Source organism: Trinickia diaoshuihuensis, assembly GCF_003390925.1.
GTDB lineage: Bacteria > Pseudomonadota > Gammaproteobacteria > Burkholderiales > Burkholderiaceae > Trinickia > Trinickia diaoshuihuensis.
In genome coordinates, this window is record NZ_QUBS01000021.1 from 114,198 (window position 1) to 161,508 (window position 47,311).

General features: G+C 63.7%; 38 protein-coding genes, 2 tRNA genes and 3 riboswitches (1 of these 43 running past the window's edge). Of the genes, 22 read left to right on the forward strand and 18 right to left on the reverse strand.

Annotated elements, in window-relative coordinates; genetic code table 11:
- A protein-coding gene (locus DXT59_RS05080; RefSeq protein WP_116135828.1) for an ABC transporter substrate-binding protein crosses the window boundary here: on the reverse strand, positions 1-17 show its 5' portion. The gene continues 763 nt to the left of window position 1, outside the view; 17 of the gene's 780 nt are visible here — the first part of the coding sequence; the start codon lies at positions 15-17; its stop codon lies beyond the left edge, outside the window.
- 139 nt (positions 18-156) lie between these two features.
- Here DXT59_RS05080 and DXT59_RS05085 point away from each other — a divergent pair, with 139 nt between their 5' ends.
- Positions 157-1,122 (forward strand): ornithine cyclodeaminase family protein, encoded by a 966-nt coding sequence (locus DXT59_RS05085; RefSeq protein WP_116135829.1) that lies wholly within the window; start codon positions 157-159, stop codon positions 1,120-1,122.
- Positions 1,123-1,173: 51 nt separating this feature from the next.
- The gene (locus tag DXT59_RS05090; RefSeq protein WP_116135830.1) at positions 1,174-1,818 is read left to right on the forward strand and encodes a helix-turn-helix transcriptional regulator; all 645 of its coding nucleotides are present in this window, start codon (positions 1,174-1,176) and stop codon (positions 1,816-1,818) included.
- An 80-nt stretch (positions 1,819-1,898) separates the two neighbouring features.
- Here the strand turns inward: DXT59_RS05090 and DXT59_RS05095 are convergent, their stop codons facing one another.
- From DXT59_RS05095 to xylF, 8 genes are all read right to left on the reverse strand, one after another.
- Positions 1,899-4,379, reverse strand: a complete 2,481-nt coding sequence (locus DXT59_RS05095) for a family 20 glycosylhydrolase (protein WP_116135831.1) — start codon at positions 4,377-4,379, stop codon at positions 1,899-1,901.
- A gap of 350 nt (positions 4,380-4,729) precedes the next feature.
- On the reverse strand, positions 4,730-5,899 hold the full coding sequence (locus DXT59_RS05100) for a fumarylacetoacetate hydrolase family protein (RefSeq protein ID WP_116135832.1): 1,170 nt from the start codon (positions 5,897-5,899) through the stop codon (positions 4,730-4,732).
- A 41-nt stretch (positions 5,900-5,940) separates the two neighbouring features.
- The gene (locus DXT59_RS05105) at positions 5,941-7,725 is read right to left on the reverse strand and encodes an IlvD/Edd family dehydratase (RefSeq protein ID WP_116135833.1); all 1,785 of its coding nucleotides are present in this window, start codon (positions 7,723-7,725) and stop codon (positions 5,941-5,943) included.
- Between the two features lie 34 nt (positions 7,726-7,759).
- Positions 7,760-8,644 carry an SMP-30/gluconolactonase/LRE family protein gene (locus tag DXT59_RS05110; RefSeq protein ID WP_116135834.1) on the reverse strand — a complete coding sequence of 295 codons (885 nt, stop codon included), beginning with the start codon at positions 8,642-8,644 and terminating at the stop codon, positions 7,760-7,762.
- Entirely contained in the window at positions 8,641-9,414 is a 774-nt protein-coding gene (gene xylB, locus DXT59_RS05115; protein WP_116135872.1) for a D-xylose 1-dehydrogenase, read from the reverse strand. Before xylB ends, DXT59_RS05110 begins: the two co-directional genes overlap by 4 nt.
- Before the next feature lie 52 nt (positions 9,415-9,466).
- Entirely contained in the window at positions 9,467-10,657 is a 1,191-nt protein-coding gene (locus tag DXT59_RS05120; RefSeq protein ID WP_116135835.1) for a sugar ABC transporter permease, read from the reverse strand.
- Positions 10,654-12,225: a D-xylose ABC transporter ATP-binding protein gene (gene xylG, locus DXT59_RS05125; RefSeq protein WP_116135836.1), complete on the reverse strand. Its 1,572-nt coding sequence runs from the start codon at positions 12,223-12,225 to the stop codon at positions 10,654-10,656. Before xylG ends, DXT59_RS05120 begins: the two co-directional genes overlap by 4 nt.
- Before the next feature lie 69 nt (positions 12,226-12,294).
- Positions 12,295-13,323 (reverse strand): D-xylose ABC transporter substrate-binding protein, encoded by a 1,029-nt coding sequence (gene xylF / locus DXT59_RS05130; protein ID WP_116135837.1) that lies wholly within the window; start codon positions 13,321-13,323, stop codon positions 12,295-12,297.
- A gap of 377 nt (positions 13,324-13,700) precedes the next feature.
- Here xylF and DXT59_RS05135 point away from each other — a divergent pair, with 377 nt between their 5' ends.
- Positions 13,701-14,921: a XylR family transcriptional regulator gene (locus DXT59_RS05135; RefSeq protein ID WP_116135838.1), complete on the forward strand. Its 1,221-nt coding sequence runs from the start codon at positions 13,701-13,703 to the stop codon at positions 14,919-14,921.
- Between the two features lie 50 nt (positions 14,922-14,971).
- Positions 14,972-16,039, forward strand: coding sequence for an aldose epimerase family protein (locus DXT59_RS05140; RefSeq protein ID WP_116135839.1), 1,068 nt, complete (start codon positions 14,972-14,974; stop codon positions 16,037-16,039).
- 30 nt (positions 16,040-16,069) lie between these two features.
- Here the strand turns inward: DXT59_RS05140 and DXT59_RS05145 are convergent, their stop codons facing one another.
- Entirely contained in the window at positions 16,070-16,747 is a 678-nt protein-coding gene (locus DXT59_RS05145) for an antibiotic biosynthesis monooxygenase (protein WP_116135840.1), read from the reverse strand.
- A 121-nt stretch (positions 16,748-16,868) separates the two neighbouring features.
- Positions 16,869-16,973, forward strand: a riboswitch (glycine riboswitch).
- 20 nt (positions 16,974-16,993) lie between these two features.
- A riboswitch (glycine riboswitch) is annotated at positions 16,994-17,156 on the forward strand.
- 92 nt (positions 17,157-17,248) lie between these two features.
- Between DXT59_RS05145 and gcvT the strand changes: the two genes are divergently transcribed.
- From gcvT to DXT59_RS05175, 6 genes are all read left to right on the forward strand, one after another.
- Complete coding sequence (gcvT, locus tag DXT59_RS05150) at positions 17,249-18,367, forward strand: glycine cleavage system aminomethyltransferase GcvT (protein WP_116135873.1); 1,119 nt, start codon at positions 17,249-17,251, stop codon at positions 18,365-18,367.
- Positions 18,368-18,470: 103 nt separating this feature from the next.
- Positions 18,471-18,851, forward strand: coding sequence for a glycine cleavage system protein GcvH (gcvH, locus tag DXT59_RS05155; protein ID WP_116135841.1), 381 nt, complete (start codon positions 18,471-18,473; stop codon positions 18,849-18,851).
- An 81-nt stretch (positions 18,852-18,932) separates the two neighbouring features.
- The gene (gene gcvP, locus DXT59_RS05160) at positions 18,933-21,887 is read left to right on the forward strand and encodes an aminomethyl-transferring glycine dehydrogenase (RefSeq protein ID WP_116135842.1); all 2,955 of its coding nucleotides are present in this window, start codon (positions 18,933-18,935) and stop codon (positions 21,885-21,887) included.
- Positions 21,888-22,134: 247 nt separating this feature from the next.
- The gene (locus DXT59_RS05165) at positions 22,135-23,244 is read left to right on the forward strand and encodes an alginate lyase family protein (protein ID WP_116135874.1); all 1,110 of its coding nucleotides are present in this window, start codon (positions 22,135-22,137) and stop codon (positions 23,242-23,244) included.
- Positions 23,245-23,377: 133 nt separating this feature from the next.
- A complete protein-coding gene (locus tag DXT59_RS05170) occupies positions 23,378-24,766 on the forward strand; it encodes an L-serine ammonia-lyase (protein WP_116135843.1) in 1,389 nt (462 codons plus the stop codon).
- Between the two features lie 132 nt (positions 24,767-24,898).
- A complete protein-coding gene (locus tag DXT59_RS05175; protein WP_116135844.1) occupies positions 24,899-26,605 on the forward strand; it encodes a thiamine pyrophosphate-binding protein in 1,707 nt (568 codons plus the stop codon).
- A gap of 20 nt (positions 26,606-26,625) precedes the next feature.
- Here the strand turns inward: DXT59_RS05175 and DXT59_RS05180 are convergent, their stop codons facing one another.
- On the reverse strand, positions 26,626-27,735 hold the full coding sequence (locus DXT59_RS05180) for a hypothetical protein (RefSeq protein ID WP_162877954.1): 1,110 nt from the start codon (positions 27,733-27,735) through the stop codon (positions 26,626-26,628).
- A gap of 251 nt (positions 27,736-27,986) precedes the next feature.
- Between DXT59_RS05180 and DXT59_RS05185 the strand changes: the two genes are divergently transcribed.
- The 4 genes from DXT59_RS05185 (at position 27,987) to DXT59_RS05205 (ending at position 33,146) form a co-directional block, all read left to right on the forward strand.
- Positions 27,987-29,732, forward strand: coding sequence for a tetratricopeptide repeat protein (locus DXT59_RS05185; RefSeq protein WP_116135846.1), 1,746 nt, complete (start codon positions 27,987-27,989; stop codon positions 29,730-29,732).
- 546 nt (positions 29,733-30,278) lie between these two features.
- A complete protein-coding gene (locus DXT59_RS05195) occupies positions 30,279-31,160 on the forward strand; it encodes a DMT family transporter (RefSeq protein WP_116135875.1) in 882 nt (293 codons plus the stop codon).
- Positions 31,161-31,229: 69 nt separating this feature from the next.
- A complete protein-coding gene (locus DXT59_RS05200) occupies positions 31,230-32,300 on the forward strand; it encodes a phytoene/squalene synthase family protein (protein WP_116135848.1) in 1,071 nt (356 codons plus the stop codon).
- A 54-nt stretch (positions 32,301-32,354) separates the two neighbouring features.
- Positions 32,355-32,477: riboswitch (ZMP/ZTP riboswitch) on the forward strand.
- Positions 32,478-32,513: 36 nt separating this feature from the next.
- Positions 32,514-33,146: a LysE family translocator gene (locus DXT59_RS05205; RefSeq protein WP_116135876.1), complete on the forward strand. Its 633-nt coding sequence runs from the start codon at positions 32,514-32,516 to the stop codon at positions 33,144-33,146.
- 108 nt (positions 33,147-33,254) lie between these two features.
- Here DXT59_RS05205 and DXT59_RS05210 read toward each other — a convergent pair whose 3' ends face one another.
- Together DXT59_RS05210 and DXT59_RS05215 are read right to left on the reverse strand one after the other, a co-directional pair.
- Positions 33,255-33,635, reverse strand: a complete 381-nt coding sequence (locus DXT59_RS05210) for a hypothetical protein (protein ID WP_116135849.1) — start codon at positions 33,633-33,635, stop codon at positions 33,255-33,257.
- Positions 33,636-33,762: 127 nt separating this feature from the next.
- Positions 33,763-34,842, reverse strand: coding sequence for an oxidoreductase (locus DXT59_RS05215; protein WP_116135850.1), 1,080 nt, complete (start codon positions 34,840-34,842; stop codon positions 33,763-33,765).
- 283 nt (positions 34,843-35,125) lie between these two features.
- Between DXT59_RS05215 and DXT59_RS05220 the strand changes: the two genes are divergently transcribed.
- Complete coding sequence (locus DXT59_RS05220; protein WP_116135851.1) at positions 35,126-37,216, forward strand: UvrD-helicase domain-containing protein; 2,091 nt, start codon at positions 35,126-35,128, stop codon at positions 37,214-37,216.
- A gap of 102 nt (positions 37,217-37,318) precedes the next feature.
- On the opposite strand, the gene DXT59_RS05225 is transcribed toward DXT59_RS05220, so the two are convergent.
- Entirely contained in the window at positions 37,319-38,224 is a 906-nt protein-coding gene (locus tag DXT59_RS05225) for a c-type cytochrome (RefSeq protein ID WP_116135852.1), read from the reverse strand.
- Positions 38,225-38,523: 299 nt separating this feature from the next.
- On the opposite strand from DXT59_RS05225, the gene DXT59_RS05230 reads away from it, so the two are divergent.
- Both DXT59_RS05230 and DXT59_RS30455 read left to right on the forward strand, forming a co-directional pair.
- Positions 38,524-38,599 (forward strand) — tRNA-Arg (locus tag DXT59_RS05230).
- 227 nt (positions 38,600-38,826) lie between these two features.
- The gene (locus tag DXT59_RS30455; protein WP_162877955.1) at positions 38,827-38,997 is read left to right on the forward strand and encodes a hypothetical protein; all 171 of its coding nucleotides are present in this window, start codon (positions 38,827-38,829) and stop codon (positions 38,995-38,997) included.
- 94 nt (positions 38,998-39,091) lie between these two features.
- On the opposite strand, the gene DXT59_RS05235 is transcribed toward DXT59_RS30455, so the two are convergent.
- The gene (locus DXT59_RS05235) at positions 39,092-39,616 is read right to left on the reverse strand and encodes a hypothetical protein (RefSeq protein ID WP_116135853.1); all 525 of its coding nucleotides are present in this window, start codon (positions 39,614-39,616) and stop codon (positions 39,092-39,094) included.
- Between the two features lie 510 nt (positions 39,617-40,126).
- Here DXT59_RS05235 and DXT59_RS05240 point away from each other — a divergent pair.
- From DXT59_RS05240 to DXT59_RS30460, 5 genes are all read left to right on the forward strand, one after another.
- Positions 40,127-41,284, forward strand: coding sequence for an SIR2 family protein (locus tag DXT59_RS05240; RefSeq protein WP_116135877.1), 1,158 nt, complete (start codon positions 40,127-40,129; stop codon positions 41,282-41,284).
- A 2-nt stretch (positions 41,285-41,286) separates the two neighbouring features.
- The gene (locus DXT59_RS05245; protein ID WP_116135854.1) at positions 41,287-43,053 is read left to right on the forward strand and encodes an ATP-binding protein; all 1,767 of its coding nucleotides are present in this window, start codon (positions 41,287-41,289) and stop codon (positions 43,051-43,053) included.
- Positions 43,046-43,267 carry a KTSC domain-containing protein gene (locus DXT59_RS31535; RefSeq protein ID WP_116135855.1) on the forward strand — a complete coding sequence of 74 codons (222 nt, stop codon included), beginning with the start codon at positions 43,046-43,048 and terminating at the stop codon, positions 43,265-43,267. The genes DXT59_RS05245 and DXT59_RS31535 overlap by 8 nt, the downstream gene beginning before the upstream one ends.
- A gap of 424 nt (positions 43,268-43,691) precedes the next feature.
- Positions 43,692-45,236 carry an ATP-binding protein gene (locus DXT59_RS05255; RefSeq protein WP_116135856.1) on the forward strand — a complete coding sequence of 515 codons (1,545 nt, stop codon included), beginning with the start codon at positions 43,692-43,694 and terminating at the stop codon, positions 45,234-45,236.
- A gap of 82 nt (positions 45,237-45,318) precedes the next feature.
- A tRNA-OTHER gene (locus DXT59_RS30460) sits at positions 45,319-45,466 on the forward strand.
- A 545-nt stretch (positions 45,467-46,011) separates the two neighbouring features.
- Here the strand turns inward: DXT59_RS30460 and DXT59_RS05260 are convergent.
- The 3 genes from DXT59_RS05260 to vapB are packed head-to-tail and all read right to left on the reverse strand — an operon-like array spanning position 46,012 to position 46,855.
- On the reverse strand, positions 46,012-46,398 hold the full coding sequence (locus DXT59_RS05260; protein WP_162877956.1) for a hypothetical protein: 387 nt from the start codon (positions 46,396-46,398) through the stop codon (positions 46,012-46,014).
- A 46-nt stretch (positions 46,399-46,444) separates the two neighbouring features.
- On the reverse strand, positions 46,445-46,603 hold the full coding sequence (locus DXT59_RS30465) for a hypothetical protein (RefSeq protein WP_162877957.1): 159 nt from the start codon (positions 46,601-46,603) through the stop codon (positions 46,445-46,447).
- A gap of 3 nt (positions 46,604-46,606) precedes the next feature.
- Positions 46,607-46,855, reverse strand: coding sequence for a type II toxin-antitoxin system VapB family antitoxin (gene vapB, locus DXT59_RS05265; protein ID WP_116135878.1), 249 nt, complete (start codon positions 46,853-46,855; stop codon positions 46,607-46,609).
- Between the last annotated feature and the right edge of the window lie 456 nt (positions 46,856-47,311).

A 47,311-nucleotide genomic window follows, 5' to 3' on the forward strand; every position in this document is an offset into this window, starting at 1 on the left:
ATGGGCTTGAGCTTCATAGCGGAAATTCCTGTCGTTGATGATCCCCACGGCTCGCGGCGGCAAAGCACGCGATCTCGCGGTTTGTGTAGACTGCGAGTCCAATATAGACTATTTTGGACACGTCAGTCCACTCGTCAAAATTCGGAGATCGTATTCATGAAGCCTGCCTTGCCGCTCGTCGCCGATGAGCAGACGGTCCGCTCGGCCTTGCCGAAGCTCGATATCGAAGGATCGCTGCGTTCGATGTTTCGCGCGCTCGCGTCGGAGCAAGCCGTGCAGCCGCCGCAAACGCTCACGCTGCTGCCGAACGGCGCCGGCGACTTCATCACTTATCTCGGCGCGCTGGCGAGCGAGAAAGTGTTCGGCGCCAAGCTCTCGCCTTATCTCGTCACCGGCGGTAAGCCGATCATCACGGCGTGGACGTCGTTGATGTCGATGGAAACGGGGGCTCCCTTGATGCTCTGCGACGCCGGTCTGCTGACGACGGAGCGCACGGCCGCCACGACCGCGCTCGCCATCGCCGAGCTGGCTCGGCCCGGCGCGACGCATCTCGCACTGATCGGTTCGGGCGCCGTCGGTCTCGCGCATCTGCGCCACGCCGCGCCGTTGCGCGCGTGGGAATCGATTCGCGTCTTCTCGCCCGAGCTCGCGGGCGATGCCGACAAATGCGCGGCCGTGCAGGCGCTGGATGCGCGTGCGCAGGTCTGCGACAGTGCGCACGCCTGCGTTCGCGATGCGGACGTCGTCATGCTTTGTACGTCGTCGGGTAGCCCGGTGCTGATGCCCGCTTGGTTGACGAAGCCGGCGCTCATAACGTCGATCAGCACGAACGTCGCAAACGCGCACGAGATTCCGCCCGCCTGGTTGCCGGACATGGACGTCTACTGCGACTATCTTCGAACGACGCCCGCGAGCGCCGGCGAGATGAAGCTGGCGGAGCAAAGCAACGGCTGGTCGCCGCAGCGGATCAAGGGCGATTTACCCGCGCTCGTCACGGGCGCGTGCGATAAGCCGCGGTACGAACGCTGCGCATTTTTTCGATCGATCGGCCTCGGGCTCGAAGACGTCGCCATCGCCCATGCCTTGTATCGGCATCTGCGCGAGAACCAGTCGCTACAATGACACCGCGCGGCCGCAGCGCCGCGGTGATCCCTCGAACGCGACTTAACGACGATGCGCAAGAAAAAAACGTCCCGTGTCAAAGATTTGTTGCTGTCGCGCTATGCGCCGATCGCGGACAGCATCGCCGCGCTGTTCTTTCCGTACGCGGAGGTGGTGATCCACGATTTGGACGATCAGACGGTGCTTTATCTGGCCAACAATCTGTCCAAGCGCGAAGTGGGCGACGATTCGGCGCTCGATGAAGTCGAGCATTCCGCGCGCGAACGCGTCATCGGTCCCTACGAAAAGCTCAACTGGGACGGCCGGCGCATGCGCTGCGTCAGCAACGTGTTGTTCGACGATGAGGGCGAACCCGCCGGCATGCTGTGCATCAATTTCAACATCGCGGTGTTCGAGGACGTGCGCTCGGCGCTCGATCTGTTCGTGAAGGGCGCGGGCATCGTGGCGCAGCCCGAGGAACTGTTCAAGGATGATTGGCAAGAGCGCATCAATACGTTCCTGCATGGATGGCTGAAAGAGCGGCAACTGGGGCTGAACGGACTCACGCGCGAGCATCGGCGCGAGATCGTCGAGGCGCTGCATGCGCAGGGCGCGTTTCGCGGCAAGAGCGCGGCCAATTACGTCGCCAATGTGCTGGGGATGGGACGGGCGACCGTCTATAAGCATCTGAAGCAGATGAAGGAAGGAGCGGCCTAAGGGGCGACCCAGGCCGCTCGAAGTGGCGAAGCGAAGCGCCTAGTGCGCGCGACGATCGCTCGTCGCGCGCATTGAGCCGCTCAATCGCCGGTCAAGGTAAAGGTGGGCTGCCGGTAGCCGATACCGGCACGCGAGAGCTTCGGCAGTTCGCGGTCCTTGAGCACCGTCGCGAAGCCCGCCCAGTCGCGATTCAAGGCGCCCGCATCGACATGATGCGTCACGCCCAGCTCATACGAGACACCCGTGGTGTACGGCAACTCCCAATCCGCCCGGTGCCATGCGCGCTCGGCCAGCGCGAGCAGGCGCGGGTACACCATGTATTCGAGGAAGCGGTCATTGCGCATCACCTCGCCCCACGCTTGACCCTGCATCCCGTGGATCACCGGCGCCGTGCCCGTGCTCGTCGCCGTGTACGGGTTGCCGTCGCGGTCGCCGAACACTTCCGCGTTCTGCGGCAGATTCTCGGGCGCGAACGTGAACACCTTGTACTCGTCGGTTGCGTGCGAGCCCCAGTAGTAGCCGCGTTCATGCGGGTTGAGCGTGTAGGGGAAGTCGAAGTACAGATAATCGGGCAGCGCGAGCACCGGTTCGAACCCCTTCGCGGCATAGTTGCGCGTGCTATCGGCCGCGCCCCAGAACACCGTGTCCCAGATCGCCGCGATGACGTGCCGCGTGGAGAAGTCCGACGCGCCGTTCGCCCCGCTCAGGCCGTCCTCCCACGCGCCCATCGTGTCGATGCCGTTCGCGGCGACTTGCGCGCTGACTTGCTTGGCCAAACGCGTCGGCAACTCGTCGGTCGATTTGATCTCGCCGCGCTGGATGAGCGCCGTGCATGCGGGTGAGCGTGCCCACGGTTTGTCTTGGATGGCGAGGTTGATGCGGCCCTTGTTCGGGTCGGTGCCGTTCAAGGCTTGGAAGCCGCCGCCGAGGAAGATGTTCTTCGCCTCGTCGCCGCCGAATTGCCAGGTATTGAGCGGCGCCTGCGCATCCGCATACATCGACGCAACCTCGTGAATCACCTTACCGGTGAAGTTCAGCGCGCCCGGCACGCAGGGGTTGATATCGCTATGCCGGTCGTAGAACTGAACCGTCGTCACGTTGGTCGTGTCTTGCGGATCGACGAGGCGGTATTGCGTCGCTTCCTGCTCGCGGCCTTGCGCATGGAGCCGGCGATAGCGCGCCTCCATCGACATGACGGCGGCGCGCGCGTGCGCGGGCATGTCGATCTCGGGAACGACTTCGATGAAGTGGTCGGAGGCGTAGCGCAGCAAGCTCACGAATTGATCGCGCGTCAGATATCCGCCGCCCGATTGATTCTCGGGGCCCGAGGCCAGTTCCGGCAGCAGGCAATGCGTTTCGGTCGGATCGAAGCAGCGGCGTCCGCCGACGTCGGTCAACTCGGGCAGGCCCGGGATCTCGATGCGCCAGCCCTCGTCGTCCGAGAGATGCAGATGCAAGCGATTGAGCTTGTAGGCGCTCATCTGGTCGATCAAGCGGCGCAGCGTCGGCGGATGTTTGAAGTTGCGGGCGAGGTCCACCTGCATGCCTCGGTACGGAAAGCGCGGCGCATCTTCGACGAGCATGGCGGGGATGGCGCCGCCCCCGGCCGGTGCGAGCGAGAACAGCGTCTGCACGCCGTAGTAGACGCCCGCGGGATCGTCGCCTTCGATGAATACGCCGCGTGGCGTGATCGCGAGCCGGTAGCCGCCGGGGACGGCGATGTCGGCCGGCAGCCGCTTGGGCGCGACGATGCCGACGACGGGCGTACGCGAATCGTCGAGCCCCAGCGTTTGCGCGCGGTCGCGCAGCGCTTGCGCCTGTCCGGGCGAAAGCCCCGCGAGCGCCAATTGCACGCCGTGCAGATCAAGCGAACCGGGCAGCGTGTGCTCGCGTTTGACGCTGGGCAGCGCACGGTACGAAACCGGCTGCGCGGCGACGGGCGGCGCGTCGCCCGTCGAGTTGTTCTGCGCGTCGGCGGGTAAGGAAATGACGTAGCGCGTTTCGTCGTCGGTGTCGTTGAACTGAAGAATCGCGGGCGGCGCGCCGTCGACGGCGACGAACGGGCGCGGCAGCAAATCGCTATACCGCAGGTACCAGTATTCGGCGACGAACGGCAGCGTCACGCTTTGGCCGGGCGCCAGAAAGAGTTTGCCGGGCAGCGGCGTAATGGCATAGAGATCGCCCGTCAGATGCTCGAACGTGAAGGCCGGGTTGTCGATCCGGAGTAGCCGCCGAATGCTGTGAACGTACAGTTTCCACCCGCCGGCCCAGATCGTTTTGCTGCCTTGATTCGTCAGAATCATATGGCCCGTGGCGCATGCCGCGCTGTCGGCGCCGAGGTCGGCGCAGGGTACTCCGGCGGCATTCGCGTGGTTATTGTCGATGGCCACGCGCAGCGCGAGGCTGCTGGCCAGAAATTGCGTGAGCGCCGCCGGGCTCTTGACGACGCCGGTGGCCGGGTCCTGGTTCGTCGCGAGCGACGCCGCCTGGGCGACAGGCGGCAGGACAGCCGCGCAGGCGGCGAGCAGGCCGGCGCGCACGAAATGCGCAATGCGATTCATAAAGGCTCCTCGGAAAAAAACGGCGATACGACGCCGCTCGATTACGTCGCTGCTATCGGGTCTTTCAAGGAAGCGGAAGCGGTGCTGCTCGGAATGAGACGACGAGGTCCCCTCGCGATCGGTCACGCGGAGTCGGTCACCGATCAATGCAGGATCTTAGGTGGACTTTGATTGGTATTCAAGTGGCATTAATTTGGAGGCAAATTGGTATTTAATGCCGACAAACAGCCGAGAGGGGAAGGGGAGGGATGTAAAAGAGTGGAACGCGCGTTTTAATGATCGTAACGCGCGTATCGCGGACGGCGGCGCCGCCGCCGCCTTTCCGCTTTGCTGACCGGGAGTCAGCCTGTTTAGATCAGACCGCGCGCAGCCAGGTTTCGGTACAACGCGCGCACGCCGAACCGCCACGGTGCGATCTCGGTCGATAGGCGTACCGTGTTGACGAGCGCGCCGAGCGCCGGCGTCGCGATCGTCACGAGATCGCCTAGATGGTGGGTGAAGCCGCCCCCGGCCGTATCGCGGTCCTTGATCGGCGAGAACATCGTGCCGAGAAAGAGCATGAAGCCGTCGGGATATTGATGGTGCGGCCCGCACGTTTGCGACACGAGATCCAGCGGGTCGCGGCTGATCTCGCGCATATGGCTCACGCCTTCGAGCACGAACCCGTCTTCGCCCTCGATCAATAGCGACACGCTGGCTTCGCGAATCGTGTCGAGCGTGAAGTGATCGTCGAACAAGCGGACGAACGGACCGATCGCGCACGAACCGTTATTGTCTTTCGCCTTGCCGAGCAGGAGCGCCGAGCGGCCTTCGATATCGCGCAAGTTGACGTCGTTTCCGAGCGTCGCGCCCACCGCGCGTCCGGCCGCGTTCACGGCCAGTACCACCTCGGGCTCGGGATTGTTCCAAGCCGAGGTCGGGTACAAGCCCACCTCCGCGCCGAAGCCCACCGCCGACATCGGCTGCGACTTCGTGAACACTTCCGCATCCTCGCCGATGCCCACTTCCATGTATTGCGACCATGCGCCGCGGCGTTTCAGTTCTTCCTTCAGGCGCATCGCGGCCGGCGAACCGGGCTTGATCTTGGCGAGATCGGTTCCGATCAAGGCATGGAGCGAGGCGCGGATATCGGCGGCGCGACCCGCATCGCCGCCCGCCTGTTCTTCGATCACGCGTTCGAGCAGGCTGACCGCGAACGTCACGCCGCAGGCTTTGATCGCTTGCACGTCGCAGGGGGCAAGCAAGCGAATCGCCGGATGTTCGTGCGGCTGTATGGCGCCTTGCAGCAGCTCGTGCGCTTGCCCGAGCAACTCGCCCGGGACGGATCGTGCGACGGCTGCCGCATCGTCGCGATCGAATAGGTCGCTCGTCGTCGGCGCGCTGGCCGTGACGTCGAACACCTGCCCGTGGCGGATCACGATGACGGACGGCCCGTTGTGGGGCGAGCCGCGCCACACTCGCCCGACCAGCAGTGCGCGGTCGAGATCCGAGGGCAGACAAGAGGCGGGATCGATTGGCATGGAGATCAGCTCTCGCAATGAAAGAAGCGGTGGAGTCGGTGTCAGTGCGAATGGCGCGGATCGCCGCGCGTCTCGATGACTTTCAGATAGAGCGTGGCCGGTTCTAGGCAGCCGCCCGTCGAAAGCTGCCCGACGAACTGCCGGTAAATTTCCTGCCACGGCGTTTGCGACGGCGGCACGCTCGGCGCTTGCTCGCCGCGGCGGCGCTCGAGTTCCGCCTCGTCGACGAGCAGTTCGATGCGCCGCGCATTCAGGTCGACGCGCACGCGATCGCCGCTGCGCATCAGCGCGAGACCGCCGCCCGCGGCCGATTCCGGCGACATGTTCAAAATCGACGGGCTCGCCGACGTCCCGCTTTGGCGGCCATCGCCCATGCACGGCAAGGAGGTCACGCCGCGCTTCACGAGCGCGGCCGGCGGCGCCATGTTGACGACCTCGGCGCTGCCCGGATAGCCGAGCGTGCCGCAACCGCGCATGACGAGGATGCAGTGCTCGTCGATTTCCAGCGAGGGGTCGTCGATGCGGGCCCGGTAGTCTTCTGGGCCGTCGAAGACGACGGCGCGCGCCTCGAAGGTGTTCTCCGCGCCGGGCTCGCTGAGGTAGGTCTGGCGGAACGCTTCGCCGACGACCGACATCTTGATGATCGCGCTATCGAAGAAGTTGCCCGAGAGGACGATAAAGCCCGCGCCGTGTTTGAGCGGCTCGGCGTGGGAACGGATGACGTCGCCGTCCGCGTCGGGGGCTTGGCGGACGATTTCCTCGATCGTCTGGCCCGATACGGTCGCGCACTCGCCATGCAGCAAACCGGCTTGCGCGAGTTGCCGCAGTATGGCCGGCACACCGCCCGCGCGATGAAAGCTCTCGCCGAGGTACTCGCCGGCCGGCATGCAGTTGGCGAGCAACGGCACGTCGGCGCCGAGCCGCTGCCAATCGTCGAGCGAGAGCGGCACGCCGATATGCCGCGCGATCGCGATCAGGTGCGGCGGGCAATTCGTGGAGGCGCCCAGCGCCGACGCGACGACGATCGCGTTCTCGAACGCCTCGCGCGTCAGGATATGAGAGGGCCGTACGTCGTCGCGCACGAGCTCGACGATTCGCTTACCCGTCGCGTACGCCATTTGTCCGCGCTCACGGTAGGCGGCCGGAATCGACGCGCAACCGGGCAACGACATGCCCAGCGCCTCCGCCAGGCTGTTCATCGACAACGCCGTGCCCATCGTATTGCAATGGCCGATCGAAGGCGAAGCCGCCGCGGTGAGCCGCATGAAGCCTTCGTAGTCGATGTCGCCGGCCGCGAGCAGGTTGCGCGCGTGCCAGATGACCGTGCCCGAGCCCACGCGTTTGCCGTCGAACCAGCCGTCGAGCATCGGGCCGCCCGAGAGCACGATCGCGGGCAGATCGACGGTAGCCGCGGCCATCAGGCAAGCGGGCGTCGTCTTGTCGCAGCCCGTCGTCAGTACGACGCCGTCGAGCGGATAGCCATGCAGGATTTCGACGAGACCGAGATAGGCGAGATTGCGATCGAGCGCGGCCGTGGGGCGGCGGCTTTGTTCGGCCAGCGGATGCACGGGGAACTCCATCGGAATGCCGCCCGCGTCGCGAATCCCGGCCTTCGTCCGAGCGGCCAATTCGATGTGATGGCGGTTGCACGGCGCGAGGTCGCTGCCCGTTTGCGCGATGCCGATGATCGGGCGGCCCGATTGCAACTCTTCGCGCGTAAGACCGTAATTCATGAAACGTTCGACGTACAGCGCGGTCATGTCGGCATGACTCGGATCGTCGAACCAGTTTTGGCTGCGCAGCCGGCGCGGGGGCTTCGATGACATAAGCGTTTCGTTCTCCTGATCGGTACGGCGCGCGTCAGCTTGCGCGGACGAGGCCGCGCGTGACGACGTTTTGCGGCAGGCCCGGCACGGGCGAGCGGAACATGAACAAACCGCCCGCCAGCGTCTCGCGCTCGCGCTTGGCCGCGGTGAGGCCTTTCATCGCCGTCGTGACATAGGCCGTGCGCAAGTCGTCGCCGCCGAATACGAGCTTGGTGACGTTCGAGCACGGAAAGGCCACGGTATCGATTTGCTTGCCCTCGGGCGAATACCGCTCGATGGCGCCGCCGTTGAACAGCGCGACCCAAACGCATCCTTGCGCATCGACGGCCATGCCGTCAGGGTACGCCGATCCTTGCACTTTCACGAACACGCGCTTGTTCGAGAGTTGGCCGTCCTCGTCCACGTCGGACGCGTAGATCGTTTGCCCGCGCGTGTCGGTATGGTAGAGGGTGCGTCCGTCGGGGCTCATGGCCGGACCGTTCGCAATGTCGTAGCCGTCGTCGCGCCGCTCGACCGAGCCCGTGTCGCTCACGCGGTAGAGCGCGCCCGTCGGCGCTTGTTCCTCGTCGTCCATCGTGCCGAACCACAAGTAGCCGCGCGGGTCGGAGAACCCGTCGTTCAGGCGGTTCGTCGTCCTTTCGCGCTCGACGTCGACGAGCTTGTCGAACGTGCCGGTGCGCGGATCGAATCGATACAGGCCTTTGCGCAGGCCGCATACGAACGTTTCATCGGACGTGGGAATGACGAAGCACGCCTCGCTCGGCGCGGGCCAGGTCATCGTTTCATGCGTCGCGGCGATATAGCGATGCACCTGCTTGCGTTTGATATCGACGAAATAAACGGCTTTTTCAGTTTTACTCCAGACCGGCCCTTCGCCCAGTTCGGCGCCTAGGGGCCAGATACATTCGGGGGTGATCATGAAGAAGCTCCATACCATCCCGCATCGACGAAGTACTCGCGTCCCGAGCAGCGCGAGCCGTCGTCCGATGCGAGAAACAAGGCCATTCGTGCGACATGCTCGGGCTCGACCCGCTCGGGCAGGCATTGGTCGGCGACGAGCTTCGCCTCGCTTTCGGGCGATTGCCACAGCTTCATCTGTCTCGGCGTGCGTACGGCGCCCGGGATGATCGCGTTCACGCGGATACCGAAGGGGCCGAGTTCGCGGGCGAGCGCGCGCGTCATCCCTTCGATCCCGGCTTTGGCCGTCATGTAGATCGAAAGGCTCGGCAGCGCGCGATGCCACGATATCGAACCGAAGTTCAGAATCACTCCGCTGCCCGCAGCCTTCATGCCGGAGGCGGCACTTTGCGCGCAAAAAAATTGGTGCCGCAAGTTCACGGCGATCCGCTCGTCCCAGTAGGCGGGCGTGATGTCGCCGAAGGCGTGCCGATCGTCGTTGGCCGCGTTATTGACGAGCACGTCGATCATGCCCGCTTGCGCGCGGATCGAGGCGAATACTTGCTCGATGGCGGCGATATCGCGCAGGTCGCAACGATGGAACACGGGGGGATGGGAAGAGGCGCCCAGCTTTTCGACGAGCGCTTGCGAATCGGCTTCGGCGATATCGAGGAAAAAGACGCGCGCACCCTGCGCGGCGAACGCTTCGACGATCGCGGCGCCGATGCCGCTGCCGCCTCCCGTGACGACGACGGTTTTATCGGCCAAGCTCGGATAGATGGCGTACGACATGCGAATTTCCATGTTTGAAGAAAATGCCGGGCAGGCGAGCCCGGGTTAATCGTCAACGCCGGTTCGTGCGCGACACGACATCGATCCAAACCGCCACGACCAGAATCGCGCCTTTGGCGATCATCTGCCAGTAGGCATCGACATCGAGCATCGACATGCCGTTATCCAAGCTGGCCATGACGAGGGCGCCGACGAGCGCGCCGTAGACGGTGCCCGATCCGCCGCGCATCGACGTGCCGCCGATGAAGCAGGCCGCGATCGCATCGAGTTCGCCCATGTTGCCGGCCGACGGCGAACCGGCCGCGAGCCGCGCCGTATTGACGATGCCGGCGAAAGCGCACATCAGGCCCATCAGCGCGAAGATCGCGAGCTTGACGCGATTCGTGTCGACGCCCGAAAGACGCGTGGCTTCGAGGTTCGAGCCGACGGCGTAGATGCGGCGGCCGAATACGGTTTGCGTCGCGATCCAGGTGAAGATGCCGAGCATCACGAGCACGAGCAGCACGGGTACGGGGATGCCGCCGTAGTTGTTGAGCGTGGCGACGAATGCGCCGATGACGACGGCCGCGCCGACGATCTTCGCGCCGTCCTGCCACAGCGGCACCACGGGTAGCTCATAGCGGCGGCGGCTCGCGCGGCTGCGCACGGTGACGAACGCGAGCACGGCGATCAGCAGCAGCGCGAGCGCATTGCCTGCCAGACGCGGCAAATAGCCTTGGCCGAGAAAGACGAAGTGGTCCGATACCGGCGCGATCGTGGAGCCGCCCGTGATGCCGAGCAAGACGCCGCGATAGGCCAGCATGCCGCCCAAGCCGACGATGAACGAGGGCACGCGCCGGTACGTGGAGAGCCAGCCGTTGAACAAGCCGGCAAGGATCCCGAGCGCGAGCACGGCGGGGATCGTCGCCGCGAGCGGCCAGTTATGGTTCGCATCGGCGATGGCGGCGATGCCGCCCAGCAAGCCCAGCAGCGAGCCGACCGACAAGTCGATTTCCCCGGCGATGATGACGAACACCATGCCGCAGGCGAGCATGCCGCTGATCGCCATTTGCCGCAGCAGGTTCGACAGATTGCGCGGCGTGGCGAACGCGCCGTGCGTGAGAATCGTGAAGAAGAGCCAAATGAGCGCGACGGCGATCAGCAGCGCCAGGATCTTATAGCGGGCGAACCATTGTCGAATGCGATCGGCGCCGGCGGGGCTCGAGGTGCCGGCCGGGCGGGCGGGGGAAAGGTCCGGTGTCATACGGGTGCTGTCTCGTTCGGTTGGGCGGCGCCGGAGCGCCGCGCGGGCTCGATGGCGGCCGTCAAAATGGCCTCTTGGGTCAGGCCGTCGTTGGCGAAGTCGCCGCGCAGCTCGCCCTCGCCCATGACGAGAACGCGGTCGGACAGGCCGAGCACCTCGGGCAATTCCGACGACACGACGACGATCGCCATTCCTTGTTTGGCGAGTGCGAAGATGAGCTTGTAGATTTCGAACTTCGCGCCGACGTCCACGCCGCGCGTCGGCTCATCGAGGATCAGCACTTTCGGCTCGGTGAGCAGCACGCGGGTGAGCACGGCTTTTTGCTGATTGCCGCCCGAAAGATGGGCGATCGGCAGCAGCGGGTGGGCGGCGCGCACCGAGAGCTGCTTCATCGATTTGTGGATCGTGTCGAGTTCGGCGGCCGTATCGATCGCGCCGCGCTTGACGAAGCGCCGCAGCACGGAAAGCGTGATGTTGTGTCCCACGCCGAGCTCGGGCACGATGCCGTGCGCCTTGCGGTCCTCGGGCACCATGCCGATCCCGGCCGCAATCGCATCGCCGGGCGAGCGGATGGCGATGGGCCGGCCCTCGATCGCCACCTTTGCGCGGTACGTGCCCGGATAGGCGCCGAAGATCGCCTGCATGAGTTCGGTGCGGCCCGAGCCGACGAGCCCCGCCACGCCGAGAATTTCGCCGCGCCGCACGTCGAACGAGACGTCGTCCACGCGTTTGCGGCGCGGGTTCGTCACGTCGATGCAGGTGACGCCCCGCACTTGCATGACGATTTCGCCGATCAGGTGCGGCTCGCGCGGAAACAGATTCGTGATTTCGCGCCCCACCATCAGCGCGACGATGCGCGAGGGCGTCATCTCGGCGAGCGGCGCGGTGGCCACATGCCGGCCGTCGCGAATGACGCTGACGGTGTCGCACACGGCTTGCACTTCCTCGAGCTTGTGTGAAATGTAGATGCAGGCCACGCCGCGCCGCTTCAGGTCGCGCACGATATCGATCAGCACGCGCGTTTCCGCCGCGGTCAGCGAGGACGACGGCTCGTCGAGGATCAAGAGCCGCGCTTGCTTGTTCAGCGCCTTCGCGATTTCGATCAACTGCCGGTGTCCGCCGCCGAAGTTCATCACGGGCTGCGCGACGTTGATTCCTTCGATGCCGAGTTCTTGCAGCAACGCATCGGCGCGCTGATGCATCGCCGCGTAATTCATGCGTCCGCCGGGGAGCGTGATCTCGTTGCCGAGGAAAATGTTCTCGGCCACGGAGAGTTCCGGCACGAGCATCAATTCCTGGTGAATGATGACGATGCCGGCGCGTTCGGTATCGCGCACGCTCGTCGCGCGCAGCGGCTGGCCGTCCCAGACGATCTCGCCGTCCCACGTGCCGTGCGGATAGACGCCCGAGACGATCTTCATGAGCGTCGATTTGCCCGCTCCGTTCTCGCCGCACAGGCCGAGGCACTCGCCGGGACGAACCGAGAGGTCGATGCCGTCGAGCGCCTTCACCCCCGAGAACGTCTTGACGATGCCGCGCAGCGACAGCAAGGGTTCAGATTGCACCATGCGTCTCGTTCCTTTTCCGATGCCGGATGGCGCGGCGCTCGAATCGGAGCGCCGCGCGCGGGTCGGCGTTTATTGGCCCGAGAGTTGCGCTTGCGTGTAGAAGCCGTCCTTGACCACGACGTCGACGTTCTTCTTGGTCAGCAAGATGGGTTGCAGCAGTACCGTATCGACCTTCTTCTTGCCGTTGTCGTACTGCGCGTTGAACGCGGGCTTGGTGCCTTGCGCCAGCTCGACGGAGAGCTTGGCCGCCTCGGAGGCGATCAGCTTGATGGGCTTGTAGACGGTCATCGTCTGCGTGCCGGCGATCACGCGCTTCACCGCCGCGAGATCGGCATCCTGGCCCGAGACAGGCACCTTGCCCGCGAGCTTTTGCGCGGCGAGCGCCTGGATCGCGCCGCCGGCCGTGCCGTCGTTCGAGGCGACGATCGCGTCGATCTTGTTGTTGTTGGCCGTGAGCGCGTCCTCGACGATGCGCAGCGCCGTCGAGGCGTTCCACTCGGGCACCCACTGTTGCCCCACGACCTTGATCGCGCCGCTGTCGATCGCGGGTTGGAGAACCTTCAACTGGCCTTCGCGCAGCATTTTGGCGTTGTTGTCGGTGGGCGCGCCGCCGAGCAGGAAGTAGTTGCCCTTCGGCTGCGCGTCGAAGACGCCCTTCGCTTGCAGTTCGCCGACCTTCTCGTTGTCGAACGAGATATAGGCGTCCACGTCGGCATCGAGGATCAGGCGGTCATAAGAAACGACCTTGATTCCGGCCTTCTTCGCTTCGGCTACGACATTGCCGAGCGTCTTCGAATTGAACGGCACGATGACGATGACGTCGACGCCGCGCGAAATCAGGTTTTCGATCTGCGAAATTTGACGCTCTTCGCTCGCATCGGCCGACTGCACCGACACGGTTGCCCCGAGCTTCTGCGCGGCGGCGACGAAATAGTCGCGATCGCGCGACCAGCGCTCGACGCGCAAGTCGTCGATACAAAAGCCGATGACGGGATGTGCCTTGCTTGCGTGCGCGAGCGGCGCGGCGAGCGTCAAGCCCGCGAGTACCGCGCTCGCGACGAACGAGCCTAAAATGGAACGACGCTTTGCGAATGCCATGTCTCCACTCCTGTCTTATATATTGGACGTCGCAGTTGGCCGATCGAGCGGCGCTTGCACGCGGCGACTCGCGCGCAAGCAGTGTGGGTGCCGCCGGGACGCCGCGAGCTTGGGCGGCCTGTTGTCGGGGTGCGGCCATGGTGCAGCGGCGCGGCGCCCACCACAATTGCGAAATTGCGCAGCGGCTTTAACGTTTCTTGCCGACGCGGGGCAAACTTCGCGGCGAGTGCGCGCATCGCGCCTAAAATCGCGAAACACCCGCAGTGCCGCGAACCGTACGGCAAGCAGGGAAAACCCAGAGACCGGCAACGACCGATAGGAGACGACACCATGCGCGACGCCGCGACGGCCGAGCGAGACAGCGCGGGGCCGCATCGATGACGAGGGCGAACGCCCCCGCGCCGCAAAAGGCGCATCGCATCGCGCTGCTGTTCAACGCGAACAAGGTCTACGACCGTGAGATCATCACGGGCGTCGGTCAATATTTGCTGTCGACCCGCGTGAGTTGGAATCTATTTCTCGAAGAGGACTTTCGCCTGCGGCTCGGCGGCATCGAACGGTTCGACGGCGACGGCATCATTGCCGACTTCGACGACCCGGCCGTCAGCGAGGCGCTGGCCGATTGCCCGCTGCCGGTCGTGGCCGTGGGCTCGTCGTTCGAGGATCCGTCCCACTATCCGGACAATGTGCCGTATATCGCCACCGACAACGTCAAGCTCGTCTCGCTGGCCTATACCCATTTGATAGGCGCGGGTTTGCGCCATTTCGCGCTCTACAGCTTGCCGCTGTCGAACGAGCATCGCTGGGCGCGCCAGCGCGAGCTTGCGTTCGCGCACCTGCGCGAAGCGGACGGGGGCACGCGCGAACAGATCGATGCCGAGATCTACCGGGGCTTGTCGACGAGCGCACCGACTTGGAACCAGGCGATCGAGCAGTTGACGCGCTGGCTCCACGCGCTGCCCAAGCCCGTCGGCGTCATTGCCGTCACCGATGCGCGCGCGCGGCAACTGCTGCAGGCTTGCTTGATCGCGGGTATTCCGGTTCCCGAGGACGTCGCGATCATCGGCATCGACAACGACCCGCTCACGCGGACGTTGACGCGCATCCCACTGTCGTCGGTGATTCAAGGCACCGAGGAGATGGGGCGCACGGCGGCTCACATGCTCCATCAGATGCTGCATGGGGCGCGTTTTCCGGGGCGCAGGATTCTCGTGCCGCCCGTGGGCATCAACGTGCTCGATTCGACCAAACACCAACCGCTCGCGAGCCCTTACGTGGCGCGAGCCCGCCATTTCATCCGGCAGTACGCCTGCCAAGGCATTCGCACCGAACAGGTGGCCGATTACGTCGGCGTCTCGCGCTCCTCGCTCGAAGAGCATTTCCGGCGCGAGCTCAGTTGCACGGTGCACCAAGAGATTCTTCGGCAAAAGCTCGATGCGGCCAAGGCGCTGCTCGTCAAAGGCGACGTGTCGAGCGCCGATGTGGCCGTACGCTGCGGCTTCAAGTCGGTCCAGTATTTGCATGCGGTGTTTCGCCGCGAACTCGGCTGCACGCCGCGCGAATTTCAGGCGCGATCGCAGGCGAGCGCGCCGGTTTGAACGGATGCGATGCTGTGCTTTTGCCCTCCCTTTCCCATTTCACGAGCCCTATGATCAGCACCGCTAAGTTGTCGCACGAACCTTGGGGCGCGCTGCCCGACGGACGAACCGTTCATTTGTTCACGCTGCGCAATGCGCACGGGATGCGCGTCGCGATCAGCGAGCTGGGCGCGACGCTCGTTTCCTGGCATGCGCCCGACCGCGCGGGACGGCTGGGCGATATCTTGCTCGGGCACGACACGCCCGCCCAATATTGGGAAGCCAAGACCTATATGGGTGCGCTCGTCGGCCGCTGGGCCAATCGAATCGCGGGCGGCCGCTTCACGCTCGACGGTATTGCCTATACGGTCGATCGCAACGAGGGCGGCAATTCGCTGCACGGTGGGACGGCGGGTTTTCATCGGGCGCTCTGGAACGCGCGCGAAGACGACGGCGCGCTCGTTTTCACGCTCGATTCGGAAGAGGGCGATGCGGGATTCCCCGGTAACGTGCAGGCCAAGGTGCGCTACACGCTGGATGACGACGGCGCATTGACGATCGACTATTGGGCACGCACCGATGCGCCGACGCCGCTGAATCTGACGAGTCACGGCTACTTCAATCTGACGGCGCAAGCGGGCGCCGACATAAAAGGCCATGTGCTGTCGATCGATGCCGACGCGTTCTTCGAGGTCGATCCGGCCTTGATTCCTATCCGGCAAGCCGCGGTGGCGGGCAATGCGTTCGATTTTCGCGAGGCGGCGCCGATCGGGGCGCGGCTCGAGTGGCCGCACGAACAACTCTCGCTTGCGCGCGGCTTCGATCATTGCTACGTGCTGCGCGAGGCGAACGGCTCGGCCGAGCGGGGCGTACGGGAAGTCGCGCGGCTCTACGACCCGGCGAGCGGGCGCGAGATGACGGTATCGACCGATCAGCGCGGCCTGCAACTGTACACGGGCAATTACCTCGACGGCGTGCCGGGGCGGCACGAGCGCACCTATGCGCGCCACGCCGGCGTGTGCTTGGAGGCGGGCGGCTTCCCCAATCAAATCAATATGGCCGATCGCGAGGACGTCATCTCGCGGCCTGAGAAACCGTACCGTCAGGTGACGCGATATCGGGTGGGCGTGCTCGATTGAACACGCCGGGGCTTGCGAAGCGCGCTTGCGCTACGAGACGCAGACATACCGGCATACCTCGTGACCGGCGCGCACGCCCGGATGCTCGCGCGTAGCCTGCCAAAGCGGCGAGGCGTCGACATTGCCGTCGTGCCCGTGATGGCCGCGTGCCGCGGCGCGCCGGTGCGCTTGCGCATCGGTCCAGCGCGCGAAGTTCAAAACGTGGGCCTCGTCGCGCGTCGCGAAGAAATTGGCCGAGATCAAGCCGTCGGGCGGCTCGGCGTCGCCGTTCAACGCGAGCGTGACTTTATCGATCCAACTGGCTTGGATGACGGCGCTCGGTTTTTCGAGCGACTGGCGCACGACCACGAGGCATTCCCCCGGGCCGCTGCGCCCGGAGCTCCAGCCGCCGGCCGGCACGGCGACGTCCACCCATTGAGCGACGGCCTGGGCGGCGAGCGGTTCGATGGCGCGGGCGATCGCATCGACGACGGTGCGCTCGGCCGCGTCGAAACGACTCACGCGCCAGGCCGCGACGAACAGCAGCGCGTGGGCGTCGGTGTCGCGGTAGACATCGGCCAAGGTACCCGTCGGGACGGCGCGGGCATGTTCGATCAACGAGGGCATCGCGCGCTCGAGCGCGTCGAGCGAAGCGAAGAGTACGCGGCCTGCGGCGAGCAGGCGAATATCCGGGTCAATGGGGTTGAAGCGGTTCGACAAGGGCGACATGAGCTTTTTCCTCCTCCGTTGCATCTACGTTACCGCGTCTTGGCGATGCCTGCCGCATCGATCGCTCCGATTCGTTGACGGCCCCTCATTTGACAACCCCGTAACGCTCGCGTAAATTTCGCGCACGCGTCGGGAGAGCGCGCTCGCGGTAGGGTTTGTCGCCCGCCGGGACGCCGCCGAAGGGGCACACCCACAAACTCTCAGGCAAAAGGACCGGCCGCGTCGAAAGCCCTGTTCGCACAGGTGTTTTCGCACTCTGGAGAGTGGCGGTAGTTCAGTGCGGCGCACCGGCAACGACGGTTTCGCGCCCCTAAGCAAGCCGCCCACCGAAGGGGCGCGCGCACGCGCGGGAAACGATATCCGTCCCCGTCGGCGCAATCTCTCAGGTACCGAGGACAGAGGGGTCATGCATCGCATTCGCCGCAGGCATACGAGCCTCGCGCGCGTCGGCCGGCATGGCCCTTTTTTGTTTTCGCGATACCTATGCGCGCCGAGGCTCCCATGACCGAACTGAAACAGACTCCCCTGAACGCCGCTCACCGTGTGCAAAATGCCCGCATGGTCGATTTCGGCGGCTGGGACATGCCCGTCAATTACGGCTCGCAGATCGACGAACATCACGCGGTGCGCACCGACGCCGGCATGTTCGACGTCTCTCATATGTGCGCGGTCGATTTCGCAGGCCCGCGAGCGCGTGCCTTCTTCGAATACGCGATCGCCAACAACGTCGGCAAGCTGCAAACGCCGGGCCGTGCCCTCTATTCGTGCATGCTCAACGAGGCCGGCGGCGTCATCGACGATCTGATCGTCTACTTTTTCTCCGACGATTTCTTCCGGGTCGTCGTCAATGCCGGCACCGCCGACAAAGACATCGCCTGGTTCAACGCCTTGAATGCCGAACGCGGATTCGGCCTCACGATCACGCCGCGGCGCGATCTGGCGATCGTGGCCGTGCAAGGTCCGAACGCGCGCGCCAAGCTCTGGCAGGTGCTGCCTTCCGTGCGGGAAGCCACCGAGCCGCTCAAACCCTTCAATGCGGCGCGCGTGGACGCGGCGCCCTACGGCGAATTGACCATTGCGCGCACCGGCTACACGGGCGAGGACGGTTTCGAGATCATCGTTCCGGCCAGCCACGTCGTGGCGCTCTGGCAAGCGTTGCAAGCCGCGGGCGTGCGCCCATGCGGGCTCGGCGCGCGCGACACGCTGCGTTTGGAGGCGGGCATGAACTTGTACGGCCAGGACATGGACGAAAACGTCTCGCCGCTCGACGCGGGCCTGGCCTGGACGGTCGATTTGAGCGCGCCGCGCGAGTTCGTCGGCCGCGCGGCCCTGGAGAGGGACGGCTCGCGCCAAGCATTCGTCGGGCTGATCCTGCAAAAGGAGAACGGCAAGGCAGGCGGCGTGCTGCGCGCGCATCAAAAGGTGGTGACGCCGCTTGGCGAAGGCGAAATCACGAGCGGCACGTTCTCGCCCACGATGCAAGAATCGATCGCGTTCGCACGGGTGCCGCAGGGCGTGCGTCCGGGCGACGTCGTGCAAGTCCAAATCCGGGACAAAGCGTTACCCGCAAGCGTGGTAAAACTTCCGTTCGTGCGGAACGGCAAGGTACTCGCCGCCTGACGCCTCTAACGGCAACAGACGGGTAGCGGGCGGCCCGCGCGAAGCGAAAGGCTAATCGACCCCCATTGAACGCATCCACTTATATATTGACCAGGAGTCCCAAATGAGCAACGTTCCGGCCGATCTGAAATACACCGACGAGCACGAGTGGATCCGAACCGAAGCCGACGGCACCGTGACGGTCGGCATCACCGATCACGCTCAGTCGACGCTTGGCGACATCGTCTTCCTCGAATTGCCTGAAGTCGGCAAGGAAATCAAGGCCGGCGACGCCGTGGGCGTCGTCGAATCCGTCAAGGCCGCGTCGGACATCTACGCGCCCGTCTCGGGCGAGATCGTGGCCGTCAACGAGGCAGCCGTCGATGCCCCCGATGAAGTCAACGCCGACGCCTACGCTAGCTGGCTCTTCAAGGTGAAGCTTGCGGATCCCGCCTCGGTCGATGGCTTGCTCGACGCCGCCGCCTACGAAAAGCTCGTCGGCTGACCCTTCCTTTCGTTTCTGCCGCGCGGCGTATCGGTGTCGGAGCTTGACGCCGAACCGCCGCGCACCACAAGCCGCCCTACCATGAAACACGAACATCCGGATCGTCTGATGAACCGCTCCCCCCTCTCGCTTGCCGCGCTCGAAGTGCATGACGCCTTCGCCGAGCGGCACATCGGCCCGGATGGCGCCGACCAGCACAAGATGCTGGAGGTGCTCGGTTTCGAGTCGCGCGCCGCGCTGATAGACGCCGTGATCCCGCCCGCGATCCGCCGCACCGATCCGCTGCCGCTCGGGCCGTTCGCCGAGCCGCGCAGCGAGGCCGAGGCGCTCGCGCGCCTGCGCGAACTCGCGGACAAGAACGAGGTGTTCCGTTCGTATATCGGGCAGGGTTACTACAACACGCATACGCCGGCCGTGATTCTGCGCAACGTGCTCGAGAATCCGGCCTGGTATACGGCCTATACGCCGTATCAGCCCGAAATCTCGCAAGGCCGGCTCGAAGCGCTGCTGAACTTCCAGCAGATGATCGGCGACTTGACGGGGCTTGGCATCGCGAACGCGTCGCTGCTCGACGAAGCGACGGCGGCCGCCGAGGCGATGACGCTGCTGCAGCGCTCGAGCAAGTCCAAGTCGAACGTGTTCTACGTGGCCGACGACGTCCTGCCGCAAACGATCGAAGTGGTGCGCACGCGCGCCGAGCCGATCGGCATCGAGGTGCGTGTGGGCCCGGCCGATGCCGCGGCGAGCGCCGGCGCGTTCGGCGTGCTGCTGCAATACCCGGGCGCGGGCGGCGACGTGCGCGACTATCGCGCGCTAACCGAAGCCGTGCATGCGGCGGGCGGTCATGTGGTGGCCGCGGCCGACCTGCTCGCGCTCACGCTGCTCACGCCGCCGGGCGAGTGGGGCGCGGACGTTGCAGTCGGGACGTCGCAGCGTTTCGGCGTGCCCGTGGGCTTCGGCGGCCCGCACGCCGCCTATATGGCCGTGCGCGACGAGTTCAAGCGTCAGATGCCGGGGCGGCTCGTCGGCGTGACGGTCGATGCGCAGGGCAAGAGCGCGCTGCGCCTCGCGCTGCAAACGCGCGAGCAGCATATTCGCCGCGAAAAAGCGACTTCCAACGTCTGCACGGCGCAAGCGCTGCTCGCGATCATGGCGAGCATGTACGCGGTCTATCACGGCCCGCAAGGTTTGAAGACGATCGCCCAGCGCGTGCATCGCGTCGCGGCGCTGCTCGCTGCCGGCGTGAAGCAACTCGGTTATACGCTCGTCAACGAAACGTTCTTCGACACGCTGACGATCGAGACCGGCACGCGCACGGCGGCCGTGCACGATGCCGCCAAGCGCATGCGCATCAATCTGCGCCGCGTGAGCGATACGCGCGTCGGTGTCTCGATCGACGAAACGACGAAGCGCGCCGATCTCGCCGATCTGCTCGCGCTCTTCGCACACGCGGCCGGCGCGATCGACGTGCCGCACGTCGATGCGCTCGATACGGCGCTCACGCGCGCCGAAGAACAAGGACAAGGCGGGGCTTCGGCGCTGCCGGCGTCGCTCGCGCGCACGAGCGCGTATCTCACGCACCATGTCTTCAATCGCCACCATTCGGAAACGGAAATGCTGCGCTATCTGCGCAGCCTCGCCGACAAGGATCTCGCGCTCGATCGCTCGATGATTCCGCTCGGCTCGTGCACGATGAAGCTGAACGCGACTTCGGAAATGCTGCCCGTCACGTGGCCCGAGTTTTCGCAGATCCATCCGTTCGCGCCGGCCGAGCAGACGGCCGGCTATCGCGAGATGATCGACCAACTCGAGCAAATGCTCGTGGCGGCGACGGGCTATGCGGCGGTCTCGCTGCAACCGAACGCGGGCTCGCAAGGCGAGTACGCCGGTCTGCTGATCATCCACGCCTATCACGCGTCGCGCGGCGAAGGTCACCGCGACGTCTGCTTGATTCCGGCATCGGCGCACGGCACGAACCCGGCTTCGGCCCACATGGCGGGCATGAAGGTCGTCGTGGTCGCCTGCGACGATCAGGGCAACGTCGATATCGAAGACCTGAAGGCCAAAGCTGCCGAGCATGCGGCCAACTTGGCGGCGATCATGATCACGTATCCGTCCACGCACGGCGTGTTCGAGGGCAACGTGCGCGAAATCTGCGAGATCGTGCACGCGGCCGGCGGCCAGGTGTACGTGGACGGCGCGAACATGAACGCGATGGTCGGCTTGACGGCGCCGGGGCAGTTCGGCGGCGACGTCTCGCATCTGAACCTGCACAAGACGTTCTGCATTCCGCACGGCGGCGGCGGTCCCGGCGTGGGCCCGGTCGCGGTCGGCCCGCATCTGGCGCAATTCCTGCCGAACCAAACGTCCACCGGCTATCGCCGCGCCGATAGCGGCATCGGTGCCGTGTCGGCGGCCCCGTACGGCTCGGCTTCGATTTTGCCGATCTCGTGGATGTATATCGCCATGATGGGCGCCAAGAATCTGACGGCGGCCACGGAAGTCGCGATTTTGAACGCGAACTACGTGGCCAAGCGCTTGGCGCCGCACTATCCGGTGCTCTACACGGGCCCGGGCGGCTTGGTCGCGCACGAGTGCATTCTCGATCTGCGTCCGATCAAGGATGCGAGCGGGATCACCGTCGACGACGTCGCCAAGCGCCTGGCCGATTACGGCTTCCACGCACCGACGATGAGCTTCCCGGTGCCGGGCACGTTGATGGTCGAGCCGACCGAATCGGAGTCGAAGGAAGAACTCGATCGCTTCATCGAGGCGATGATCGCGATTCGCGAGGAAATCCGCGCCGTCGAAGAGGGCCGCGCCGATCGCGAGGACAATCCGCTCAAGCACGCGCCGCATACGGCGGCGGTCGTCACGGCGAACGAATGGCCGCATGCGTACTCGCGCGAAAGCGCCGCGTACCCGCTGCCCTCGCTCTTCGCGCGCAAGTATTGGCCGCCCGTCGGCCGCGCGGACAACGCTTATGGCGACCGAAACTTGTTCTGCTCCTGCGTACCCGTCGCCGATTACGCCTGACGGCGCAGCCGTGAGCCCGACGGCGCCTGCCGCCGGCTCGGCGGCGAACGATCGATGCCCCCGCCGCGCGTTCGCGTGCGTGGGGGCGCCTCGTTCGACGCGAATCCCGGTACCATCTCATCCCGCGATCAAGCCAACGAAGGAGCGACCGATGGGGCGAAAGGTGCCGGCAGCAATGGCCTGTCTGCCGAATGTGCAACGCACGGCAACGCGTACGCGCGGCAGCGAACGGACGGCGCCGCGGCGCATGCGGGTCTGGGCGGGCACCGGGCCGCGGCTGGGCGGCGCGTCGCTGGCGGCCTGGCTGATCGCGTGTGCGGGCGTGCTCGCTCCGCTGAGCGCGGCGCGCGCGGCAATGAACTTTTGCGCGGCGCCTGCCATGCAGACGAGCGAGCGCACGAGCGCGGCGCCGCCGGTGCAAGCGCTCATGAAGAGCGTGGCCGCGCGGCTCGGCGATCAGCCTAGGCCGCTCGCGCGCCTGCATACGGAAGGCACGCTGCCGCACGAGGGAATCTACGACCAGAGCGTCGAAGCCGAGCAGGATCTCGAACTGATGCGCGACGCGGCGCTCATTTGGCGTGCGACCGGGGACGAGCGATACCTGCGCCTCGTCGATCGTTTCTTGCTCGCTTGGTCTACCACTTACCAGCCGAGTTTCAATCCGATCGACGAGACGCATTTCGATTCGATGATCTTGGCCTACGACTTGACCGCGAGCGCGTTGCCCGTGAAGACGCGCAACGCGACGGCCGCGTTCATCGCCACGCTCGCGAATGGTTACGTCGAGCGCGTGGATGCGCAGCCGCGGCCCTTGAGCGGGACCTACCGCAACAATTGGGAGAGTCATCGCGTCAAGCTCATCGCGATGGCGGCGTTCACGCTCGACGATCGCAAGCTCATCAACGCGGCCCAGCGCTTGTTTATCGAGCAGGTCGGCGCGAATATCGCGCCCGACGGCGCCACCGTCGATTTCGCCGAGCGCGATGCGCTGCATTACGTGGCCTACGACTTGGAGCCGCTCGTGGAGGCGGCGCTGGCGGCGCGGCGTCACAACCGCAATTGGCTGACGCTGCGCGCGCAAAACGGTGCGACGCTGGCGCAAGCGCTCGATTGGCTCGTCCCGTACGCGCTCGGCGCGAAAACGCACGAGGAGTTCGTCCATTCGAGCGTGCCGTTCGATGCAAAGCGGCGCGAGGCGGGTTTGCCTGGCTACTCGGGTGCGTGGGATCCGAAGAATTCGGCGCACTTGTTTCACCTTGCCGCCCGGCTCTCGGGCCGCTACGCGAACGTGGCGCAGCGTCTCGCCGCGACGCCGTCCGCTTGGCTGCTCGTCTGTCTGCCGTTGCCGGCAAGGTAGAGTGGTATCGGCGCCCCATGCCGCGATCCGGATGGCGGCGCCTTGAACGACGCGGCCGCTCGAACTCGGGCTAGGCGCGCCAACTTATCAACCCGAGGCTCGTATCCGGCCTCGATCAGCTTGCGGAGCAACAATGGCAGTCAGCGTTTTCGATCTCTTCAAAATCGGCATCGGCCCGTCGAGCTCGCACACGGTCGGGCCGATGCGTGCCGCGCTGCTGTTCGTGCAAGGGCTCGAACGCGACGGCTTGCTGGCGCAAACGGCCTCGGTCAAGGTCGAACTCTACGGTTCGCTCGGTGCGACGGGCAAGGGACACGGTACCGATCGCGGCGTGATGCTGGGGCTCATGGGCGATGCGCCCGATACCGTCGATCCGTCCACGATCGCGGCGCGGCTCGACGCCGTTCAGAAATTGCGCCGCCTTGCGCTCGGCGGCACGCATGAAATCGGCTTCGTGCCCAAGGAGCAGATCGCCTTCTACCGGCAGGCGCTGCCCGAGCATCCGAACGGCATGAAGCTGCGCTCGCTCGATGCGGGCGGTGCGGTGCTGCGCGAGTCCACCTATCTGTCGGTCGGCGGCGGCTTCGTCGTCACGGCCGGCGCGCCCAACACGAAGGTGCTGCAAGCGGCCGATCAACGCGCGCATCCGTTCAGCACCGGTAACGAATTGCTTGCGCTGTGCGCATCGACGGGCAAGTCGATTGCACAACTGATGTGGGACAACGAGCGCGTGTGGCACACGGAAGACGAGACGCGCACAGGTCTGCTGAAAATCTGGGACGTGATGCAATCGTGCGTGGCGCGCGGCTGCGGCATCGGCAACCCCGATGCCGACGGCACGCTGCCCGGTCCGTTCCAAGTCAAACGCCGCGCGCCGCAGCTTTACCGCGCCTTGTCTGGCAACCCCGAGCAGGCGCTGCGCGATCCGCTGTCGATGGTCGATTGGATCAATCTCTATGCGATCGCGGTCAACGAGGAAAATGCGGCGGGCGGGCGCGTCGTCACGGCGCCGACGAACGGCGCGGCCGGTATCGTCCCGGCCGTGCTGCACTACTACACGCGCTTCGTTCCCGGCGCGAACGAGCAGGGCGTCATCGACTTTTTGATGACGGCGGCGGCGATCGGCATTCTCTATAAGCTCAATGCGTCGATCTCCGGGGCCGAGGTGGGGTGCCAGGGCGAAGTCGGCGTGGCCTGCTCGATGGCGGCCGGCGCGTTGGCCGCGGTGATGGGGGGCACGCCCAAGCAAGTCGAGAACGCGGCCGAGATCGGCATGGAGCACAACCTAGGGCTTACCTGCGATCCGGTCGGCGGGATGGTGCAGATTCCATGCATCGAGCGCAATGCGATGGCGGCCGTGAAAGCCGTCAACGCCGCGCGCATGGCGCTGCGCGGCGACGGCAGCCATTACGTGTCGCTCGATTCGGTCATCAAGACGATGCGCGAGACCGGGGCCGACATGAAGACGAAATACAAGGAGACGTCGCGCGGCGGGCTGGCGGTCAATATCGTCGAGTGCTGAACTGCCCGTGGCGCGGCTCGCGCATTGGGTATGCGTGGCTCGGGCGTAGACTATTGGCGCCGTCTTTCGCGATTCGCTTGTCAGTCGTTCCCATCGAACAACGAACCATAGCCAGTCAGGAGGTTGCCGCAGATGTCGAATGCCGCCGATACCGCCCACGTGACCGGAGCGCGTCTGCTCGTCGATGCGCTGATCACGCACGGCGTCGACCGTGTTTTCAGCGTACCGGGCGAAAGCTTTCTTGCCGTACTCGATGCGCTCCACGACGAAACCGAGCGGATTCGCACGATCGTCTGCCGTCATGAGGCGGGGGCGGCCAATATGGCCGAGGCAACCGGCAAACTGACGGGCCGGCCCGGCGTGGCGATCGTGACGCGCGGACCGGGGGCGACGCATGCGTCGATCGGCGTGCATACGGCGTTTCAAGATTCGACGCCGATGATCCTGCTCATCGGTCAATGCGCGCGCGATCATCTCGATCGCGAGGCGTTTCAAGAAATCGACTATCGGCGCATGTTCGGCCAGATGGCGAAATGGGTCGCGCAAATCGACGATGCGCGCCGCATTCCCGAATACCTGAGTCACGCGTTCCACACCGCTTGCGCGGGACGTCCCGGGCCGGTCGTGCTGGCGCTGCCCGAGGATATGCTGACCGATGCCGTTGCGTCCGCGCCGGTCGCGCCGCGTTTTCATCGCGTGGCGGCATCGCCGTCGGCCGCGCAGATCGACGAAGTGCGCGCGCTGCTCGAACGGGCCGAGCGGCCGATGGTAATCGCGGGCGGCAGCGGCTGGAGCGAGCAGGCGTGCGCGGACTTGCGCCGATTCGTCGAGGCCTGGCAATTGCCGATCGGTTGCGCGTTCCGTTATCAAGACACGATCGATAACGATCATCCGAACTACGCGGGCGACGTGGGCTTAGGCGTCAACCCCGCGCTTGCGCGGCGTATTCGCGAGGCGGATCTGCTGCTCGTCGTTGGGCCGCGCTTGGGGGAGGCGACCACGGGCGGCTATACGCTGCTCGACATTCCGAAGACGCGGCAAACGCTCGTGCACGTGCATCAAGGGGCAGAGGAATTGGGCCGCGTGTACGCGGCCGACTTGCCGATCGTCTCGGGCATGCCCGAGATCGCGGCCGCGCTGGCCGCACTCGTGCCGCGCGCGGCGCCCGTCTGGGCCGGCGCGGCGCACGAGGCGCATCGCGCGTACCTCGAATGGCGCGCGCCGCGGCCGATGCTTGGCGACGTTCAACTCGGCGAAATCATGGCCCAACTGCGCGAGCGGCTGCCGGCAGACAGCATCGTCACGAACGGCGCGGGCAACTACGCCATTTGGCTTCATCGGCATTTCGCTTACCGGCAGTGGCGCACGCAACTCGCGCCGACGAGCGGCGCCATGGGCTACGGCGTGCCGGCCGCGATTGCCGCCAAGGCGATGTACCCCGAGCGCACGGTCGTCGCCTTGGCCGGGGACGGCTGTTTCATGATGGCGTCGCAAGAACTTGCCACGGCGATGCAATACGGCCTGAACGTCGTCTTCATCGTGGTCAACAACGCCCACTTCGGCACGATCCGCATGCATCAGGAGCGGCACTACCCGGGACGCACGCACGGCACCGGGCTCACGAACCCGGACTTCGCCGCGTTCGCCCGCTCGTTCGGTGCGCATGGGGAAACCGTCGAGCGCACGGCCGAGTTCCTGCCGGCGTTCGAGCGGTGCGTCGCGAGCGGCGTGCCCGCGCTGATCGAGATTCGTGTGCCCAAGGAAGTCAGCACGCCCGCGGCCACGCTCGACGACATCCGCGAACAAGGCCGCCGGGCACGCGGTTCCACGATGAAATGAGCCTGCGATCGGCGATGCGATCAATGTCCCCGGTAAAGGGCGCGCTGGTTCTCGGATAGATCGAACGAATTCGATGGTGGCCGTGGGGACGCGGGCATCCGCATCGTCGGAGCGATCAAGAAGCGCGGCAGCGTGAATACGATGACCGGTGCGTGCGCGAGCGCGAAGCGTTGCGGACGTCGCCGATGGCTGGCGGCGCCGTGCCGGACCGCGTGGCCGGGCGCATGTCGCACGCTTGCGCTCGGCGTTTCGAGCGACGCGGATCGATGCGCGTTCGGGCGAAGCGCTTCGGGTTGCGTCGCCGGCGACGGCGCGTCCGACGGCTGCGCACTGCTCGAAGGCTGCGGGGCGGGGCGCTCGACTGGCCCGCTGAAGCTTTTGTCGGCCGGGACATCGGCCGGTCGCGATCCATCACCTTCGCCGCTCGTCGCAGTGCTTGTCGCGGTCGCCGGCGCCGCCGCGTCGTTCTTGGGCGCTTCGTCGGGCGCAGCCGTCACATTTGTCGTTGCGGACGTACTAGCAGGCGCGAGGATGGGTGCCGTCTGCGGCGCGGGCACGCCGGGTGTGGTTGCCTCGGCCGGACGCGTGAGCGACGGTCTCGTCGCGGGCGTCGCCGATGCGAGCGGCGCGAGCGCCGTCGCGGCTCGCGGGGCGCTTGCCATCGGACGAGGGTGGGCCAGCCGGGCCGCTCTTGCCATGCGATGCTCGCGTTGCAACCGGGCTGCGCCGGCGCCATCGTCCGCATTCGCCATCTGTTGCGTCAGCAGCGGGACTAACTGAGCCGATAGCGGCGGCCCCATCGTCGCGGCCGCCGTCGGCACCGTCTCGTTCGCTCGATGCATTCGATGCGCCCAAAGGGCTCGATCGGCTGCATCGTCACCGGATCGCTCATTGAGGGCCGCATAAGCCGCGAACACGACGACCACGACCGCGAGCAACAGGCTTGCCCCAAAGCTCAATCCCCAACGTCGCGCGCCGTTCGGATCGGCGGCCGTCCAATATTTAGGCAGCGCCTCGCCGAACGCTCGCGGGCGAATGCGGCGGGTCTCGCCGGCGGGCGTGGCGCGTGGCGCCACCGGTGTCGGTCGCGGCCGCGCGCAGTGCGCGCAGATCGAAGATCCGGCCGACATGAACTCGCCGCAGAACGGACATCGCGTGCGTGGCGGGGGGCGGGAAGTCGCTGGAGGACGCATGATCGTCAATGAGCGGCCCGCCGCCCGCTGCGCGATCGGGCGGACGCGCCTATGCTGGCGACTATGTGGCGTTGCGCGCACCCCGGCAATCGGTGGCGACGCACGGACGTGCGCTGGCCAACATACGATCGCCCCGCGACCGTTCTTCATGTCAGTGATCGACAGCCACTTGCCACGAGAAGACGAGCATGAGCAACCGGCGCGCGCATCCATGGCTGACCGGCCTCGCGATGGCGCTTGCCCTCGCGGCGTGGGCGCAGCGCTCGGCGCCTTCAGCGGCGGAAACACGCTTGCCGCCGTGCGCGCCGGCGCTTTCGGTGACCGATGTCCAGCCCCGGTTTCGTTTCGAACGCGATTGCGGTATCGACCTGCATCGGCTCGAACGCGTCGCGGCCGAGGCCACGCGCACCGCGCATCGCGCGCGTCTACCGGGAAGCCAGCGCGTCGCCTTCGCCAAAGCGGCCAACTCGATGTTCGAGGCGATGCCCGAGCAGACCTTCGAGACCGTTGCCTCGATCACGCTTGCGTTCGTCGCGCAAAGCGCCCAGACGGACGAGGCCGATTTCGTCGCGCTCGCGCATGCGTGGACCGAGCGATATGCGTTGCTGCGCTGGCGAGAGCGCGTGTTGCGAACCGACGATCCGCTCGAGCCGCGCGTGGACGCGGCGATTGCCGCGCTGGACTTCGACACTGCCGCCAAACTCGTTGCGGCCGAACTCGCCGAACCGGGCGCCCCTGACGATCTGATTGCCGCGCGCAGCTTCGACGCGGGGATCGTCGAGTGGTTGCGGCTATCACCGAAGCGCGCGCTGGTTTTCGTTCGCGTGGCCCACGTATTACGGCCCGAAGACCTCGCCGTGACCGAACTCTACGGCGATCTATTGTTCGAGGCGCGGCTATTCGAGCAGGCGCAGCCCGTCTACGAATCGTTGGCGCTGCGCTATCAAGTGCTCGCGCACGGCAAGCCCGAACGCTGGCGGCCGCGTTTTGCGGCGGCGTTGGCTAAGCTCGGCCGTTTATACGCGGCGTTGTCGTTGCCGTCCGATGCCGAAATGGCCGACCTGCGCGCGCTCGGGATCTATTGGGGGCTGGCACGCGAGCAGCCGGGCCGCTTCGGGCCGACCGTCGCCGATTTGCTCGGCTCGCTCGGCGCCTTATATCGCGACGCGGACCAGCCGAGCGATGCGATCGACGCATACCGCGAGGCGCTAAAGCTCGAGCGTGCGCTCGTGCGGCACGATGAGCGAGGCTACACCGCGGACTTGGCGACGACGCTGAACGACCTGGGTGTGCTGTACGCGAGCGCGCACCGGGTCGACGAAGCGCGTGGCGCGTACGTGGAAGCGCTCGAAATCCAACGCTCGCTCGTCAGGCAGAACGCGCTGGCGTACGAATCGGCGCTTGCCCGCACGTTGAACAATGCAGGCAATCTATACAGCGACGCCGGAGAGCTCGCGCAAGCGGAGCAGGCCTATGACGAGGCGCTCGCGATACGCCGCAAGCTCGCGCGCGAGAGCCCGGCACGCGCCGCGCCCGATGTCGCGCGTACGCTGACGAATCTCGGCGTGCTCTACCGGCGGCAGGGCCGGCCGTCTCAGGCCGAGCATGCATACCGCGAGGCACTGCGCACGTTGGCGTCGTTCGAAGTTGGCGCGCCGGTCGCCGTCGGCGCCGAGCGTGCCCGCACGCTGAACAATCTTGGCGTGTTGCTGAGCAAAACGGGCCGTCTCCAAGAGGCGGAGGGCGTCTTTCGGCGCGCGGCTGCGCTCTATGAGACCCTGACGAAAAAGCAGCCCGCGCTTTATCGCAGCGATTACGTTCGCGTGCTAGGCAATCTCGCGAAACTGTACGACCAGACGGGGCGTAAGCGAGAGGCCAAAGCGATATCAAAGGCGATGGAGAAGTTGCAGCGCGATGCCCCTACATCGTCGTAATGCATGGCGGGGTGGCCTTAGCGCGGCTCTTTATCGCGTGGGGGCACGTTGGAGCACGAGAACGACGTCGGCTAGAACGGTCATAAGGATGACGATCGGCATGACGGACGAATGCCGGTCAGTATCGCACCGCAGCCGCCCATTGCACGATCGAGCCGGGGCGAGTAGGCTGTCGAACTGTCGATGTCCGCGCCGCGGCGTCGACGTGAACCGGCCGCCGCCCTCGATATCCGGCGAGCCGCCTTCCCTCCACCGATTCGACATCGATGACGAACGACATGCGTCCGCGCGGCCTTGTACACCGCACCACCGGCTTGAACGCCGGTGCTGAGCGCACGCCTGTCTCGACCGTCCGCCCGCTTGTGCACGCCGGCTCGCCTCCCCCGCCGAGGCAAGTCGTCGCCGGCATCGCCGCGCCCCCAGTGGCGCGCGCCTAATCGCCGGCTTTCCGGTTAGCCCGCCCATTCGCGCTTAGCTCCGCGTTCGTTCGAACGCCGCGCTTGCTCGTGGACGGGGCCCATGCACACTTGCACAGGTGACGTTCAAATGAATTCCATTCGAGCCGCTATAACGGCTTACGGTACGACTTCGCTTTTCGTTTTGCTCTGGAGTAGCGGGGCGATCTTTGCCGAACTCGGCATCCGCCACGCCCCGGCCTTCGCCTTCTTGCTGATGCGTTTCGCGCTCGCGTGCGCCGCGCTCGGCGTTGTAGGCCTCTGGCGCGGACGTTGGCTGCCCGCGCCCGGGACGCGTTGGCGCGTTGCGCTGACTGGCACGCTGCTGACCGGCGGCTACTCGATCTGCTATCTGCTCGCGTTGGCTCGCGGGCTCACGCCGGGTTTGCTCGCCACGATCCTCGGCGCGCAGCCGATCCTGACGATGCTGGCCACCGAACGGCGCTACTCGCCGCGCAGGCTCGCGGGGCTGGCGACCGCGCTGCTCGGCCTGGCGCTCGTCGTCCATCCGGGCGGGAATGCGGTGACGGCCTCGGCGGCAGGCGCCGCGCTCGGACTCGCGTCGCTCGGCTGCATCACCGCGGGTGCGATCTTGCAAAAGCGGATCGCACAAGCGCCGATCGACGTGCTGCCGTTGCAAAACGCCGTCGGCTTGGTCATGTGCGCGGCGCTCGCGCCTTCGATGCCGCTCGCGTTCGAGCCCGATGCGACGCTGATCGTCTCGCTGCTGTGGCTGGGGCTCGTGATCTCCGTCGCCGCGCAATTGCTGTTTTATCGCTTGGTCCAACGCGGCGATCTCGTGAATGTGACGAGCTTGTTCTATTTGGTGCCGATCGTGACGGCGCTGATGGATTACGCCTTCCTCGGCAACCGCTTGCAGGCGGGAGAAATCATCGGCATGGCGGCGATCTTGGGCGGCCTCGCACTCGTGCTCAGCGTCGATCGTAAGCCGAAGGCGTCGCTCGGCACCTAGGCGCTCGGAACTCAGGCTCGGCGGGGCGGCTACAATTGCGCACCGCCGCGTCCCTTACCGATTCGATTCATGCCCAACGCTGCTCGCGCCGATCTGCTCGGCCCTCTGCTCAAAAGTGTGTCGCGCTCGTTCTATTTGACGTTGAACGTCTTGCCGGGTCCGATGCGCGACCCCGTCGGCCTCGCCTATCTGCTGGCGCGCGCCGCCGACACGATCGCCGACACCTCGCTCATCGAACCCGCGCGCCGGTTGTCGCTATTGTTGGCGTTGCGTGCCGCGGTGGGCGGGGACCGTAGCGACGAGACGCGAGCCGCGATTCGCAGCATGGCCGGTGAAGTGGCAGGGCAGCAGGCGCTGCCCGACGAGAAACGTCTGCTCGAATCGCTCGACGCGGCGCTCGCGGTGCTCGACGAACTCCAGGCGGCCGACCGCGGCGCCGTGCGCGACATCGTGGCCACGCTCACGACCGGCATGGAGTTCGATTTGCGTACGTTTCCGTCCGAGGACGCCGGGACGATCGTCGCACTGCGCGATATGGCCGAACTCGACCGCTATACCTACCTCGTCGCCGGCTGCGTGGGAGAGTTTTGGACCAAAATGACCTGTGCGCATCTGCCCGAGACGTTCGCCGAACCCGTCGATACGGTGATCGCGCGCGGCGTGCGCTTCGGCAAGGCGCTGCAACTGACGAATATCCTGCGGGACTGCTCGAAGGACCTGCGGATCGGCCGCTGCTATTTGCCCGCGCCGATCCTTGTGAAGCACGGGCTTACAACGGCCTCGCTGATGGCGCCCGATGGTTCGACGCAAGCGCGCCCCGTGCTTGTCGAACTGATGGCGACGGCGCTGGCGCACTATCGCGCCGCGGCCGACTACACGTTTTCGATTCCCCGCCTGTCGGTGCGTTTGCGTCTGGCCTGCGTGTGGCCGATCTTGATCGGCCTGAAGACGCTGCGTTTGCTGGCCGCCAACGAAGCGTGGCTCGATCCCTCGAAAATCTCGAAGGTGAGCCGCAACGACGTCTACCGGCTCGTCGCCGGCTCGACCGCCTTCGTGTGCTTCGACAGCGTATTGCGCGGCTGGATGGAGCGGATGATGGGCGAGATCGAAGCCAAGCTCGGCACGAGCGTTGTTGCGTAATTTCGCGAGCAATGCGTAGTTCGCGGCGCATTGCCCCGAAGCATGGAATAATCGATGCATCCGCGCGACTGGCGCCATGAGATGGAGGACACCATCGGGGAGCGCGGGACCAAGGTGGGTGCGAGTTGCTCGCTTGCGCCTTGGTCGATGAATCTGCCGCGCGCCTGGGCATGCAAGGCCTTCCACCCATCCATCGTCGATCGAGGAGAAGCAATGCCCGCGTCCAGTTCTCTACTCGCTTTCGGTCTCGTCGCGCTCGGTATCGCGCTGACGCCTGGCCCCAACATGATCTATCTCGTCTCGCGCTCGCTTTGCCAAGGGCGAGCCGCGGGGATGATTTCACTCGGGGGCGTGGCGCTCGGCTTCGTCTTTTATATGGTCAGCACCGCGTGCGGGATTACGGCGCTGCTGATGGCCGTGCCCTTCGCGTACGACGCGTTGCGGCTCGGCGGCGCGCTCTATCTCGTCTACCTCGCCTGGCAGGCGGTAAAGCCGGGCGGCCGTTCGCCGTTCGAGGTACGCAGCCTGCCGGCCGACAGCCCGCGCAAGCTGTTCGTCATGGGCTTCGTGACCAACCTGCTCAATCCGAAGATCGCCGTCCTGTACTTGTCCCTGCTGCCGCAATTCATCGACCCGAGCCGCGGTAGCGTGCTGGCGCAGTCGCTGACGCTCGGCAGTTTGCAGATCGCGGCGAGCCTCGCCGTCAACACGATGGTGGCGATGATGGCCGGTTCGATTGCGGCGTTCCTGGCCGGGCGGCCCACCTGGGTGATGGTGCAGCGCTGGCTGATGGGGACGGTCCTGGCCGGCCTTGCGGTGCGGATGGCAACTCAGGCGCGCCGCTAAGCGGGCGCAAACGCGGCTGGCGCTCGACACGCCCCGAAAAAGAAAAACGCGGCGCGCCTTCCGGCGGTGCCGCGTTTTTTTCGGATGCACCCGCTTGCCTTGCTTGCTTCAATAGCCGATTGCGCGGGCGGCGCCGTCCAGTTCCTGATTGATGACGCGCTGCTCGTCGGCTGAAATGCCGCCGCCGTGCTGTCCGGCCATATCGCCGATTTCCTGGCGAATGACATCGAGCCGATGATGCAGCGCGGCGCCCGTGGGCGGCGGATAGTAGCCTTGGTCCACGCGTTGATCGATACGGCGGCTGAGCGTGTCGATTCGCTCGTCCACTTCCGCGCGCCGGGCGAGTTCGGCTTCGTGCGGGTTGGGGCGGACCACGGGCGGCGGCGGGGGCGGTGGGGGATGCCGGCGCGGCGGAGGCGGCGTCACGACGCACGCCGCCAGCGTGGAAACGAGCGCGCAATAAACGAGTGCGCGAATCGAGCGTTGCATCCCATTCTCCTTGTGGTTATGCATGGGTCTTACTTAGTGTGTGGGTGGATCCTTGCGGCCACGCGATAACAAACGTCCGGCGCGCCGGCCCCGATGACAGGCTCGCCCGAAAACTTCAGCCGGCTGCTCACGCCGGCACGCGCGCGAACGGCAGCCGCTTGCCTTCGCGCGCGCTTTCGTTCGCGAGTTCGATGATCGTCATGACGTCGATCGCGTCTTGCGGCGAGACCGGGAACGGCTCGCCGCTCGTCGCCGCGTGTGACACGGCGCGGTAGAACTCCACGTAGGCCCCGTCGCGCGTCGGCACGGCACGCTCGACTTCGCGTTCGCCCTCCAGAGCACGCAGCGTGCCCGCCGCATTGCCGCCGCCGAATCCGGCTTGGCCGGGCCGCAGCCCCGCCTTGAGCTGATCTTCCTGTGTATCGAGCCCCGTTTTTACATAGCTACCGCGCGTACCGTGCACGATGAAGCGCGGCGGCTCGATCGCCACCAGCGCGCTCGCGTGCAGGATCACTTCCTTGTCCGGATAGCCGAGCAATAGATGAACGTAGTCGGGCGCGCTTGCGCGATCGCGGTGCTGCTTGACGGTGGCGTAGACCGACTCCGGCGCGCCGAAGAGCGCGAGCGCTTGGTCGATCAAGTGCGGGCCCAGATCGAACAGCAGGCCGCCGCCGCGCGACGCTTGTTCGCGCCAACGCTGGCGCACCTCCGGCCGAAAGCGATCGAAATGCGATTCGAAATGGACGACACGCCCGAGCGCGCCGCCTTCGATCAATTCGCGCAGCGTCATGAAGTCGCCGTCCCAACGCCGATTGTGAAACGGGGCGAAGAGCACGCCGTGCTCGCGCGCAAGTCGGGCGAGGGTGCGGGCTTGCTCGGACGTCAGCGTGACCGGCTTGTCGACGACGACATGCTTGCCCGCCGCCAGCACCTTGGCCGCGAGTTCGTAATGGGTGTCGTTCGGCGTGGCGATGACGATGCAATCGACCTGGCTCGAGCCGATCAACCCATCGATATCGGCGACGATTTCCGCATCGGGATAATCGGCAAGCGCACGTTCGCGCTGGCTCGTGGCGATGGCGGTGATGCGGACGTAGGGCGTGTCGGGTGCCTCGACGGGGGCCCCGCAATGATCGATGACGGGCGCGTGAAACGTTGCGCCCGCGTATCCGTAGCCCATCAAACCGATTTTCAACGTACAAGCCATGCGTGCTTTCCTCCGCGTGACGACAAGGGGACGCTCCGGCGAGCCCGCGCTTGTTCGCTGCCTATTCAAGGGCAACGACAAGAGGCGGCTCGGCCGTGCGACGGCGAGAGAGTCGAGCATTGTGGCATGCATCGCGATGGGGAGGAACCGATCCCACTTGGTCTGACCTGCCGATCGGCTCATTCGTGTTAACATCGCGCACTCGCCTTTACGGCTTTGCGTGCCGCATTCGCCACAGCATGGATGCGCGCCCCGCCAACCTCGTTACACCCATCCACAAACGATGTCCGCAGGATTGAATCCCGCTCAGGCCGAAGCGGTGCGCTATCTCGACGGCCCGTGCCTCGTGCTTGCCGGCGCCGGCAGCGGCAAGACGCGCGTGATCACCCAGAAGATCGCCCACTTGATCGAGAACAAGGGCTTCGAGCCGCGCCACATCGCGGCCGTCACGTTCACGAACAAGGCCGCCGCGGAAATGCGCGAGCGCGTGGGCAAGCTGCTCGAAGGCAAGACGCTCACCGCGCCCGGCAAAGAGGGCCGGAAGGTGCCCGTCAATCAGTTGACGGTCTGTACCTTCCACTCGCTGGGCGTGCAGATCTTGCGCCAGGAAGCCGAGCATTTGGGACTCAAGCCCCAGTTCTCGATCATGGATTCCGACGACTGCTTCGGGATGATCCAAGAGCAGGTCGGTTCGACGGATAAGGGCTTCATCCGCAAGATCCAGACGATCATCTCGCTGTGGAAGAACGGCATGATCGATCCGGCGACGGCCGCGACCATTGCCGCGAACGAGGACGAGCATCAGGCTGCCATCGTCTACCGGAATTACGTCGCGACGCTGCACGCGTATCAGGCCGTCGATTTCGACGACCTGATCCGGCTGCCCACCGAGCTTTTCCGGCAGAACGAGGCCGTGCGCGACCGTTGGCAGAACAAGCTGCGCTACTTGCTGATCGACGAATACCAGGACACTAATGCGTGCCAGTACGAATTGGTGAAACTGCTGGCGGGCCCCCGGGCCGCATTCACGGCGGTGGGGGACGACGACCAGGCGATTTACGGCTGGCGCGGCGCCACGCTCGAGAATCTCGCGCAGCTCGGCAAGGACTTCCCGAAACTGCACTTGATCAAGCTCGAGCAGAACTACCGTTCGACGGTGCGGATTCTGACGGCGGCCAATAATGTGATCGCCAACAACCCCAAGCTGTTCGAGAAGAAGCTCTGGTCCGAACACGGCATGGGCGACACGATTACGGTGACGGGATGCAACGACGAGGAGCACGAAGCCGAATCGGTCGTGTTCCGGCTTTCGGCGCACAAGTTCGAGCGGCGGACGCAGTTTCGCGACTACGCGATTCTGTATCGCGGTAATTTCCAGGCGCGAATCTTCGAACAGGTGTTGCGGCGCGAGCGTATTCCGTACGTGATTTCGGGCGGACAGTCGTTCTTCGACAAAGCCGAAATCAAGGATATCTGCGCCTATTTGCGCTTGATCGCGAACCCCGACGACGATCCCGCTTTCATTCGCGCGATCACCACGCCGCGGCGCGGGATCGGCAACACGACGCTCGAAGCGCTGGGTTCGTTCGCGGGGCAGGCGAAAGTGTCGCTGTTCGAGGCCGTCTACATGGGCGGGATCGAAGCGCGCTTGTCGGCACGGCAGGTCGAGCCGTTGCGCGTGTTCTGCGACTTCATGCAACGTATTGCCGACCGCGCGACGAAAGATCCGGCCACGACGCTGCTCGACGACCTAATGGATGCGATCCATTACGAGGCGTATCTGTACGATACGTTCGACGAGCGCCAGGCGCAGTCGCGTTGGCAAAACGTCCTCGAATTCCTCGAATGGCTCAAGCGTAAAGGCACGAAGCCCGAGCCGGACGAAGCCGAAGACGGCGAGGCGAGCGGTTTTGACAACGCCGATGGTCTGGCCGACACGGGCAAGAACCTGCTTGGGCTGATCCAGACGGTGGCGCTCATGTCGATGCTCGAGGGCAAGGAAGAAGACCCCGACGCCGTGCGGTTATCGACCGTGCATGCGTCGAAGGGGCTCGAGTATCCGCACGTGTTTCTCGTGGGCGTGGAAGAGGGGATCATGCCGCACCGCGGCGGCGCGGACGACGAACCGATCGACGACGCGCGGATCGAGGAAGAGCGGCGCTTGATGTACGTCGCGATTACGCGCGCGCAGCGCAGCTTGCATCTGAATTGGTGTAAGAAGCGCAAGCGAGCGCGTGAGACCGTGGTGTGCGAGCCCTCGCGGTTCATTCCCGAAATGGGACTCGACGAGGCGCCGCCGCCGACGCCCGAGGAGGCGCCGATGACGCCGAAAGACCGATTGGCGAGTTTGAAGGCGTTGTTGCAGAAGCCTTGATGCGCCGACCGATGGTCAAGAAGGCAAAAGGCCCCGATGCAGTGGATGCTCGGGGCCTTCGTTTTTGCTTTTGCGTTCGAAGCGCCTTCGCGCCGATCTGGACTATTTGGCTGCGCTGACCATGTAATCGACAGCGGCTTTCACGTCGTCGTCGGACGCGTTCGAGCCGCCTTTGGCCGGCATATTGCCCTTGCCGTGTAGCGCGTAGTTATAGACGACGTCCATCGGTTCTTTCAGGCGGGGCGCCCAATCGTCCTTGTTGCCGAATTTCGGGGCGCCCATCACGCCGGCCGCGTGGCAGGCCTGACACACTTGGGCGTAGAGCGCCTTGCCGGCTTGGGCCTTGTCGGCGCCGCCCGAGGCGGAAGCGGGGGCGGGCGCGCTCGGCAGGGCGGCGATGGCGGCGGCCGCTTGATCGTTGACCGTGCCGGTGCTGGCCACCGGGCTTTGCGCGGCCGACGCGCTCGATGCCGATTCGGCCGACTGCGTGGCAGTGGCGCCGGCGGCCGGTGCGGCCGGCTCGGGGAAGCTGGCGCCGGAATGATCGGCCATGTAGACGACTGCGCGCGCGATCTCGTAATCGCTGTAGTCGTCGGGGCTCGTGCCGCCGCGCGGGGGCATGCCGTTTTTGCCGTGCAGGGCCGATTGCAGCAGCGCCGCATAGCCTTGCGCGATGCGAGGCGCCCAGTCGGCGTTGTCGCCGAACTTCGGTGCGCCGGCCGCGCCGGGCGTGTGGCAGGTGGTGCAGACGGCTTTGAAGACTTCCTCGCCGGTTTTATAGACGTGCGGCGCGTTCGGATTGCGTACGTCGACTTGGGCGAGCGGGGCGATGCGCTTGGCGACGGTGGCGTCGGCTAGACCGTCCGTTCCGGCGCCCGAGCGTTCGGATTGATTGACGTAGTACGCGAGCAGCCAGATGACGATGATCGGAATGGCGAACGCCGCGATGACGGCGGCGATCAACTGGCCGGGCGTTTTGATCGGGGCTCCGTGTGGTGCTTCGCTCATGCTTGTCTCGTCTCCCGGGAATATTGTTGGTGAGCGGTAACAGCGCGACGGCAACAGCAACAGCTAAAACCTGAAACGGCTAAGTCGGCATCGACTTAATTAATTCGATCAAACACGGGTCGATTATAGACGCAAGGTTTTGGCGAGGGCGAGCGCGGTGGAGGGCGGCGGGGGCCGCGTTTACCCGGGTTGGCGGGTTTGGAGGATAAGGGGCCAGGTGGACGCGGTAGGCGAAACCAGGTATGCTCTCGGTCTCGCTCGGCACCGCGCTCCCAAGCCGCGACGCCGCACGCGCTGAAGCGCCCGTAGCTCAATGGATAGAGTACTGCCCTCCGAAGGCAGGGGTTGCTGGTTCGATCCCAGCCGGGCGCGCCAAAAAAATATTAGAAATCAGTCAGTTAAGCCTGTGCCGTTTTCGCGGGGCAAGTTCGTACGGAAATCATACGGAAATTACGCCAACGCAGTTTCCATGCTTCGAGCGCGCTCGGTTAGGCCCTTCGCTTTTTCCCATGTTCTCTAAGGCCGCTTCGCCCCAGCTTGCCGATGTTTTCTCGGCTGTAAACTGCCGACGCCGATGTTACGTGGCTAAGGATCTCTGAGCCTTGGCACAGCACGCGTCTCGACTGCACAAGCAGGGTGCATCCGACTCATACGTCTATCTCATCGCGAAGGGCCGCGAAATCGCAATCACGAAGGAAGTACGGGGCGAAGGGGCACGGGACATCGCCGAAGCGTTGGACAGTGCCGCCGCGCATAAGGTGGACCAGCTTTAATTTTCATCTTGAACGGCTTATCCACGGTTTTCGAAGCGGCCCCCTGTGCGGGCCGCGAGCGAGAAGACGGTGAGTAAGCCGTTCTCAAACGCACTCAATCAAAAAAAGTGTTGTTCCCAGTGGACATCCGCTCGCGGCGCTCTTTCACCTTCTTCTCAATTTGCTCACGAAGCTCTTTCTCCTGCTTCTCGAAATACTGTTTCCTGTCGAGATTTAGCTTCCACATGTTGCAAATGGCTACCGTGGCGGCGATGAGCATGGTCGCACCTGACCATGCCACCTTATCGCCGGCTAGTTGCTCGGCTAGTTGGTATGCTCCTTCGAAGGTGAATTGAAGCGTTTCTCGCTTCAGGTAGACGGAGTATCCGACGATGACTGCGCCAAAAGCGATCAGAATCAAGGCGAAAAAATTGCCTACGAAGTAGCAAATCTGCGCAGACACCAACCACACATTGGAGAGAAAGACCGGAATTGACACGAGTCGCTCAAGCAGGAAATTATCCACCACTTCAAGTCGTGCCGACACCTCGCTAGGAAGAAACCAGCAAATGATGTGTAAGGCAGTCCACAGAGGAATGAACCATTTGAGGGCCACCCAACACCATTCCAGATATACCATATCGCGTCCCTTTGTTTCGAGAGTTCCTGTGTATATCGGACGTTGGGCGCGTGAGCTTTAGCATCGTCCATCCATCCGGGTATGGGCTGAAACTCCTGCCATATTGAGCTGCCGCTGTTTTGCTTGGGCAAGCCGCAATTCCAGTCGTCGCTTGCGTTCCATCAATGCTATCAGTTTCCGTTCCGCATTGGCCTTATGTTCGGGGCTTCTCGCACAGTTCATCTTGATGATTGATGCAGTACAAGAATGGTCGAAATGTGCTTTGGCCATTTTTTATTTGTGTTTGCCCGTCGTGCTGGCGTTTCCTTCCCATTGTCCTGTTCGGGACTTCGATTTCCCCCTGATCTGCATGCCGCTCGTGCGGTATTCTGCAGTTGGCTGTGCGCTGACGCGATCCGAGCATGCCGGCCCCTGACCGGGGCCGTTCCGGTCGAAAAACACCAACTTTCATCTGGCAATCTTACGACAATAGTGTAATCTTGACCGCACATGTGCCTGAGGTGCGTAAAGATGGCCGAGCACGATCCATTGCGTTTTGCTACAGGTCTGAGTGCCAAGCTGGCAACGCGGTCTCGTCATGTGTGCACACTGTTTGGTGCAGGCACATCGAAGTCGTGCGGATTGCCGGACGTAGCTGAGTTGCAACGGCGAATTCTTGCCGCCCTCCCGGACGCTCAACGCACTGCATTGACCGGCCAACTTAATGGAAGGAATCTCGAAGAAGGCTTGAGTAGGCTGAGGCGCATCTCTGCGCTTTTGACTGGCGATCAGACCATCGATGGACTAACAGCTGCCAGTGCGACGGAGTTAGATCGGGCGATTTGTCGAGTAATCATTTCGGAAGTCGACATAAGCCGGGCCGACCTTACGGCGACGCGCCATTTCGCCGCGTGGCTTGCACGAGCAAACTATCACTTCCCCGTAGAAATATTCACGGTGAACTACGACCTGCTGTTCGAGACGGCCCTCGAGGAGTTGCAGGTAGCTTACTTTGACGGATTCATAGGAAACCTTCGGGCAAGATTTCAAACTGATCTAGTCGAGACTGCTCCGGGATCCGAGCAGGATTCGGTGCCTGCTTTCTTCACACGCCTTTGGAAGCTCCACGGGTCGGTGAATTGGGAGTGGGATGCCCGGCAAGTGGTTCGCGTCGGCCAAGCGGTGCGTGAAGAGGTCGCGGCGGCAATATATCCATCCGACACGAAATACGAAGAATCGCGGCGTGTTCCTTTTCTCGTGCTGCAGGACCGTATGCGCAGGGCGTTGCATCAGCCGGAAACCCTTGTGATTGTTGCCGGGTATTCATTCGGTGATGCACACCTCAATGAACTGCTATTCGATGCCGCGGTTCGCCGGGAACGAACGGAGATTGCAGTCTTCTGCTATTCGACTATTCCCGAGTTACTGACCGAGCGAGCGCTACTCACCCCGAATATTCAGGTTGTTGGGGATCGCGAAGCGATTGTCGGAGGTGTAAGGGCGGCCTGGGCGATGCCGGAAAATGACATAGGCGGGATATTTGAGGGTGGCCGTTTTCTGCTCGGTGATTTCCGTCGATTGGCGCAATTTTTGGCGAAAAGCGCCGCAAAGGAGCCCGAGGTTGACACCCGCCTGCGACAATTGCTTGATGTCGTAGTGCAGAACCTCCCGGCCAACGGAGGAGCGTAGGTATGCGGGATCTTGATCCGACTTGCGTAGGCAAGGTCCGTCACGTTCTTGGGTCGACCGTTACCGTTGCCTTGAATCCCGATTTGGCGGGCGTTGCGCCGATCTATAAAGGTCAGTTGCAACCTATCGGGCAGATCGGATCCTTGGTGAGGATCCCACAAGGTCTCATTGATCTCATCGCAACTGTCACCTTAGTAGGAATCTCCGAGCTTGCCGACCAAGTAGCTCCATTTGACGCGGTTCAGCGAGACGAACGATGGCTTCAAGTTCAACTTCTCGGAGAAATCGATCGAGCGACAGGGCGGTTCCAGCGTGGGGTAGGCACGTTTCCGGGCCTCGATGACCCTGTGCATTTCGCCACCCCTGACGAGCTGTCGGCCATATTTCCGCGAGCGGATGAAACACATCTTCGACTGGGGCGTTTAGCTGCGGCCGAGGATGTGCCTGTTTGTGTGAACGTATCGAAATTCGTGGTGCGTCACGCCGCGGTTGTGGGGTCGACTGGATCTGGGAAGACGAGCGTTGTCGCGTCGCTGATGCAGAAGTTTGTGCGTGGAGGGTGGCGGGCGGCAAACATAGTCGTTGTCGATCCGCATGGTGAGTACGCGCGGGCGCTTGCCGATAGTGCGTCGGTTCGCAGCGTATTGGCGGGCGGGGCCGGGAACCGATTGCGGGTCCCTTATTGGGCGCTTCCTGCAGTAGACATAATTCGCATTTTTACAGGCACGTCAGGGGGTGCCAGCTTCGTCAATAGATTCAATGAGCTGGTCGCTCAAGCGCGGCGAGAATTTGTAGCGGCCGCAGAGTGGCTGAACTTGGATCCGACGGCGGTTACTGCAGATACTCCGGTTCCATTCGACGTCCGGCATGTATGGCACAGACTCGACTCCGAGAACCGCGAAACCCGTCGTGAGAAGGGAAATCCGGCTATGTCATGTCGGGAAGAGGATGGCGATCCGGCCACGCTTCGGCCCGCCAGATTCACGCCATATGGGCAAGGCGGACAACCTCCGCATCAGGCACCGACCTACGGCATGTATGGTTCCATGCCTGAGCTATTACGCCTTGGGTTGCTAGATCAGCGACTCAGATTCTTTCAAGAGCCGATGGGCAACCATGCGGGACCCGACCCGCTCGTGGAAGTTGTGCAGGAATGGCTCGGCGGCGATCGGCCCGTTTCTGTGCTTGATTTCAGCGGTGTGCCCGCCGTGGCGGCTGATCTCGCTATCGGCGTAGTTCTCAATATGTTGTTCGAAGTCGCGCTTAGAAGTGAACCAGAGGGACCTGGCATCGGAAGGCCAAGTCCTGTCTTGGTTGTCCTTGAGGAGGCTCACCGTTACTTGGGTGAATCAGCAAACGCAACGACTCGCGATTCGGCCAATCGTATCGCGCGTGAAGGCCGTAAATACGGAGTGGGTCTCTTGCTCGTAACACAACGACCAACTGAGCTTCCGGACACTGCTCTGGCGCAATGCGGCACTTTGATCGCTCTTCGTTTAACGAATGCCGGAGATCAGGGAGCAATACGTTCTGCTCTACCGGATATCGTAGCGGGCCTTGCCGCAGTTTTGCCATCACTGCGCACAGGTGAAGCGATAGTGAGTGGTGAGTCGCTCGTACTACCTGTTAGGGCGATGCTGGACAAACCGAATCCAATGCCGCTAGCTGAAGATCCTTCGCTCGATTCATGGCGGATGGATCCCCAGCTGCCTGATATTGCTGCGCCTTTGGCAGCTTGGCGAGGAACATACGAGGCTGAACATGAATGATTGGATACCCGTGGCCGGCTCAACCCGGATTGTTGCGGAAAAATACGACGCGGAGTCTGAGACAATTTACGTGCGGTTTCCCGATGGTGTTGAGTGGTGGTATTCGGGCTGTCCTCCGCATGTTTGGGAGGCGTTTACAGCGCCTGGGCAATCGCGAGGGCAATACATCCATCAAGTGCTCGACTACAAGCCAAACGGTCGTTACACTGGCTAACTGATTGCATTTGGTGTTCAGATGCGTAAAGCGCTTCAAAATCCTGGATTCCTTCTCATTTTTTCGATGTTAGCTGTCGGGTTGTCTGTCCATGCTGACCTCGGAAAGTCGTCATGGGCGTGGTTCCAGCGATCAGGGGTTATTGTTACGTTGGCCGGAGCGTTGCTCTGTTACCGCAGCGTCATTCGCCTAGGCCGACATGGTGTGGGCGGTGCATTTTGTTTGTTAGCCTGATGACTAACAAACAATATTTTCGCCCCGAAGTCAAGGCCGTCGATTTCTATCAGGGAGGAGAAGGCTTCCTCGCCCACCAACAACCTGTCGGTGAAGCTGCTATCCTTGCCGGGACAGACCAAGCCGAGAGGGACCCTTGATAACAAACCGGCAAGTGCTCGCCCGAATCGACGGGACGCCAGAAAAGCGGATGTTCCTCTCGATAATTAGTGACTACAACATCTTCACTGGTATCTGCGAGCTTGTAGATAACGCACTCGATTTCTGGCTGGCTAATGGGAGAACGCCCGGGCTGGTGATCGAGGTCCAGCTCGACGTTGAGCGTCAAATGATTCGCGTATCTGACAACGCAGGCGGTGTTCGCGAGGACGATGCGCGGCTACTAATCGCCCCTGGAGCAAGTAGTATTCGTGACGGTCACCATGTTATCGGAACATTCGGGGTGGGCGGAAAACGAGCTGGCATCGCTCTCGGTGAACAAGTGGAGATTCGTTCGCGCTTCGGTCGCGGAAATGGCATTCAAGTTTATATCACCAACGATTGGCTGAACTCTGACGACTGGAACCTCGACGTCTACGACGCTCCTGATATTTCGCCAGGCACGACGACAGTTGACATCTCGAAGGTGCGCCAAGGATTCAATGTGTCGGATGTGGAGCACCTATGTGTTCACCTCGGCGAAACGTACTCATGGTTTATTAATCAGGGCTGTGATATTAGATTAAATAAGAAATCTGTCGATGCTGTTACTTTTGACTCTTGGGCCTATCCACCGGACTACCGGCCTCGGGTCGCGACATTTCAGATTTCTCCGGCTGACGATAAGACGCTCACCGTGACCCTTCGAGCAGGGCTTATTCGCGATCGTGTGCCTGAGGCCGATAACTACGGCGTTTACTTTTATTGTAATGATCGCCTCATCGTAAAGGAGTTGCGCACTCGCGATGTCGGTTACTTCATTTCTAGCGAGGCTGGTGTCCCACACCCCGACGCCTCGCTTTGCCGAGCAATCATTCAGCTTAGTGGCCCACCGGAGATTATGCCGTGGAACAGCAGTAAGAGCGACTTGAACTATAGTCATCCAGCGTTCGTGCAAATTCGTCCACGGCTGATTAATTTCGTAAGCTATTTCAGTTCTCTTTCGCGCCGTCTCAAACACAATTGGGACAGCGACGTGTTCGGTTACGAAGCCGGAGAGATGGAGGTTGTCGATCCAACAGATGCTCTTTCGCCGAAGCGTACAGTTTTACCCAAGTTACCTCGTGCACGGAAGCTAGCTCGTGTCGATCAATTGCGCGTCTCGAATACGCGGGTGATGGACGCGAAGCCATGGACGATTGGGCTCGTGGAGGCGATGGGTCTTGTCGATGTGATTGGTCGACAGAAGCTAGAGACGAAAAATCGAGCTGCTCTCATTCTTCTTGATAGCAATTTGGAGATTGCCTTCAAGGAGTTCATCGTTAGTCGGATTGATTTATTCCCGCCCTACAAATATACCGATGCAAAAATTCTCGAAATTTTCACCAAGCGATCCAATGTGATTAAAGAGGTGATTGCTCATGTGACCATCAAGCAAGAGGTTTTGGACAAGATCAACCACTATTATGGGTTACGCAATAAGCTTGTCCATGAGCGAGCCACCGTTGGGATTACAGATCGACAAGTCAACGACTACCGAAAAACCGTTGAAGCCGTGCTTCGCACCTTGTTTGATCTCAAATTCCCTGCTGCCTAAGCGATCTCCACTGATCGTCACCACCACGATTGATGACAGTAAGCGTCTGCACCGGGGCGATTTTGACAAATAGCGGTGTCGAGCGTCTGGCAGGGCAGAAATTCGTCAATAAATTGACAAATCTCAAGTGAGTTATTTTTCTATCTATTTGATTTGAAACATAAAATATGCGCTATACGTCTGCCCTCCGAAGGCAGGGGTTGCTGGTTCGATCCCAGCCGGACGCGCCATCTAGATTTCCGCAGAAATCCCCTAAAATTCTGAAAGCCCTCGCCAGTAAAGGCGTTGCGGGAATTCTGCGCCCGAAGAAAACCGAGCAAGTCCGGGAAGATCCGGCGGTTGCGCGTCCTCAAAGTTGTACCCGAAAATGGTTTTTCCTAGGTTTTCGCTTCTGGGTACAACTCCATCGGACAGCTCACCGACTTACGGGTCAAGAACGCGGAGCATCGTGCAAACGAATACGGTTTGACGGACGGCGAGGGTCTGATTGTCCGCGTGGACTGCTGGAAATAATGGTTACAAGTCGCGAAAACGCATGAGTGAACGCACGGCGGTGCGAAGTGATACTTCACCGCGTTCCCAGCGGAAACAAATGTGTCACCGTGATCTCGTTTCGCCGCGTGTTTCTAGAACAGAGGCGGTGACACATTCATCGCGGTCAACGGCAGCGCGGCGCCAAGGCGGGCGATCGCCCGGAGCGAGGAAACGCATCCGCGCCCAGAAAAGAAGATGGCCCACAACCGGGCCGTCCTTCGTGCATCCTGCCTGTGCCGCATCAGAGCGGCGGATCATCGGGATCGAGTCCAAACGCGGCGAGCGTTTCGCGTCGCATACGCTCCTCGAAAGTTTCGGGGGCAGCTCGCCGCAGCGGACTGCGCGCCCCATTCGCCGCGCCGCCCAGGTCAGCGAGCTTGCGCCTCGAGGGCCCCTGGAACTCACGGATTTCAGACAGATCCTGCTGGGAGACGGACGGGTGGCGGGTGTTGGGCTGGCCCTGATGGGCCTGCGGCTCTTGCAACTGTCGGACCACCTCGGTCCGCACGACGTCGTACACCTGCTCGACACTCGGGACGATGACGACGGCATGGTGGCGTAGCTGCTGCGCGATTTCCGCCCGCACGACTTCGGGAAGAACCGGCTCGACACGTCGTTCGCCCCGCACCTGTGGGCGATCGGCACGCCGCGGTCGCGGGCGGTGCGGGTCGACCCTAAAAACCATAATCCCGAGTTCCCTTATCAGTCAGATACTTATCCAACGTTAGCATTGAGTAGCTGCCGGTTTCAACTTCGAAGCGCACGCTGCCGGCCGTCCCGTTCACGAACCAGAACTGCGGGCCACCCTCGCGGTCCAGCAACTGGCGATTCATGGCTTATGCGATCGGCGGCTGCAAGACGGCCTCACGCTCCTGATCGCCTGGCTGGTCGCGCGCGGACATGAAGTCCGGGCTCACCCCCTCGCCGTCGAACCAGCTATCCCACGATTCACCTGCGGGGGTGAGTATGCGCGTGCGACCGACGACCACCACGTCGACCCGCTTCACGTCGTCAGGAAGCGCAACGGATTCGGGCAGGCGCACCGCCTGACTGCGGTTGCTTTTGAAGATGGAACGTTGTTTCACTATAGGCTCCTCCGTATACGTCGAGCCTATATCCAATTTTGATGCGGATTCTCGCGTATCTGATCAGACGATTCTGAGAATGCGGGGCTTAGCCTTGCACCGCGTAACAACGTTTCCTTACTATCTCCCACATACAGCCCCTGGCAGTACGCCGACGCAATCATCCCGCGCCGCGCCGAACCCTGGGGCATTTTTGCGTTTTGAGGCCGAAAAAGGGGATCTTGGTATGCGGACAGCCGTATTGATCGACGGCGCATTCTTTATCAAGCGCTTCCGGGCTATCGAGCCACTGAACGTACACGATGCACGCCGGGCGGCTGAGTGTGCGCATCGTAATGTGGTCGCGTGAAGACGGGAGCTAACGTCAAGAGGAGCTAACGTCAATAGTGGTGTATGAACAAATTGACGGCGATCGATTTCAAGCGGCGAGTTTCTGCTGAACCGGCCGATCGTCTT

What these genes read in the sequence shown, in the direction of transcription:
- DXT59_RS05175 (WP_116135844.1), top strand. Translation starts at nt 24,899, where the DNA reads ATGTCGAATGCCGCCGATACCGCCCACGTGACCGGAGCGCGTCTGCTC.
- DXT59_RS05255 (WP_116135856.1), top strand. Translation starts at nt 43,692, where the DNA reads ATGTTCCTCTCGATAATTAGTGACTACAACATCTTCACTGGTATCTGC.
- xylF (WP_116135837.1), bottom strand. Translation starts at nt 13,323, where the DNA reads ATGGCATTCGCAAAGCGTCGTTCCATTTTAGGCTCGTTCGTCGCGAGC.
- DXT59_RS05100 (WP_116135832.1), bottom strand. Translation starts at nt 5,899, where the DNA reads ATGCCAATCGATCCCGCCTCTTGTCTGCCCTCGGATCTCGACCGCGCA.
- DXT59_RS05165 (WP_116135874.1), top strand. Translation starts at nt 22,135, where the DNA reads ATGCGGGTCTGGGCGGGCACCGGGCCGCGGCTGGGCGGCGCGTCGCTG.
- DXT59_RS05195 (WP_116135875.1), top strand. Translation starts at nt 30,279, where the DNA reads ATGAATTCCATTCGAGCCGCTATAACGGCTTACGGTACGACTTCGCTT.
- DXT59_RS05090 (WP_116135830.1), top strand. Translation starts at nt 1,174, where the DNA reads ATGCGCAAGAAAAAAACGTCCCGTGTCAAAGATTTGTTGCTGTCGCGC.
- DXT59_RS05220 (WP_116135851.1), top strand. Translation starts at nt 35,126, where the DNA reads ATGTCCGCAGGATTGAATCCCGCTCAGGCCGAAGCGGTGCGCTATCTC.
- xylB (WP_116135872.1), bottom strand. Translation starts at nt 9,414, where the DNA reads ATGTCGTACGCCATCTATCCGAGCTTGGCCGATAAAACCGTCGTCGTC.
- xylG (WP_116135836.1), bottom strand. Translation starts at nt 12,225, where the DNA reads ATGGTGCAATCTGAACCCTTGCTGTCGCTGCGCGGCATCGTCAAGACG.
- DXT59_RS05105 (WP_116135833.1), bottom strand. Translation starts at nt 7,725, where the DNA reads ATGTCATCGAAGCCCCCGCGCCGGCTGCGCAGCCAAAACTGGTTCGAC.
- DXT59_RS05085 (WP_116135829.1), top strand. Translation starts at nt 157, where the DNA reads ATGAAGCCTGCCTTGCCGCTCGTCGCCGATGAGCAGACGGTCCGCTCG.
- DXT59_RS05140 (WP_116135839.1), top strand. Translation starts at nt 14,972, where the DNA reads ATGATCAGCACCGCTAAGTTGTCGCACGAACCTTGGGGCGCGCTGCCC.
- DXT59_RS05210 (WP_116135849.1), bottom strand. Translation starts at nt 33,635, where the DNA reads ATGCAACGCTCGATTCGCGCACTCGTTTATTGCGCGCTCGTTTCCACG.
- DXT59_RS30465 (WP_162877957.1), bottom strand. Translation starts at nt 46,603, where the DNA reads ATGAATCGCCAGTTGCTGGACCGCGAGGGTGGCCCGCAGTTCTGGTTC.
- DXT59_RS05110 (WP_116135834.1), bottom strand. Translation starts at nt 8,644, where the DNA reads ATGATCACCCCCGAATGTATCTGGCCCCTAGGCGCCGAACTGGGCGAA.
- DXT59_RS05245 (WP_116135854.1), top strand. Translation starts at nt 41,287, where the DNA reads ATGCGGGATCTTGATCCGACTTGCGTAGGCAAGGTCCGTCACGTTCTT.
- DXT59_RS05240 (WP_116135877.1), top strand. Translation starts at nt 40,127, where the DNA reads ATGGCCGAGCACGATCCATTGCGTTTTGCTACAGGTCTGAGTGCCAAG.
- gcvP (WP_116135842.1), top strand. Translation starts at nt 18,933, where the DNA reads ATGAAACACGAACATCCGGATCGTCTGATGAACCGCTCCCCCCTCTCG.
- DXT59_RS05170 (WP_116135843.1), top strand. Translation starts at nt 23,378, where the DNA reads ATGGCAGTCAGCGTTTTCGATCTCTTCAAAATCGGCATCGGCCCGTCG.
- DXT59_RS05180 (WP_162877954.1), bottom strand. Translation starts at nt 27,735, where the DNA reads ATGTCGGCCGGATCTTCGATCTGCGCGCACTGCGCGCGGCCGCGACCG.
- DXT59_RS05145 (WP_116135840.1), bottom strand. Translation starts at nt 16,747, where the DNA reads ATGTCGCCCTTGTCGAACCGCTTCAACCCCATTGACCCGGATATTCGC.
- DXT59_RS31535 (WP_116135855.1), top strand. Translation starts at nt 43,046, where the DNA reads ATGAATGATTGGATACCCGTGGCCGGCTCAACCCGGATTGTTGCGGAA.
- DXT59_RS05120 (WP_116135835.1), bottom strand. Translation starts at nt 10,657, where the DNA reads ATGACACCGGACCTTTCCCCCGCCCGCCCGGCCGGCACCTCGAGCCCC.
- DXT59_RS05200 (WP_116135848.1), top strand. Translation starts at nt 31,230, where the DNA reads ATGCCCAACGCTGCTCGCGCCGATCTGCTCGGCCCTCTGCTCAAAAGT.
- DXT59_RS05235 (WP_116135853.1), bottom strand. Translation starts at nt 39,616, where the DNA reads ATGGTATATCTGGAATGGTGTTGGGTGGCCCTCAAATGGTTCATTCCT.
- DXT59_RS05225 (WP_116135852.1), bottom strand. Translation starts at nt 38,224, where the DNA reads ATGAGCGAAGCACCACACGGAGCCCCGATCAAAACGCCCGGCCAGTTG.
- gcvH (WP_116135841.1), top strand. Translation starts at nt 18,471, where the DNA reads ATGAGCAACGTTCCGGCCGATCTGAAATACACCGACGAGCACGAGTGG.
- gcvT (WP_116135873.1), top strand. Translation starts at nt 17,249, where the DNA reads ATGACCGAACTGAAACAGACTCCCCTGAACGCCGCTCACCGTGTGCAA.
- DXT59_RS05205 (WP_116135876.1), top strand. Translation starts at nt 32,514, where the DNA reads ATGCCCGCGTCCAGTTCTCTACTCGCTTTCGGTCTCGTCGCGCTCGGT.
- DXT59_RS05135 (WP_116135838.1), top strand. Translation starts at nt 13,701, where the DNA reads ATGACGAGGGCGAACGCCCCCGCGCCGCAAAAGGCGCATCGCATCGCG.
- DXT59_RS05215 (WP_116135850.1), bottom strand. Translation starts at nt 34,842, where the DNA reads ATGGCTTGTACGTTGAAAATCGGTTTGATGGGCTACGGATACGCGGGC.
- DXT59_RS05185 (WP_116135846.1), top strand. Translation starts at nt 27,987, where the DNA reads ATGAGCAACCGGCGCGCGCATCCATGGCTGACCGGCCTCGCGATGGCG.
- DXT59_RS05095 (WP_116135831.1), bottom strand. Translation starts at nt 4,379, where the DNA reads ATGAATCGCATTGCGCATTTCGTGCGCGCCGGCCTGCTCGCCGCCTGC.